Annotated in this window: 46 protein-coding genes and 1 pseudogene (1 of these 47 cut by a window edge); 20 read left to right on the forward strand and 27 right to left on the reverse strand. The window is 75.0% G+C overall.

Going from position 1 to position 55492, the window contains the following annotated elements:
• The first annotated feature begins 557 nt into the window (after nt 1-557).
• Both ACFY0O_RS28355 and ptsP read left to right on the forward strand, forming a co-directional pair.
• Nucleotides 558-1007 (forward strand): PTS glucose transporter subunit IIA, encoded by a 450-nt coding sequence (locus ACFY0O_RS28355; protein ID WP_388951681.1) that lies wholly within the window; start codon nt 558-560, stop codon nt 1005-1007.
• A gap of 86 nt (nt 1008-1093) precedes the next feature.
• A complete protein-coding gene (ptsP, locus tag ACFY0O_RS28360) occupies nt 1094-2764 on the forward strand; it encodes a phosphoenolpyruvate--protein phosphotransferase (RefSeq protein ID WP_388951684.1) in 1671 nt (556 codons plus the stop codon).
• Between the two features lie 141 nt (nt 2765-2905).
• Here the strand turns inward: ptsP and ACFY0O_RS28365 are convergent, their stop codons facing one another.
• Together ACFY0O_RS28365 and ACFY0O_RS28370 are read right to left on the reverse strand one after the other, a co-directional pair.
• The gene (locus tag ACFY0O_RS28365; RefSeq protein WP_388951687.1) at nt 2906-3820 is read right to left on the reverse strand and encodes a hypothetical protein; all 915 of its coding nucleotides are present in this window, start codon (nt 3818-3820) and stop codon (nt 2906-2908) included.
• A gap of 70 nt (nt 3821-3890) precedes the next feature.
• Nucleotides 3891-5867, reverse strand: coding sequence for an acetoacetate--CoA ligase (locus ACFY0O_RS28370; RefSeq protein ID WP_388951689.1), 1977 nt, complete (start codon nt 5865-5867; stop codon nt 3891-3893).
• 242 nt (nt 5868-6109) lie between these two features.
• On the opposite strand from ACFY0O_RS28370, the gene ACFY0O_RS28375 reads away from it, so the two are divergent.
• The gene (locus tag ACFY0O_RS28375) at nt 6110-8458 is read left to right on the forward strand and encodes a glycoside hydrolase family 31 protein (RefSeq protein ID WP_388951691.1); all 2349 of its coding nucleotides are present in this window, start codon (nt 6110-6112) and stop codon (nt 8456-8458) included.
• Nucleotides 8459-8612: 154 nt separating this feature from the next.
• On the opposite strand, the gene ACFY0O_RS28380 is transcribed toward ACFY0O_RS28375, so the two are convergent.
• On the reverse strand, nt 8613-9122 hold the full coding sequence (locus ACFY0O_RS28380) for an NUDIX domain-containing protein (protein WP_388951694.1): 510 nt from the start codon (nt 9120-9122) through the stop codon (nt 8613-8615).
• A gap of 120 nt (nt 9123-9242) precedes the next feature.
• Between ACFY0O_RS28380 and ACFY0O_RS28385 the strand changes: the two genes are divergently transcribed.
• On the forward strand, nt 9243-9692 hold the full coding sequence (locus ACFY0O_RS28385; RefSeq protein ID WP_388951697.1) for a Zn-ribbon domain-containing OB-fold protein: 450 nt from the start codon (nt 9243-9245) through the stop codon (nt 9690-9692).
• On the forward strand, nt 9689-10879 hold the full coding sequence (locus ACFY0O_RS28390; protein WP_388951699.1) for a lipid-transfer protein: 1191 nt from the start codon (nt 9689-9691) through the stop codon (nt 10877-10879). The genes ACFY0O_RS28385 and ACFY0O_RS28390 overlap by 4 nt, the downstream gene beginning before the upstream one ends.
• Before the next feature lie 195 nt (nt 10880-11074).
• On the opposite strand, the gene ACFY0O_RS28395 is transcribed toward ACFY0O_RS28390, so the two are convergent.
• The 4 genes from ACFY0O_RS28395 to ACFY0O_RS28410 are packed head-to-tail and all read right to left on the reverse strand — an operon-like array spanning nt 11075 to nt 15515.
• The gene (locus tag ACFY0O_RS28395) at nt 11075-11701 is read right to left on the reverse strand and encodes an ATP/GTP-binding protein (RefSeq protein WP_388951702.1); all 627 of its coding nucleotides are present in this window, start codon (nt 11699-11701) and stop codon (nt 11075-11077) included.
• The gene (locus tag ACFY0O_RS28400; RefSeq protein ID WP_358894440.1) at nt 11682-12134 is read right to left on the reverse strand and encodes a DUF742 domain-containing protein; all 453 of its coding nucleotides are present in this window, start codon (nt 12132-12134) and stop codon (nt 11682-11684) included. Before ACFY0O_RS28400 ends, ACFY0O_RS28395 begins: the two co-directional genes overlap by 20 nt.
• A gap of 10 nt (nt 12135-12144) precedes the next feature.
• On the reverse strand, nt 12145-12582 hold the full coding sequence (locus ACFY0O_RS28405; protein WP_358894441.1) for a roadblock/LC7 domain-containing protein: 438 nt from the start codon (nt 12580-12582) through the stop codon (nt 12145-12147).
• Nucleotides 12579-15515, reverse strand: a complete 2937-nt coding sequence (locus tag ACFY0O_RS28410; RefSeq protein WP_388951704.1) for a nitrate- and nitrite sensing domain-containing protein — start codon at nt 15513-15515, stop codon at nt 12579-12581. The genes ACFY0O_RS28405 and ACFY0O_RS28410 overlap by 4 nt, the downstream gene beginning before the upstream one ends.
• A gap of 354 nt (nt 15516-15869) precedes the next feature.
• Here ACFY0O_RS28410 and ACFY0O_RS28415 point away from each other — a divergent pair.
• Nucleotides 15870-16205: pseudogene (locus ACFY0O_RS28415) on the forward strand (hypothetical protein); the annotation flags it as partial.
• Nucleotides 16206-16249: 44 nt separating this feature from the next.
• On the opposite strand, the gene ACFY0O_RS28420 reads toward ACFY0O_RS28415, so the two are convergent.
• The 3 genes from ACFY0O_RS28420 to ACFY0O_RS28430 form a co-directional block, all read right to left on the reverse strand.
• On the reverse strand, nt 16250-21157 hold the full coding sequence (locus ACFY0O_RS28420; protein ID WP_388951707.1) for a hypothetical protein: 4908 nt from the start codon (nt 21155-21157) through the stop codon (nt 16250-16252).
• Between the two features lie 52 nt (nt 21158-21209).
• Nucleotides 21210-22118, reverse strand: coding sequence for a hypothetical protein (locus ACFY0O_RS28425; RefSeq protein WP_388951710.1), 909 nt, complete (start codon nt 22116-22118; stop codon nt 21210-21212).
• Nucleotides 22119-22365: 247 nt separating this feature from the next.
• Nucleotides 22366-23916 carry a hypothetical protein gene (locus tag ACFY0O_RS28430; protein WP_388951712.1) on the reverse strand — a complete coding sequence of 517 codons (1551 nt, stop codon included), beginning with the start codon at nt 23914-23916 and terminating at the stop codon, nt 22366-22368.
• Between the two features lie 86 nt (nt 23917-24002).
• Between ACFY0O_RS28430 and ACFY0O_RS28435 the strand changes: the two genes are divergently transcribed.
• The 3 genes from ACFY0O_RS28435 (at nt 24003) to ACFY0O_RS28445 (ending at nt 26382) form a co-directional block, all read left to right on the forward strand.
• Nucleotides 24003-24791 (forward strand): LamB/YcsF family protein, encoded by a 789-nt coding sequence (locus ACFY0O_RS28435; RefSeq protein ID WP_388951715.1) that lies wholly within the window; start codon nt 24003-24005, stop codon nt 24789-24791.
• Nucleotides 24788-25405, forward strand: a complete 618-nt coding sequence (locus ACFY0O_RS28440; protein ID WP_388951717.1) for an allophanate hydrolase subunit 1 — start codon at nt 24788-24790, stop codon at nt 25403-25405. The genes ACFY0O_RS28435 and ACFY0O_RS28440 overlap by 4 nt, the downstream gene beginning before the upstream one ends.
• Before the next feature lie 104 nt (nt 25406-25509).
• Nucleotides 25510-26382, forward strand: coding sequence for a biotin-dependent carboxyltransferase family protein (locus ACFY0O_RS28445; RefSeq protein ID WP_388952030.1), 873 nt, complete (start codon nt 25510-25512; stop codon nt 26380-26382).
• Between the two features lie 787 nt (nt 26383-27169).
• On the opposite strand, the gene ACFY0O_RS28450 is transcribed toward ACFY0O_RS28445, so the two are convergent.
• Nucleotides 27170-28567, reverse strand: coding sequence for a HEAT repeat domain-containing protein (locus tag ACFY0O_RS28450; RefSeq protein ID WP_388951719.1), 1398 nt, complete (start codon nt 28565-28567; stop codon nt 27170-27172).
• A 345-nt stretch (nt 28568-28912) separates the two neighbouring features.
• The gene (locus ACFY0O_RS28455; protein WP_388951722.1) at nt 28913-29320 is read right to left on the reverse strand and encodes an ankyrin repeat domain-containing protein; all 408 of its coding nucleotides are present in this window, start codon (nt 29318-29320) and stop codon (nt 28913-28915) included.
• 330 nt (nt 29321-29650) lie between these two features.
• Here ACFY0O_RS28455 and ACFY0O_RS28460 point away from each other — a divergent pair, with 330 nt between their 5' ends.
• Nucleotides 29651-29845, forward strand: a complete 195-nt coding sequence (locus ACFY0O_RS28460; protein WP_008743136.1) for a hypothetical protein — start codon at nt 29651-29653, stop codon at nt 29843-29845.
• A gap of 33 nt (nt 29846-29878) precedes the next feature.
• Nucleotides 29879-31510, forward strand: coding sequence for a hypothetical protein (locus tag ACFY0O_RS28465; RefSeq protein ID WP_388951724.1), 1632 nt, complete (start codon nt 29879-29881; stop codon nt 31508-31510).
• Nucleotides 31511-31520: 10 nt separating this feature from the next.
• On the opposite strand, the gene ACFY0O_RS28470 is transcribed toward ACFY0O_RS28465, so the two are convergent.
• Complete coding sequence (locus ACFY0O_RS28470) at nt 31521-33020, reverse strand: PLP-dependent aminotransferase family protein (protein ID WP_388951726.1); 1500 nt, start codon at nt 33018-33020, stop codon at nt 31521-31523.
• Nucleotides 33021-33233: 213 nt separating this feature from the next.
• Between ACFY0O_RS28470 and ACFY0O_RS28475 the strand changes: the two genes are divergently transcribed.
• The 3 genes from ACFY0O_RS28475 to ACFY0O_RS28485 all read left to right on the forward strand — a co-directional run bounded on the left by ACFY0O_RS28475 (nt 33234) and on the right by ACFY0O_RS28485 (nt 36142).
• Nucleotides 33234-34004 carry a glycerophosphodiester phosphodiesterase family protein gene (locus ACFY0O_RS28475; protein WP_388951728.1) on the forward strand — a complete coding sequence of 257 codons (771 nt, stop codon included), beginning with the start codon at nt 33234-33236 and terminating at the stop codon, nt 34002-34004.
• A 67-nt stretch (nt 34005-34071) separates the two neighbouring features.
• Complete coding sequence (locus ACFY0O_RS28480) at nt 34072-35454, forward strand: MFS transporter (protein ID WP_388951729.1); 1383 nt, start codon at nt 34072-34074, stop codon at nt 35452-35454.
• Nucleotides 35455-35767: 313 nt separating this feature from the next.
• Nucleotides 35768-36142 (forward strand): RNA polymerase-binding protein RbpA, encoded by a 375-nt coding sequence (locus ACFY0O_RS28485; RefSeq protein ID WP_007262928.1) that lies wholly within the window; start codon nt 35768-35770, stop codon nt 36140-36142.
• A gap of 73 nt (nt 36143-36215) precedes the next feature.
• Here ACFY0O_RS28485 and fxsA read toward each other — a convergent pair whose 3' ends face one another.
• From fxsA to ACFY0O_RS28505, 4 genes are all read right to left on the reverse strand, one after another.
• Nucleotides 36216-36815 (reverse strand): FxsA family membrane protein, encoded by a 600-nt coding sequence (gene fxsA, locus ACFY0O_RS28490; protein ID WP_388951731.1) that lies wholly within the window; start codon nt 36813-36815, stop codon nt 36216-36218.
• A 97-nt stretch (nt 36816-36912) separates the two neighbouring features.
• On the reverse strand, nt 36913-37683 hold the full coding sequence (locus ACFY0O_RS28495; RefSeq protein WP_388951734.1) for a polyprenol monophosphomannose synthase: 771 nt from the start codon (nt 37681-37683) through the stop codon (nt 36913-36915).
• A 325-nt stretch (nt 37684-38008) separates the two neighbouring features.
• On the reverse strand, nt 38009-39625 hold the full coding sequence (locus ACFY0O_RS28500) for an amidohydrolase (protein WP_388951737.1): 1617 nt from the start codon (nt 39623-39625) through the stop codon (nt 38009-38011).
• A gap of 30 nt (nt 39626-39655) precedes the next feature.
• The gene (locus ACFY0O_RS28505; RefSeq protein ID WP_030240692.1) at nt 39656-40096 is read right to left on the reverse strand and encodes an Lrp/AsnC family transcriptional regulator; all 441 of its coding nucleotides are present in this window, start codon (nt 40094-40096) and stop codon (nt 39656-39658) included.
• 217 nt (nt 40097-40313) lie between these two features.
• On the opposite strand from ACFY0O_RS28505, the gene ACFY0O_RS28510 reads away from it, so the two are divergent.
• A complete protein-coding gene (locus ACFY0O_RS28510) occupies nt 40314-40763 on the forward strand; it encodes a hypothetical protein (RefSeq protein WP_388951739.1) in 450 nt (149 codons plus the stop codon).
• A gap of 6 nt (nt 40764-40769) precedes the next feature.
• Here the strand turns inward: ACFY0O_RS28510 and ACFY0O_RS28515 are convergent, their stop codons facing one another.
• Both ACFY0O_RS28515 and ACFY0O_RS28520 read right to left on the reverse strand, forming a co-directional pair.
• On the reverse strand, nt 40770-41858 hold the full coding sequence (locus ACFY0O_RS28515; protein WP_388951742.1) for a phosphotransferase family protein: 1089 nt from the start codon (nt 41856-41858) through the stop codon (nt 40770-40772).
• 28 nt (nt 41859-41886) lie between these two features.
• Entirely contained in the window at nt 41887-43020 is a 1134-nt protein-coding gene (locus ACFY0O_RS28520; RefSeq protein ID WP_388951745.1) for a hypothetical protein, read from the reverse strand.
• A 330-nt stretch (nt 43021-43350) separates the two neighbouring features.
• Between ACFY0O_RS28520 and ACFY0O_RS28525 the strand changes: the two genes are divergently transcribed.
• Nucleotides 43351-43533 (forward strand): hypothetical protein, encoded by a 183-nt coding sequence (locus ACFY0O_RS28525; RefSeq protein WP_388951748.1) that lies wholly within the window; start codon nt 43351-43353, stop codon nt 43531-43533.
• Between the two features lie 326 nt (nt 43534-43859).
• Here the strand turns inward: ACFY0O_RS28525 and ACFY0O_RS28530 are convergent, their stop codons facing one another.
• Nucleotides 43860-45032, reverse strand: a complete 1173-nt coding sequence (locus ACFY0O_RS28530; RefSeq protein ID WP_358894461.1) for an acyl-CoA dehydrogenase family protein — start codon at nt 45030-45032, stop codon at nt 43860-43862.
• 156 nt (nt 45033-45188) lie between these two features.
• A complete protein-coding gene (locus ACFY0O_RS28535) occupies nt 45189-45881 on the reverse strand; it encodes a TetR/AcrR family transcriptional regulator (protein ID WP_388951751.1) in 693 nt (230 codons plus the stop codon).
• Between the two features lie 70 nt (nt 45882-45951).
• On the opposite strand from ACFY0O_RS28535, the gene ACFY0O_RS28540 reads away from it, so the two are divergent.
• Nucleotides 45952-46569, forward strand: a complete 618-nt coding sequence (locus tag ACFY0O_RS28540; RefSeq protein WP_388951754.1) for a DUF6230 family protein — start codon at nt 45952-45954, stop codon at nt 46567-46569.
• Nucleotides 46557-47552, forward strand: coding sequence for a DUF6114 domain-containing protein (locus ACFY0O_RS28545; RefSeq protein WP_388951757.1), 996 nt, complete (start codon nt 46557-46559; stop codon nt 47550-47552). Before ACFY0O_RS28540 ends, ACFY0O_RS28545 begins: the two co-directional genes overlap by 13 nt.
• Nucleotides 47553-47561: 9 nt before the next feature.
• On the opposite strand, the gene ACFY0O_RS28550 is transcribed toward ACFY0O_RS28545, so the two are convergent.
• The 3 genes from ACFY0O_RS28550 to ACFY0O_RS28560 form a co-directional block, all read right to left on the reverse strand.
• Nucleotides 47562-47714 carry an SCO1431 family membrane protein gene (locus ACFY0O_RS28550; protein WP_358894465.1) on the reverse strand — a complete coding sequence of 51 codons (153 nt, stop codon included), beginning with the start codon at nt 47712-47714 and terminating at the stop codon, nt 47562-47564.
• 164 nt (nt 47715-47878) lie between these two features.
• Nucleotides 47879-48307, reverse strand: a complete 429-nt coding sequence (locus ACFY0O_RS28555; protein ID WP_388951760.1) for an SPW repeat protein — start codon at nt 48305-48307, stop codon at nt 47879-47881.
• A gap of 106 nt (nt 48308-48413) precedes the next feature.
• On the reverse strand, nt 48414-49778 hold the full coding sequence (locus ACFY0O_RS28560) for a peptidase C39 family protein (protein ID WP_388951762.1): 1365 nt from the start codon (nt 49776-49778) through the stop codon (nt 48414-48416).
• Between the two features lie 192 nt (nt 49779-49970).
• Here ACFY0O_RS28560 and ACFY0O_RS28565 point away from each other — a divergent pair, with 192 nt between their 5' ends.
• Both ACFY0O_RS28565 and ACFY0O_RS28570 read left to right on the forward strand, forming a co-directional pair.
• Nucleotides 49971-50606: a uridine kinase gene (locus ACFY0O_RS28565; protein WP_388951764.1), complete on the forward strand. Its 636-nt coding sequence runs from the start codon at nt 49971-49973 to the stop codon at nt 50604-50606.
• Between the two features lie 376 nt (nt 50607-50982).
• Nucleotides 50983-52938 carry an AAA family ATPase gene (locus ACFY0O_RS28570; protein WP_388951766.1) on the forward strand — a complete coding sequence of 652 codons (1956 nt, stop codon included), beginning with the start codon at nt 50983-50985 and terminating at the stop codon, nt 52936-52938.
• Between the two features lie 13 nt (nt 52939-52951).
• Here ACFY0O_RS28570 and ACFY0O_RS28575 read toward each other — a convergent pair whose 3' ends face one another.
• The 3 genes from ACFY0O_RS28575 to ACFY0O_RS28585 all read right to left on the reverse strand — a co-directional run.
• On the reverse strand, nt 52952-53608 hold the full coding sequence (locus ACFY0O_RS28575; protein WP_388951769.1) for a helix-turn-helix domain-containing protein: 657 nt from the start codon (nt 53606-53608) through the stop codon (nt 52952-52954).
• A gap of 198 nt (nt 53609-53806) precedes the next feature.
• On the reverse strand, nt 53807-54868 hold the full coding sequence (locus tag ACFY0O_RS28580) for a hemolysin family protein (RefSeq protein ID WP_358894471.1): 1062 nt from the start codon (nt 54866-54868) through the stop codon (nt 53807-53809).
• On the reverse strand, nt 54865-55492 hold the end of the coding sequence (locus ACFY0O_RS28585) for a hemolysin family protein (protein WP_388951771.1). Its footprint extends 785 nt past the window's final position; 628 of the gene's 1413 nt are visible here — the last part of the coding sequence; its start codon lies off the right edge, out of view — the gene reads right to left on this strand; its stop codon occupies nt 54865-54867. Before ACFY0O_RS28585 ends, ACFY0O_RS28580 begins: the two co-directional genes overlap by 4 nt.

Below are 55492 nucleotides of genomic sequence, written 5' to 3' on the forward strand. Positions count from 1 at the left end.
ATCCACCGAAGTGGACGGGGTATCAACTTCTGGCGTTGATTTTTGGCACGCTGTTGAGTTCTCAAGGAACGGACGCTTCCTTTGTACTCACCCTCAGTAACACTGACTGGGGCTTTCCTCCGGGCTTTCGTTCTTGCGATTCAGACTCTATCAGAGTCTTTCTCGCTCGCTTTCCAGGTCCTTCGCTTTCGCGCTTTCCCTTTCCGGCGGTTCCGACTCTATCAGTGCTTTTCTTTCTCTCCGACCACCCGCTCGCCGCGCCGAAATGGCACGCCGAATCCCAGGAGTGGAGATCGAGATTTTCACTGCTTGAGGAGGAGTCCCGGCCATCGACTGTTCGCGAGATGTTCACGGAACACGTCTCGGCGGGAGTCACGACAGTACAGCCCCCGTGGGGCGCAGGCAAATCCATTCACGCGTATGGTCTAGTCCACCGGTCTAGTCCACTAGTCTCCGTGTCGAAGGGTCAGCCCGGGTCGGGGATCGACATCGGGCGAACCCGTACAAGCTGTGCAATATCCTTCACACGAAGATGCCCCACCCCCTGGGAGGCCCCCATGACCAGCGTGACGTCCCCACTTGCCGGACGCGCCATCGGACTCGCGGCAGTGCCCGACCCGGTGTTCTCCGGCGCGATGGTGGGCCCTGGCACCGCCATCGATCCCGTGCGTGAGCCCTCCGCGGCGGTGTCCCCCGTCGACGGTGTGGTCGTCTCCCTGCACCCGCACGCGTACGTCGTGGTCGACCGTGAGGGCCACGGCGTACTGACGCACCTCGGGATCGACACCGTCCAGCTCAACGGCGAGGGCTTCGAGCTGCTCGTGAACAAGGGCGACACGGTGGTCCGCGGCCAGGAGGTCATCCGCTGGGACCCGGCCGCCGTCGAGGCCGCCGGCAAGTCCCCCGTGTGCCCCGTCGTGGCGCTGGAGGCGACGGCCGACTCCCTCGCCGACGTGGTCGAGTCCGGGGACGTCAAGACCGACGACGCCCTCTTCAGCTGGCAGTAGGACCTCAAGGCGTCCGCCTGCTCCCACGGGCGGGCCGGACATCCACCGCGGCGGCTGCGGCTGCCGCTCAATCGGAGACGGGTGAAATGGAGACAACGCTGCGAGGCGTCGGCGTGAGCCACGGTGTGGCGATCGGCGAGGTGCGGCACATGGGTACGGCCGTCCTGGAGCCGCCGGCGAAGCAGATCTCCGCGGACGAGGCGGAGCGCGAACAGGGGCGCGCCCGTCAGGCCGTGGAAGCCGTGTCGGCCGACCTGATGGCGCGCGGCGAGCTGGCCGGCGGCGAGGCCCAGCACGTCCTGGAGGCCCAGGCGATGATCGCCACGGACCCCGAGCTGATGTCGGACGTGGACCGGCGGATCGTCGTCGGCAGCACGGCCGAGCGGGCCGTGTACGACGCGTTCGCCTCCTACCGCGACCTGCTCGCGGGGGCGGGCGAGTACATGGCCGGCCGGGTGGCCGACCTGGACGACGTGCGCAACCGGATCGTGGCGCGCCTGCTGGGCGTGCCGATGCCGGGTGTGCCGGACAGTGACGAGCCGTACGTGCTGATCGCGCGGGACCTGGCGCCCGCGGACACCGCGCTGCTGGACCCGGCGCTGGTGCTCGGCTTCGTCACCGAGGAGGGCGGGCCGACCAGTCACAGCGCGATCCTGGCGCGGGCGCTGGGCGTGCCGGCCATCGTGGCGCTGCCGGGCGCCGGGGAAATCGCCGAGGGCACGGTCATCGCCGTGGACGGCAGCACCGGTGACCTGTTCGTGGAGCCGACCCCGGAGAAGCGGGCGGAGCTGGAGGCCGCCGCGGCCGAGCGGAAGGCGGCGCTGGCCGCCTCTTCCGGTCCGGGCGCGACCTCCGACGGCCACAAGGTGCCGCTGCTGGCGAACGTGGGCGGGCCGGCGGACGTGCCGGCGGCGGTGGAGGCCGGGGCCGAGGGTGTGGGCCTCTTCCGCACCGAGTTCCTGTTCCTGGACGACAGCAAGAAGGCCCCGTCCGAGGAGAAGCAGATCGAGTCGTACCGCAAGGTGCTCGAGGCCTTCCCCGAGGGCCGGGTGGTCGTGCGCGTGCTGGACGCGGGCGCGGACAAGCCGCTGGACTTCCTGACTCCGGGGGACGAGCCGAACCCGGCGCTGGGCGTGCGGGGTCTGCGGACGCTGCTGGACCACCCGGAGGTGCTGCGGACGCAGCTCACGGCGCTGGCGAAGGCGGCGGAGGGCCTGCCGGTCTACCTCGAGGTGATGGCCCCGATGGTGGCGGACCGGATCGACGCGAAGGCGTTCGCGGACGCCTGCCGCGAGGCCGGTCTGGTGGCGAAGTTCGGTGCGATGGTGGAGATCCCCTCCGCCGCGCTGCGGGCGCGCTCGATCCTGCAGGAGGTGGAGTTCCTGTCGCTGGGCACGAACGACCTCGCGCAGTACGCCTTCGCCGCCGACCGTCAGGTGGGTGCGGTGTCGCGGCTGCAGGATCCGTGGCAGCCGGCGCTGCTCGACCTGATCGCCATGTCGGCCGAGGCCGCCAAGGCGGAGGGCAAGAGCTGCGGTGTCTGTGGTGAGGCCGCGTCGGATCCGCTGCTGGCCTGTGTGCTGACCGGTCTGGGGGTCACCTCCCTGTCGATGGGTGCCGCTTCGATCCCGTACGTGCGGGCGACGCTCGCCAAGCACACCCTCGCGCAGTGCGAGCGCGCGGCGGCGGCCGCGCGGGCCGCGGACAGCGCCGAGGAGGCGCGGGTGGCCGCGCAGGCGGTGCTGTCGGGCGAGTAGCCGGGCGCGTGTCGTGCCGGTCGAGGGGCCTTCGCCGTGGGCGGGGCCCCTCGGCCGTTTCCGGGGACGGGGCGGGCGCTAGGCCGTCTCTTCCGGATCTCGCCTGACCCGCGCCGCCCGGCAAGATCCGAAAGAGACGACCTAGGGGCGGGCGTGGGGGCCGGGGGTGTCGACCTCGTAGCCGGGGCAGTACTCGACGCCCGGTTCGGGGGCGACGGGCTCGCCGGTGTCGGCGTCGGTGCAGTAGGCGTCGAACACGGCCGCGGCGGACAGGGGCAGCAGGCGGCCGTGGTCCAGGCGCCAGCCGTGGACCCGGTCGTGGAAGCCCTCGGTGCTGCTGCGCAGGACCAGTCCGCCGGCTCCGCCGAGGGCGAGGCCGGCGGCCAGGACGGTCACGAAGTCGAGCTGGTCGCGGCCCTCGGCGCGCAGGGGTGCGCCCGGTTCGTCGGGCGCCTCGGCGTGCAGGACGGCGATGAGCTGCTGTTCCTCGGTGGGGATGCTGCAGACCAGGTGGTGGTGGCCGGGGCCGGCGCCGTCGACGAGGCGGCGCACCAGGGTGGAGGCCCGTTCGAAGGAGGCGCGGCCGATGTCCTCGCCGCAGTCCGCGCACTCCCCGATCCCGGCGAGCACCGCGCCGGCGTACTCCCAGGTGGCCTGGCGGGCGGCGGCGTCGACGAGGAGGGGTACGAGTTCCTCGACGGGCTGCCCGGTGTAGGGCAGGGCGGGGCCGCAGGCGAGTTCGGCGGTGAAGCGGGTGCGGGTCGGGGCGCTGTCGGGGTCCAGGCCGTGGTCGGCGCAGTAGTCGGCGTACTCGTCGGGGTCGAAGAGGGCGACGGTGGTGTGGATGCCCTGGGCGGCGAGGGAGCGCAGGAGCGCGTCGACGTGGCGTAGGTAGTCGGTGTATTCGTCGTGGTGGTCGAAGGCGAAGCTGCGGTAGTTCCGCATGGCCGCGAAGTCCCGGGCGTCGGCGAGGAGGCCGACGGTGCTGGGGACCTCGCGGCGCAGCTCACGGCGGAGGCGGGAGGTGGGTCGTGACGGCTTGGGCGTGGTGTTCATGGTTCCCCCTGAGTGGCGCGCCGGGTGGCGCGACGGCTTGCTCACTCAGAGTAGTCACGACCACTGACAGTCACTTCCGGGTGCGGCCGAGCTCCTCGTAGAAGGCGAGCAGGTCCGGGTTGTCGACCGAGCCGGGGTTGACCGCCTTGGCGAGCGGGGTGCCCTGGAGGAGGCGCTTGACGGGGACCTCGATGCGCTTGCCGGTGAGGGTGTGCGGGACGGCCGGGACCTCGATGACCTCGTCGGGGACGTGGCGCGGGGAGAGCTGTTCGCGGATGGTGGCGGCGATCTTCCCCCGCAGGGCCTCGTCGAGGACGGCGCCGGGGGCGAGGTGGACGAAGAGCGGCATCCAGTAGCCGCCGTTCGGCTCCTCCAGGCCGATGACCAGGGATTCCTTGATCTCGGGGAGGCGTTCGACGGCCTCGTAGATATCGGCGGAGCCCATTCGGACGCCCTGCCGGTTGAGGGTGGAGTCGGAGCGGCCGTGGATGACGACGGAGCCCCGGTCGGTGATCGTGATCCAGTCCCCGTGGCGCCAGACGCCGGGGAACATCTCGAAGTAGCTGTCGCGGTAGCGGCTGCCGTCGGCGTCGTTCCAGAAGTGGATCGGCATGGAGGGCATGGGGGCGGTGACGACGAGCTCGCCGACCTCGCCGGTGAGCGGCTTGCCGGACGGGTCCCAGGACTGGAGGTCCGTGCCGAGGCAGGCGGCCTGGAGTTCGCCGATGTGGACGGGGAGGGTGGGGACGGCGCCGGCGAAGCAGCTGCACACGTCGGTGCCGCCGCTGACGGAGGCGATCCACAGGTCCTCGGCGACCTCGTCGTGGAGCCAGCGGAAGCCGTCGGGCGGGAGCGGGGAGCCGGTGGTGGCGACGCACTTGACGGCGGAGAGGTCGAAGTCGCGGCCCGGGTGGACCTCGGCCTTCTTGCAGGCCATGACGTAGGCGGCGGAGGTGCCGTAGAGGGTGGCCCGGGTGCGTTCGGCGATGCGCCACTGGGCGCCGGTGTCGGGGAAGCCGGGGCTGCCGTCGTAGAGGACCACGGTGGTGCCGGTGAGCAGGCCGGAGACGAGGAAGTTCCACATCATCCAGCCGGTGGAGGTGTACCAGAAGAACCGGTCCTCGGGCCCGAGGTCGCAGTGCAGGCCGAGCTGCTTGAGGTGTTCCAGGAGGATCCCGCCCTGGGACTGGACGATCGCCTTGGGCGCGCCCGTGGTTCCCGAGGAGTAGAGGATCCACAGCGGGTGGTCGAAGGGGACGGGCTCGAAGACGGGTTCGACGTCGCCCGAGGTCAGCTCCGACCAGGCACGGGTGCCCTCGGGGGCGGGGGTGCCCAGGAGCGGGATGTGGACGACGGCGCGCAGCGAGGGGAGGCCTTCGCGCAGCTCGGCGACGGTCTCGCGGCGGTCGTGCCGCTTGCCGCCGTAGCGGTAGCCGTCGACGGTGAACAGCACGACGGGTTCGACCTGCTCGAAGCGGTCGAGGACGCTGCGGGCGCCGAAGTCGGGGGCGCAGGAGGTCCACACGCCGCCGACGGCAGCGGTGGCGAGGAGGGCCACGACGGCTTCGGGGATGTTGGGGAGGTAGCCGCTGACCCGGTCGCCGGGGCGGACGCCGAGGGCGCGCAGCTCGGCGGCGAGGGAACCGACCTGGCGGCGGAGCTCGGCCCAGGTGACGGGGGTGGGTTCGTGGGTCTCGTCCACGTGGAGGAGGGCCGGGTCCTGGGCGCGGGCGGGGTCCTCGGCGGCGCGCAGGGCGTGCTCGGCGTAGTTGAGGGTGGAGCCGGGGAACCAGCGGGCGCCGGGCATGGAGCGGTCGGCGAGGACGCTCTCGTAGGGGGTGGTGAACCGTACGTCGAACCATTCGGCGACGGCCTGCCAGAAGGTGTCGAGCTCGTCGACGGACCAGGCGTGCAGGGCGGGGTAGCCGCCGTCGGCGGGGGCGCCGAAGCGTTCGGCGGCCCAGGCCTGGAAGGCGGTGACGCGGGCCGCGGCGATCCTGTCGGGGCCCGGGGACCAGAGGGGTTCCGGCTGGGTGGCAGAGGTCATGGGTCGGCTCCCGGTCAAGTCTGTGGCTCGCGCTTCGTGTGCGTACGGTGCCACCGGTGCGGCGGTGTGCGCGCGGCGGCCCACTGGGACGATGCCATGTGATCGACATCCGCACCAGAGCCGTTCCCGGGTGCCCCGGGGCGATTCCCGCCGTTCCCCGTTGCCGTCCTGTCGGCCCGTTCCGGGTGAACGGCAGTTGAACGCCGCCCGCTCGGGCGGGGGGCGGTGGCAGGGTGATCGCCATGGACGGTCGTGAACTGGTGCGTGCGGTGCGGGAGATCGGTACGGCGCGCGGGCGGCGCGCCTGGCGCGCGGCGGTGCGCCACCGGCGGACGGACGCGGAGGGGCTGGCTCCGCGGGGTGTGGAGCGGGCGCGGGTGCCGGGGCTGCTGGAGGGGACGGAGCCCCGACCGGGCGGGGGCGTGCTGCGGTTCGCGCGCAGTGCGCTGACGGTGCGGGTGGGGCTGGGCGGGGTGGTGTTCTGGGGCTGGGACGGGGCCGGGCCGGAGCCCTCGTACGCGGTGCCGGGCGGGGGGCCCGGGCCCGATCCGCGGGCGGTGCTGGAGCCGGACACCGGGGGCGGCTGGCGGGTGGTCTCGGAGCGGGTGACGGTGGCGGTGTCGCGGCACGGGGCGGTGGAGGTGCGGACCCCGGGCGGGGCGGTGCTGCGGCGGGAGCTGCCGCCGCGGTGGTGGGATCCGGTGGAGGGGGCGGGCGGGGGCGGCTCGCGGTGGCTCCAGCGGGCGGAGGTGCCGGCGGACGCGCGGTTCTTCGGGCTGGGCGGGCGGGCGCGGGGGCCGCGGCTGCGGGACGGGGAGTACCGGCTGTGGAACACCGATCCGAAGGGCGGGTTCGGGCCGGACACCGATCCGCTGTACATCACGATGCCGGTGCAGGTGGTGGTCGCGGACGCGGGGACGCACCTGGCGTTCTACGACAACACCTGGGACGGGCGGGTGGTGCTGCGCGAGGGTGAGGAGGGGGCCGGGTCGGGGGCGGACCGGCCGGGGTGGAGCGAGCTGCGGCTGGAGGGCGGGCCGGCCCGGTGCTGGGTGCTGCCGGGAACTCCGGCGCGGGTGGCGCAGGGGTGGGCGGGGCTGACGGGGGCGCCGGCGGTGCCGCCGGAGTGGGCGCTGGGGTACCAGCACGCGCGGTGGGGGTTCGGGAGCGCGGCGGAGGTGCGGCGGGTGGTGGCGGGGTACGCGGAGCGGGGGCTGCCGCTGTCGGCCGTACACCTGGACATCGACCACTTCGACGGGCACCGGGTGTTCACGGTGGACCGGGAGGCCTTCCCGGACCTGCCGGGGCTGGCCGGGGAGCTGGGGGCGGCCGGGGTGCGGCTGGTGTCGATCGTGGACCCGGCGGTGAAGGTGGGGGACGCGGTGCACGCGGCGGGGCTGGAGGTCGGGCCGCACGGGGCGTTCGTGCGGGACGGGAAGGGGCGGGAGGTGCGGGGGGAGGTCTGGCCGGGTGAGTGCGCCTATCCGGACTTCACGGATCCGGCGGTGCGGGAGTGGTGGGGGCGGCTGTACGGGGAACGGCTCGCGCAGGGGTTCTCCGGGTTCTGGCACGACATGAACGAGCCGGTGTCGTTCGCGCCCTGGGGGGACGCCACGCTGCCCCGGTCGGCGCGGCACGTGCTGGAGGGGGCGGGGGGCGACCACCGGGAGGGGCACAACGTGTACGCGCTGGCGATGGCGCGGGCGGGGTGGGAGGGGCTGGTGCGGCTGCGGCCGGACGAGCGGCCGTTCCTGTTCTCCCGGTCGGGGTGGGCGGGGATGCAGCGGTACGGGGGGACCTGGTCGGGTGACGTGGAGAGCAGCTGGGAGGGGCTGCGGGCGTCGCTGGCGCTGGTGCTGGGGCTGGGGCTGTGCGGGGTGCCGTACTCGGGGCCGGACGTGGGGGGATTCGGGGGGGCGCCGTCGCCGGAGCTGTACCTGCGGTGGCTGGAGCTGGGGGCGTACCTGCCGTTGTTCCGGACGCATTCGGCGCTCTGGGCGGGGCGGCGGGAGCCGTGGGAGTTCGGGCCGGAGGTGGAGCGGGGGGCGGCGCGGGTGCTGGCGGAGCGGGAGCGGCTGCGGCCGTACTTCGTGACGCTGGCGCACCTGGCGCGGCGGACGGGGGCGCCGTACGTGCGGCCGCTGTGGTGGGGGGCGCCGGAGGACCGGCGGCTGCGGGACTGCGAGGACGCGTTCCTGCTGGGGGACGCGCTGCTGGTGGCGCCGGTGCTGGAGTGCGGGGCGGACCGGCGGGCGGTGCGGTTGCCGCGGGGGCGGTGGTACGACACGGCGACGGGGGCGGCGCACGAGGGGCCGGCCCAGGTGCTGCTGGACGCCCCGCCGGGGCGCACCCCCGTGCTGGCGCGGGCGGGGTCGGTGCTGCCGGTGCGGCGGGCGGACGGGTCGGTGGGCCTGGAGGCGTGGGCGCCGGCGCGGGGGCGGACCGGGGGCGGGGTGGTGATCCGGGATCCGGGGGCGGGGTTCGGGGCGGGCGAGGTGGAGCGGTACACCGTGCGGTGGGCCGGGGAGGCGGTGGTGGTGGAGGACGAGGCGGGGGGTGTGGTGAGCGGGGTGGAGGTGCGGGGGGTGTAGGCGCGGGCGTGCCGTTGCCCTGGCCGGGCGGGTTGCCCTTGCCCTGGCCGGGCGGGGCGCCGGGTGGCGGTGGCCTCGGGAGCCGGGCGGGGGTGTGCGGGGTCGCGGCCGGGGGGCGGGGGTGGCCGGTGGCGGGGCCGGGGTGCGGGGTTTTTTAGGTGTAGTGGCCTGCGAACCAGGCGTTGGCGGCCTGGGTGTGGAGGGGGAAGGCCAGTTCCGTCGGGGTGTGGAGGGTGTGCCAGCCCGTCGTCTCGTCGGTGGGGTGGGAGGGCGGGAGGGCGGTGGTCGGGCGGGGCGGGAGGAGGCCGAAGAGGAGGAGGTGGCCGTGGGGGGAACTGAGGGCGTCGGCGAGGGTCACGTCGGCGGCCGGGGCCTCGATGCCGGTTTCCTCGCGGAGTTCGCGGACCACCGCCTCGCGCCAGTCCTCGCCGAAGTCGACGAATCCGCCGGGGAGGGCCACGCCGCCCTTGGCCGGTTCGATCGTGCGGGTGATGACCACCAGGCCGGTGCCGGAGGCGTCCTCCACGGGGAGCAGGGCCACGGCCACCGGAAGGGGGTTTCGGTAGGTGACGGCGCCGCAGGCGGGGCAGGTGCGGGGCCAGTCGGTGGTGGCGAACGGGGCTCCGCAGGTGGAGCAGTGCGAGTCCCTCAGGTGTGCCGGCATGCGGCGATCGTATGCCAAGGGCCTTCGGGGGCGCCGGTTGGCATCCCTTCCCGCTGTGCGCCCGGCGTTCGGCGTGGCAGACTTCTGACGGATCGTCAGGTACCGGCTGTGGGAGGGGTCTTGGCACGCACACGTACACCCGTGGTGAGCGGATGGTTCGCCGACGGGCCGGACGGGTTCCGGCTGCTCGGAACGCGGTGTTCCGCCTGCGCGGCGGTGTTCTTCCCGCGCGAGGACGCGTACTGCCGCAATCCCCGCTGCCCCGGCGGCGGTTCGCTCGTGGAGGTGCCGCTGTCAGCGCGCGGCCGGGTCTGGTCCTACACCGACGGGCGCTACCGGCCGCCCGCCCCGTACGTGTCCGATCCGGACGTGCCGTGGGAGCCGTACACCCTGGTCGCGGTGGAGCTGGAGGCCGAGGGGATGGTCGTGCTCGGGCAGGCCGCGCCCGGGGTGACGCCGGCCGCTCTGGCGGTCGGCATGGAGGTGGAGGTGGTCGGCGGGGTGCTGCACGAGGACGCCGGGACCACCTGGACGACCTGGCGGTTCCGGCCGGTGGAGGGGGCGCGGTGAGCGGGGACGTGGCCGTGCTGGGGGCCGGTATGCACCCCTGGGGGAAGTGGGGGCGCAGCTTCGTGGAGTACGGGCGGGCCGCCGCGGCCTCCGCGCTCGCCGACGCCGGGCTGGAGTGGACCGACGTGCGGTCCGTGGTCGGCGCCGACACGGTGCGCGGCGGCTACCCGGGCTACGTCGCCGGGGCCACCTTCGCGCGGGCGCTCGGCTGGCAGGGCGCCCGGGTGACCAGCGTGTACGCGGCCTGCGCCTCCGGGGCCCAGGCCATCGGGGCGGCCCGGGCGCAGATCCTGGCCGGGCTGGCCGACGTGGTGCTGGTGGTGGGTGCGGACGCCGCGCCGAAGGGGTTCTTCGCCCCGGCCGGGGGTGAGCGGCCGGACGATCCCGACTGGCTGCGGTTCCGGGTGCTGGGGGCGACCAATCCGGCGTACTTCGGGCTGTACGCGCGCCGCCGCATCGCCCTGTACGGGGACACCGGCGAGGACTTCGCGCAGGTCAAGGTGAAGAACTCGGCGGCCGGGGCGCTCAATCCGAACGCCCGCTACCGCAAGGCGGTGACGGCCGAGGAGGTGGCGGCCTCCGCCGTGGTCGCCGATCCGCTGCGGCTGCTGGACATCTGCGCGACCTCCGACGGGGGCGCGGCGCTGGTGCTGGCGAGCATGGGGTTCGCGCGGGCGCGCGGGGTGGCCGACCCGGTGCGGATCCGGGCGGTGTCGACCGTGACGCCCACGTATCCGCGTACCGTGCTGGACCTGCCGGACATCGCGACCGACTCGGTGGTGGCGGTGGCGCCGGCGGCGGGCTCCTTCCGGGCCTCGATCGCCCGGGCGGCGTACGAGGAGGCGGGGGTGGGGCCGCAGGACCTGTCGCTGGCCGAGGTGTACGACCTGTCGACCGCGCTGGAGCTGGAGTGGTACGAGGACATCGGCCTGTGCGGTGAGGGCGAGGGGGCCAAGCTGCTGCGGGAGGGGGCGACCGCGCTCGGCGGGCGGGTGCCCGTCAACGCGAGCGGCGGGCTGGCCTCGTTCGGGGAGGCGGTGCCGGCTCAGGCCATCGCCCAGGTGTGCGAGCTGACCTGGCAGCTGCGCGGGACGGCGGGGGCCCGGCAGGTACCGGGGGCGCGGGTGGGGATCACCGCGAACCAGGGGCTGTTCGGGCACGGCTCGGCCGTCGTGGCGGTCCGCTGAGAAGTGCCGGGTGCCTCTCACCAGGGGTCGGGGCGGGCCGGGAGAAGTACCGCCGCCGGGGTGCTTGACGCTCCCCGGCGGCGGGTTCACACTCTCCCCACGGTCCCGCGCCGGGACCCCCGCAGCCCCCCATGAGAACCGCGGCCCGTACCCCAGTCGGCGGGGGTGCGGGCCGCCTCCATGCGCTCCGTCCGGTCAGGCTCCGGCCGTCAGGCCGGCCCGGCGGGCCCGGGCCAGCGACATGGCGTGTTCCACGACCCCCACCAGCACGTCCTTGACCGATTCGCGGTCGCGGGCGTCGCAGAGGAGCACCGGCACCTCCGTGTCGAGGTCGAGGGCCTCGCGGATGGTCACCACGGGGTGGCGGTCGGCCCCGTCGAAGCAGTTGACCGCCACGACGAAGGGCAGGCCGCGCCGCTCGAAGTAGTCGACGGCGGCGAAGCAGTCGGCGAGCCGGCGGGTGTCGGCGAGCACGACGGCACCGAGCGACCCCTGCGACAGCTCGTCCCACAGGAACCAGAAGCGGTCCTGCCCGGGGGTACCGAAGAGGTAGAGCACCAGGTCCTCGCGGAGGGTGATGCGGCCGAAGTCCATGGCCACGGTCGTGGTGCTCTTCTGCTCCACTCCCCCGGTGTCGTCGATGTCGGCGCCCGGCTCGGAGAGCGTCTCCTCCGTGCGCAGCGGACGGATCTCGCTCACCGCACTCACCATGGTGGTCTTGCCCACCCCGAAGCCTCCCGCGACCAGGATCTTCAAGGTCAGGGGTTCGACCGGCGACACGGCATGCATCGCACCGGTGCGGCTAGAGCGCCCGAAGGCCATCGATCACCTCGCGCAGAATGGATTCGTCAGGCAGTTCGGCCGGTGGGACCGGCCGGGTCACGTGGACCAGGGAGTCGTCCACGAGGTCGCCGATCAGGACCCGGACGACGCCGATGGCGAGGTCCAGGTCCGCGGCGAGCTCGGCTACGGACTGGGGGCGTTCCCGGCACAGCCCGAGGATGTGGGCGTGTTCCGGGGAGAGGGTCAGGTCCCAGACCGGATCGTCGGCCGCCGGTTCGGCGACGACCAGGGCGATCAGGTCGAGGCGGTGCTGGGCGGCGTGGCTGGTCCGGCCGCGGGTCATCGCGTACGGGCGTACGACGGGCCCCGCCTCGTCGTCGAACCAGTGCGGGTGGCCGCCCCCGTGCGCCGCGCCGGGGGTCCCGTCGGGGGCCGGGGAGTCCGGGAGGTGGTCGTGGCCTGGATCGCTCATACGGTCCGACTCACCCTCCGGCTGGCAGCCCGGTGCGCGGGGCGGTCGCCAGGTGGTCGCCGACGCGCTTGACCATGAGGGTCATCTCGTAGGCGACCTGGCCGACGTCGGAGTCGGAGTCGGAGAGCACGGCCAGGCAGCTGCCGTCGCCGGCGGCCATCACGAACAGGAAGGCCTCGTCGAGCTCGACGACGGTCTGGCGGACCCGGCCGGAGTCGAAGTGCCGGCCGACGCCCTTGGCGAGGCTGTGGAAGCCGGAGGCGACGGCCGCCAGGTGTTCGCTGTCCTCGCGGGTCAGGTCCTTGGAGCTGCCCGTGGGCAGGCCGTCGCCGGAGAGGACCACCGCCTTGCGGATGCTGGCGACCTTGTCGACGAGTTCGTCCAGGAGCCAGTTGAGCGGGCCGGGGCCGCGGCCCCTGCTGTCGTGTCCGTTCTGCGGTGCGGTCATCGACCGTCCCCTTCGTTCTCGTGCGCGGGACCGGTGGCGGCGTGGGTGCCGCCCCCGGTCTCGGACTGCTGCGGTGCCTGCTGCTGGGGTTGCTGTGCTGCGTACTCCCTGCGCCCCGCCGTCCAGCCGCGCTGGAGGGCGGACATGCGGGCGCGTACGTCTTCGGCGTCGCGGTCGGTCGGCGACGCGGGGGCTTCGGGTTCGGCGGGGGCCGGAGCGTTCTTCAGCTGGGGTGCGAGGTTCGCCTGGCGGACCCGGCGGGGCAGCCCGCCGGGGCCGTCCGCCGTCCGGGCGGCCTCGGGGCCGGTCGGCGCCCGGTCCGGGACCGGGGCGGCGGCCGGGCGGGGGTCCACGCGGCGGCCGTGCTCGGCGACCAGGGTCGGGGTCTGGCGGCGGCGGGGCAGCGGGACCGCACCGGAGCGGGGGGCGTCGGGGCGGACGGCGTCCAGGTGCGGGCGCTCGGCGCGGACCGGGCCGGTGGGCGCCTGGGGCTCGCGGTCGGCGCCGCGGGAGCGGTCGGCGGCGGCACGGGTGCGGGCCGTCCGGCCGGGGCCGGAGTCCGGGGTGGTGTCGCGGGAGCGCCCCCAGTCGCGGAGGCGATCGGTGCCGCCGTCGCCGATCCGGTCGCCCTTCCAGGTGCCGAAGTCGCCGCCGCGCCGGTCGCCGTCGGGGCGGCCGGCCGAACCCAGGCCCAGCAGGGAGCTGCGCGGGGTGCCGCCGGGCGGGGTCTCGTCGTCGAGGGTGGCCATGGGCGGGCGGCCGCCGACCCCGGCGATGCCGGTGATGGTGTCGTCCAGGTCGTCGACCGCGTCGAGACCGTCCGGCCCCTCCAGGCCGAGGAGGCCCAGCGGGCCCTCCAGCTCGACCGGGCCGCCCCGCGCGCCGGCGGCCAGCGGGCGGGCCGAGGCACGGTCGAGGGCGGAGGCCACGGTCCGGCCGGAGCCCCGGGCGCCGGGGGCGGTCTTGACGCCCTTGACCGCCGCGGGGCCCTTCGCGGCCCGCACGGCGTCGAGGCGGATGCCGGTGCCGTTGGTGTCGGGGGCGTCGGTGAGGAGGTCGGCCGGGAGGAAGACCACCGCGGTGGTGCCCCCGTACGGGCTGGGCTGGAGGGCCACCTTGATGGCGTGGCGGCGGGCCAGGCGGCTGACCACGAACAGCCCGAGGCGGTCGGTGTCGGAGAGCTCGAACTCGGGGGTCTCGGCGAGCCGGAGGTTCGCGTCGAGGAGGGCTTCGGGGTTCATGCCGAGGCCGCGGTCGTGGATCTCCAGGGTGAAGCCGTTGGCGACGCGTTCGCCGTGGACCTGGACGGCCGTGTGCGGCGGGCTGAACACCGTGGCGTTCTCCAGCAGTTCGGCGACCAGGTGGGTGACGTCGGCGACGGCCGGGCCCTCGATGCCGATGCGCGGCAGGCGGCGGACCTCGATGCGCTCGTAGTCCTCGACCTCGGCGACGGCGGCCCGGACGACGTCCATCAGCTGGACGGGCTTGCGCCACTGGCGGGAGGGGGCGGCGCCGGAGAGGATCACCAGGCCCTCGGCGTGCCGGCGCATGCGGGTGGTCATGTGGTCGAGGCGGAACAGGTCGGCGAGCTCCTCGGTGTCCTCGGTGCGCCGTTCCATGGTGTCGAGCAGGGTCAGCTGGCGGTGGAGCAGCACCTGGTTGCGGCGGGCCAGGTTGACGAAGACCTCGGAGACGCCGCGGCGGAGCTCCGCCTGCTTGACGGCGGCTTCGACGGCGGCGCGCTGGAGGCTGTTGAGGGCGAGGGCGACCTGTCCGACCTCGTCCTTCTCGAACTCCAGGCGGGGCGCCTCGGTCTCGATGTCCAGGCTCTCGCCGGCGGCGAGGCGGCGCATCACGCTGGGCAGGCGGACGCCGGAGGCCTCGGTGGCGTCCTTGCGGAGCTGGGAGAGGTCGCGGATCAGGTCGCGGCCGACGCGCACGGAGAGGAAGAGGGAGAAGGCGAGGGCCAGGAAGCCGAGGACGCCGGCGAGGGCGGCCTGGACGACGACGCTCCGCGCGACGGGTGCGACGCGCTTCTGGTAGCGGTCGCCGGCGGCGGTGCCCATGGTGGCGAGGTCGTCGAGGACCTTGCGGGAGGCCTCGTCCCACTGCGCGGCGGTGACGGTGCGCGGGTTCTTGACGGCGCCCGCGCTGATGAACCGTTCCTCCGTGTCGCGCAGCGCCTTGCTCTCGGGGCCGTTCCAGTACTGCTCGAACAGCTTGCGGTCGTCGGCCGGCAGGATCGCGAGGTTGAAGTCGTACAGCAGGGCGCGGTTGGCGGCGAAGGCGGAGACGCGGCGGACGTCACTGGTGGCGACGTTGCCCGCGGCGAGGGTGGAGGCGATGACCGCGTCCTCGCGGGAGAGGGTCTCGCGGGCGCGGGTGATGCCGACGAGGGCCCGGCCCTGCTTGTCCATCTCCACGTTCTCCAGGGCGTGGAGGTTCATGAGGAAGTCGTAGCAGGGGTCGACCAGGCGGCTGTAGAGGTCGAGGGCCGTGGTGGGGTCGAGGTCGCTCGCGTCCACGGAGCGGCGCAGCGAGGCGATGCCGTGGAAGGCGTCGAGGATGGAGCTCAGGCGCTCCCGGGCGGTGGGGCTGAGCTCGTCGACGACCTCGCGGTCGGTGGCGTTCGCGGTGATCTTGCGGACCATCTCGTCGGTGGCGGCGCGGCTCTTGGCGAGCTCTGCGGTGGCCGCGACGGCGCGGGGGTCGCCGAGGACGACGAGGGTCTGGCGGCGCTCCTTCTGGATGACGCGGACGACGTCCTCGATGGGGTAGCCGACCTTGCCGATGACGTACGCGACGTCGAGCAACTGCACTGCTTCGCGGCCGGTGATGACCGTGGCGAAGCCCCAGAGCGCGGTCAGGGAGACGAGCGGCACCAGCAGCAACGCCACGATCTTCCGGCGGATCGACTTCCCGCGAAAGCGCATGGCCTCCCCAGCCTCCCCCAGCTCAACCCCGTTGCGCGGGGTCGGTGTTCCGTGTTCCGTCGTTCAAACGGCGTGAGCCTACTACTGCCGCGCGGCGGGCTCGAAGGCATGTCCGGACGTTTTCGGCCTGGCCTCTGGACGAAGATCACCAGTTGTCCGATACTTCCGGTCACGTCCGGCCCGATATGTGGCAGATGCCACTTGGTGGGGTGTCAGTGCCCCTCTAGGGATGGATGGCTGGAACTCTTTGCTCCGCAACCGGGCGGGGGTGCGGATGCGTCCGGGATGCGGGAATCTCCGGGAACCTCCGGGCGGGCGGCGGTCGTTGGGTCCGGGGGGTGAGTGGAGCGGAGCATGAGGGTGTACGAGGACGCGGACGAGGGCGGCCGCCAGGCGCCGCCGGCCTTCCGGCGGGGGCTCTGGGTGGAGGAGCCGGCCCGGCGGCGGCGCCTGCCGGATCCGGTGCGGGCGTCGGCGGTGCGGGCGGTGCTGATCGTGGCGGTGACGCTGACGGAGGCGTCGGTCACGTTCTTCCTGGTGCTGACGGGGTCGTGGCTGGCGCTGCCGATGGTGCTCGGGGGGATAGCGGGGACGGTGGTGGCCACGTGGGCGGTGCTGGACGTGTGGATCACGCGGCAGATGTGGAACCAGCGGTATGGGGTGGTTTCGGAGCCGAGTAGCGCCGCTCGGGGGGGTTGAGGGGGCCCGCGCGGTCGAGCCGCGCGGGCGGCGCGTCAGGAGGCGGTGCGGCGGAACATTCGGGTTGCGGTGATTTCGCCGTGGATGGTTTCCGCTTCCTGGGACGGCTGCGGGAGGCCCGGGCGCAGGTGTTCCTCCACGCTGATGTACTTCAGGCCCGCCCTCAGGTCCGCGTCGTTGCGCAGCCGGATGACCAGGGGGAACTCCGCCAGGGCCGTGGTGTCGAAGAGGCCCGTGGTGTAGAGGAGCTGGACGCCCAGGGCGTCCGAGACCGCCCGCTGGAGCTCCAGCAGGTACGTGGCGTTGGCGCGCCCGATCGGGTTGTCGAGGAACAGCGTGCCCGCGTGGCGGTGCTTGTCGCGGCCGCGGTCGTTGCTGCGCAGGGCGGCCATCGTGCAGTACAGGGCGATGGCCGCGGTGAGCAGCTGGCCGCCGGAGAAGACGTCGCCCATCTGACCGACCGGCACCCGCTCGGCCCGCAGGACCGCGTCCGGCTTGAGGATCTCGACCGCGATGCCCTTGGGTTCGAGCGCGGCCTGGACGCCCCGCAGGAGGAGGGACATGCCGTCGCGGCGACCTTCGCCGAAGGCGGCGTTCTTCTTGACGGCCGTGCGGGTGGCCTCGTCGATGACCTCGCCCAGGCGTTCGGTGAGGGTGGCCTGGTCGGGTTCCTCGAACCGGATCCGGAGGAACTCCTGGCCCGACCACTCCCCGAGGCCCTCCGGGAGCTGGGACAGCCGCTGGGCGGAGCGGAGGGTGGCCAGGGCCGACTCCACGAGGCCGCGCAGCCGGTCGACGATGCTGTCGCGGTTGCGTTCCAGCTGGGCGAGCTCGTCGGTCAGGACCCGCAGCCGCGGGGCGAACGCGGCCGCCCAGGCCGCGGCGTGCTCGGGGAGCGCGGAGGCGGGCAGTTCGCGGATCTGCTGGCGGGCGGGGGTGCGCACCTGCTCGTAGCGGTTGGCGTTGGCGTGCCGGACCAGGACGTCGCTCGCCTCGCGCACGGCGGCCTCGGCGGCGGAGAGCTCGGCGGCGCAGGCGCGCAGGGAGCGGCGGGTGTCGGTGGCGGACCGGCGGGCCTCCTCCAGGGTGCCCTGGTGGGGGGCCGGCTCCTGTTCGTCCTCCGGGTGGGTGTGGTCGCGCAGCAGGTCCCGCAGCAGGGCGGCGGTCTCGTCGAAGCCGCCGGCGCCGTCCTCGGCGGTGCGGTGGGCGCGCAGCAGGTCGGCGTGGGCGGCGCGGGCGCTCTCCACGGCGGCGGAGTGCGCGGCGAGCTGGGCGGTGGCGGTGCGCAGCAGGCCCTGGGCCTGGTCCACGTCGGCCGGGACGAGCTCCTCGGGCAGCTCGGTGTGCGCCTCGCCGTCGGCGGGGGCGTGCCGTTCGGCCTCGCCGCGCAGCCGGCCGAGCTGCTCGCTCGCGGCGGAGGCACGGGACTCCAGCATCTGCACGAGGGCCTCGGCGCGGGCCGCGGCGGCCTGCCGGGAGGGGCCGTCGGCGCCGTCGGTGCCCTCCAGGAGCTGGGCGGCGCGGGTGCGGACCTTGTTGGTGAGCCGGTCGAGTTCGGCGAGGGCGGCGCTCTCGTCGCTCTCGGCACGGGCCTGTTCGGCGCGCAGGTCGGCGCCGACGCCGACCTTCTCGTACAGCTGGGAGGCGGCCCGGTAGGCCTCGCGGAGATCGGGCAGGGGGGCGCGGGGGCCGTCGTCCTCGGGGAGCTGGTCGGGGGCTCCGGCGATCTCGGCGCGTTCGGCGCGCAGGGCGCGGGCGGTGCGGCGGGCGTCGTCGGCGGCGCGCTGGGCGGCGCGGCGGTCCTCGTCGGCGGCGCGGGCCCGGTCCAGGCAGGCCTCGGCGCGGGCCTCGGACTCGGCGGCCTCGTCGGCGAGTTCGCGGACCTTGGCCTGCCAGCCGGAGCGCTCGCGCAGGCGGTGGGCGAGGCCGGCGAGGGCGTCGGCGGCGCGGCGGGCGCGCTGGGCGGTCTCCTGGCGCTCGTCCCGGACCCGGGCGGCGTCGGCGGCGGCTTCGTCGGCCTCGGCGCGTACGGTACGGGCCTCGGCGAGTTCGGCGTCGGCCTCCTCGGCGAAGGCCCGGGCCGCGGCGGCGTGTTCCGCGAGTTCCGTGAGGCGGCCGGGCGGGCAGCCGGTGCGCCAGGAGGTGAGGCGGGCGGCGAGTTCACGGTCGCCGGCGAGGCGGGCGGCGAGTTCGCGGATCTCGGTGTCGCGGGCGGTGGCGCGGGCGCGCAGGGCCTGGCGTTCCTCGTCGGCGGCGTGCTCGTCGTGCATGGCCGGGTTCGGGGAGACGATGAAGACACCGGAGACCGCGGAATCGGCGTCCACGGGCGCGGCCGGGGCGAGCAGGGCGGCGGCGGTGCCGACGGCGACGGTGGAGCGGGGCAGCAGGGCGGCGCCGGAGAGGACCTCACGGGCCCGGCCGTGGGTGTCGGGGTCGGTGATGATGACGCCGTCGACCAGTTCGGGGCGGGCGGCGAGGACGGCGGCGTGGTCGGCGGGGGCCACGGCCTGGGCGAGGTAGCGCCAGCCGGGCAGGGCCGGGATGCCGTGTTCGCCGAGGTACTCGACGGTGGCGAGGACGTCGGGGCCGGGCGGGAGCAGTCCGCCGTCGCCGAGGGCGCCGAGGATGCGGGAGTCGTCGGCGGCGGCGGTGCGCAGGTCGAACAGCTGGCGTTCGGCCGCGCCGACGGTGTCGGCCAGCAGCTCGCGGAGGGTGTCGGCGTTGCGGTCGAGGTCCTCGGCGGTGAGGGCTCCGGCGGTGGTGGTTCCCTGGGCCGCGCCCGGCGCGCCCGCGTGCGCTCCCCCGGGGTGTCCGGGCCGGGTGGCGGTTGCGCCGGGGCCGCCGACGGCCTGCGCGGCCGTGCCCTGCGTCCCGCCGTGCGCGGCCGCGGCGGAGCCGGGGACGCCCGGCCCGCCGTCGGCCGGGGCGGTGGCGCCGCCGGAGCCGGTGCCGTCGCCCGCCGGGGCCGGCGCGGCCGCGCCGGGGCCGGCCGGGACGGCTGCGTGCCGGCTCGCGGCCGGGGTGCCGGGCCCCGCGGGGGCGGATCCGGATCCCGCGGCCCCGCCCTCGCGCGGGTGCGGCAGGAAGGTCTCGGGGACCGACGGCAGGCCGAGCAGCTCCGCCAGGCGGGGCGAGGCGGCCAGGGACTCCGCGGCGCGGCGTTCGGCGGCGTGGGCGGCCTCGGCCGCGTCGGCGGCGTCGGCGGCGCGGGCGGCGGTGAGCTCGGCGCGGGACTCGGCGCCGGCGGCCTCGCGGGCGGCTTCGGCTGCGGCGCGGGCGGCCTCGCGGGACTCGTCCCAGGCGGCCACGGCGGTCTTCTCGGCGTCGCTGGCGGCCAGCGCGGCGCGGGCCGGGTCGGCGTCGGGGGCGCTGTCGTCGAGCCAGCCGGCGCGGACGGCCTCGGCGGTCTCCTGCTCGACCTCGGCGAGGCGGGCGCGCAGGTGTTCGGCCTCGCTGCGGGCGCGCTGGGCGGCGGTGGCGGCGGCGGTGGCGTCGCGGTGGGCGGTCTCGCCGAGGGCCTGGAGTTCGGCGGAACGCTCCTCCTCCTCGTTGGCGGCGCGTTCGCCCTGTTCGGCGGCGGTGTGCAGGGCCCGTACGAGTTCGGCCGCGGCGGTGGCGCGGGCGGCGAGGGCCGGGGCGGCGTCCCGTTCGGCCTCGCGGATGGCGGCGGCGACGCGGGCGGAGCGGTCGGCGGCGGCACGGTGGCGCAGGACGGTCTCGGCGGCCTGCCAGGCGGAGTGCAGGGTGCGGGCTTCGAGGAGTTCACGGCGCTGGGCGGCGGCGGCCTTGTCGGCGACGGTCAGCGCCAGCGAGGCGTGCCGGTAGGCGAGTTCGGCGGAGACGGCGGCGCTGCGGGCGCGCTGCTCCTCGGCGGCGGTGACGGCGTGGGCGGCGCCGGTGACCTGCTGGGCGAGTTCGGCGGCGCGGGCGCGTTCCTCGGTGGCGCGGGCGGAGAGGCGGCGGGCGAGGGTGCGGGTGCGGCGTTCGGCGCCGGCGTGGACGTCGCGCAGCCGGGCGCGGGTCTCGGCGGCTTCCACGATGCGGGTGAGCAGGTCGACGGAGCCGGCGGTGAAGTCGCGTTCGGCCATCAGCTCGGCGCGGCGGCCGAGTTTGTTGCCGAAGCCGTGGACCAGGTCGGCGAGGCCGTCGGTGTCACGGGTGTCGGTGACGGCGCGCAGCAGGAGGTCGGTGAAGTCGGAGTCCTTCTTGACCGCGAAGAGGCCGGCGGCCTCGCCCTCGTCGGCGTTCATCTCGCGCTGGTAGCGGAAGAGTTCGGGGTCGAGGCCGAGTTCGGTGAGGTGCTCGTTCCAGCGGTCGTGGATCTCCTCCCAGGACACCTCCAGGTGCGGGTAGGCCTTGCCGGCCTCGGTGATCGCGTCGCGGAAGCCCTTCATGGTGCGGCGGCGGCCCTGGGCGCCGGAGGCGCCTTCGACGGGCGGGCGCACGGAAGTCGCCTCGGCGACGGGGAGGTTGTCCAGGCTCAGGCCCGGGCCGGGGCGGAAGGAGTACCAGGCCTCGGCGAACTTGCGGGGGTCGTTGGAGACCTGGCGGCCGCGCCATTCGCTGACCTTGCCGACGACGACGCACTCGCCGGTCTGGGTGTGCTGCCACTCCAGGGCGACGTGGCCGCAGTCGTCGGCGAGCAGGAACTTGCGGAGCACGCCGGAGCTGGCGCCGCCGAGGGTGTTGCGGTGGCCGGGGAGCATGACCGAGAAGATCAGCTTGAGGAGGACGGACTTGCCGCCGCCGTTCTCCAGGAAGAGCACGCCGGCCGGCGCCGGGCGGCGGGGCGGGCCGGTGGGCTCGTCCTCGAAGAACTCCGCCTGGGTGGGCGCCGGGTGGGGTACCGGCTCGCCGACTCCGCGCAGGTCGAGCACGGTGTCGGCGTAGCGTGCGCCGGCGGGCCCGATGGAGTAGAGGCGGATCCGGGACAGCTCGTACATGGCGGCGGACTCTCGTTGTTTTCGGTGTGTCTCGGTACGTGGGGCGGGCGGGTCAGGCGTGGAACGGCAGGCCGGCGTCGGCGGCGAGTTCCAGGTCGTCGCCCTCGGGCGGCGGCAGGAGGGTGGCGGAGCCGTCGCTGACGGGCACCACGCCGAGTTCCAGGAGTTCGGCCATGGCCGCGCTGCCCGCCATGTCGCGGACCTGGAGCTGGTAGCGGGGGGTGGTGCGGTAGGTGCCGCCGGCGTCGTCGCCGGTGCGCTGGAGGAAGCCGGACTCGGTGAGGAAGGCGGCGGCCTTGCCGACGATGCCGGTGGTGGAGCCGGCGAGGCGGCGGGCGTCCTTGGTGGCGCCGGTCGCGCTGCGGCGGGCGTAGACGCGCCAGGCGGCCTCCAGGCCGGGGGCGTCGGAGGCGGGGTCGGTGTTCTCGCCGAGTTCCTCGGCCCGCTCCTCCAGGCGGCGGCAGGTCTGCCGGACGAAGGCGTCGACGCCGTTGACGGTGATCCGGCCGATGTAGCCGTCGTCGGCGAGGTCCTCGGGGCGGGGGAAGGCGAGGGCGGCGACGGCGAGGTGGGCGAGGCCGTGGAGGAAGCGGTCGCCGCCGTCGGCGGCGGTGCGGCGGGCGTAGTCGCCCATGCGGACGGCGAAGACGGAGTCCTCGCCGGCGGCGACGGCCATGCCGGCGCGCGGGGAGACCTCCAGGACGACGAGGCCGAGGCCGGTGGCGACGGCGTCGGCGAGGCGGCCGAAGCCGGGGTCCTCGCGGTAGCGGCGCAGCAGTTCCGCGTACTCGGCGTCGCGGGCGGGGAGCAGCTTGGGCTGGAGCCCGAACCCGACGAGGCGGGCCGCGTCGGCGGCGTCGGCCGGGGTCAGCGCGGGGGCGGCCGGTGCGGGCGCGGTGGCCGGGACCGACGGGCCGTCGGGCTCGCTCCACGCGGCGTACTCGGCGTGGTGGTCGCTCACGGGTGGGTCTCCTCGGCGGTGCGGTGGGCCTGGCGGTGGGGGCGGGCCGGACGGGTGCCCGGGACGGGCACGCGGGGGTCGGCCCTCCGGTCGGGGCGGCCCGGGGCGGGGGGCCCGGGCTGCGGGCGGGGGGTCGGGGCGGGCGGCCCGGGCTGCGGGCGGGGGGTCGGGGCGGGCGGCCCGGGCTGCGGGCGGGGGGTCGGGGCGGGGGGCCCGGCCTGTGGGTGGGGGGTCGGGGTGGGGTGGGTCACGCCGACTCCGAGCGGTCCGCGGCCATGCCGGCCGCGTCCAGGAGGGCCGTGCCCACGATCAGGTCGGCTCCGCCGAACTCCGGGTCCTCCAGCTGGGTGCCGTCGTCCACCGCGAACAGCAGCCGCTCCTCGCCCTGCCGGTACGCCGTGCCCACGGCCGGGCTGGCCGCGTGGACGGCGAGCAGGGCCACCAGGTACGGGAGGTCGGGGTCCTCGCGGCGGGCCTCCGCGAGCAGGCCGGACAGGCGGCGCGGGGCGTCGTGCGGGAGGTCCAGGAGGCGGGTCGCGGCCGCGAGCTGCTCCTCGCTGAAGCGGCTGTCGTCCGGGGTGGCGATGAGGTCGGGTTCCGGCATCTCGGCGCCGAGGTGCTCGCGCTCCACGGGCGGGGTGAGGAGGATCTCCACGAGGTCCGCGACCCGGACGGAGACGGGGGTGCGCAGGCCGGTGCCCGCGGCGAAGAAGGCGTCGGTGACCCGGGTGGCCTGCGTCACGGGCAGCGGCAGCAGCGGGGCGACCAGCTGTCCGTACAGGTCGATCCCGGAGCGCGCGGCGGGCGTGGCGAAGGCCTGGCGGTCCTGTTCGGCGCGGAAGAGCGGGCCGGCGTCCAGGAGCCTCGACTGGAGCTGGGTGTGCCGGCGGATGCAGTCCTTGACGATGTCGACGAGCTCGGCGGCGCGCCGCTTGTTCTCGGGGTCCTCGGCCTCGTCGCGCGCCTTGCGGATGTTGGTGAGGATGGCGTTCTCGTGCCGGTAGCGGTCGGCGACGTGGTCCAGGGCTTCGGCGATCATGTCCGGGACGGCCTGCAGCCAGTCGACCGCGCGGACGTTGCGCCGGGTGGCGTCGAGGGTGCGGCGCAGGGTCTCGGCGTACTGCACGGTGCGGTAGCGGGCCTGTTCGGCGGCGAGCTGGGCGTCGGCGAGCCGGCCCCGGCTGATCAGGACCTCCAGCTTGACCTCGGCGGCGATCTGCGCGCTGGTGACGTCGGTGTCGAGGGCGCCGACCAGGACGTTGACGGCCTCGTCGGTGGTGCGCAGGTAGACCGCGCCGCCGTACCCGGGGACCTCCTCGATCAGCTTGAAGTCGTAGTCACGGCGGACGTAGACCCCGTCCGGGCCGAAGGTGCCGTAGATCGCGCGGAAGCCGCGGTCGACGCTGCCGACGTTGATCAGGTTCTCCAGCACCCAGCGGGCGACGCGCTCGTGCTCGGCGGCGGGCCGGCCGGGGGTCTGGGCGGCGACGCGCGGCAGCAGGCGGGCCACTATCTGCTCGTGGTCGGCGCCCGTGTCGAAGTCCATGTTCAGCGTGACCAGGTCGATCGCGGCCAGCGCGACCTCCGCCATCGCGTAGACCCCGTATTCGCCGGCCAGGTTGGCCTTGCGGACGTCGAGGTCGTGCAGCGGGGCGGTGCAGGCGAGGGCGCGCAGCCGCCGGGCGAGGCCCTCGTCGGCGGCCGGGCCCGGCGCCGGGGAGGGGAGGGTCTTCGCCGGGGCAGGGAGAGTCACGTCGCAAAGATTAGGCGGTGTCACGGACAACATCCCAAACGGCATGGTTCGGCCGGAACGTCCCCGGCTCCGCGGAAGGCCGCGGAAGGGCTCTGCGGCGCGCGGCGGGCGGGCTGTTCTACGCTCGCCGCATGGCTTCCATGATCACATCCCCAGCGGCCGCGATCGACCTCAACGCCGACCTCGGCGAAGGCTTCGGGCGGTGGGCGCTGACGGACGACGAGGCCCTGCTGTCGGTGGTCACCAGCGCGAACGTGGCCTGCGGCTTCCACGCGGGCGACCCGTCGATCATGCGGCGGGTGTGCGAGCTGGCCGCCGCGCGGGGCGTACGGATCGGGGCGCAGGTCTCGTACCGGGACCTGGCGGGGTTCGGGCGGCGGGCGATGGACGTGCCGGCGGAGGAGCTGGCGGCGGAGGTGGCGTACCAGATCGGGGCGCTGGAGGTGTTCGCGCGGGCGGCCGGGTCGAGGGTGTCGTACGTGAAACCGCACGGCGCGCTGTACAACCGGACGGTCCACGACGCGGACCAGGCGGGCGCGGTGGTCGCCGGGATCCGGCTCGCGGCCGGGGACGCCGGTCTGCCGGTGCTGGGCCTGCCCGGGTCGCTGCTGCTGGCGGCGGCGGGGGAGGCCGGGCTGGAGCCCGTACCGGAGGCCTTCGCCGACCGCGCCTACACCCCGGGCGGCACCCTGGTCCCGCGCGGGACGCCGGGGGCGGTGTTGCACGACCCGGACGCGGTGGTGGCACGGGCCGTGCGGATGGCGGCCGAGCGGGAGGTCACGGCGTCGGACGGGTCCCCGGTACGGGTGGACGCGCGCTCGCTGTGCCTGCACGGGGACACCCCGGGGGCGGCGGGGCTCGCGGTGCGGGTCCGGGAGGCGCTGGGGGCGGCCGGGGTGCGGGTGGAGGCGTTCGCGTGAGGGCGCTGGTGGTGGGGCGGGAGGCGCTGCTGCTGGAGGTGGACTCGGCGGCGGAGGTGGCCGCGCTCCACGCCGAGCTGCTGCGCCGGCGGGACGCGGGTGGGCTGGGCGCCGTCCGGGAGGTGGTGCCGGCGGCGCGGACGGTGCTGCTGGACGGGGTGCGCGAGCCGGGGGCGCTGGCCGCGCGGATCGCCCGCTGGGAGGTGCCGCCGCTCGCGGAGGCCGAGGGGCCGCTGGTCACCGTTGCGGTGCGGTACGACGGGCCGGACCTGGCGGAGGTGGCCGGGGCGTGGGGCGTGGCCGAGGGGGAGGTGGCCGGGGTGGTCGGGGGGATCGAGTTCCGGGTGGCGTTCTGCGGGTTCGCGCCCGGCTTCGGGTATCTGACGGGGCTGCCGGAGCGGCTGTGGCTGCCCCGTCGGGCCACGCCCCGCACGGCGGTCCCGGCGGGGTCCCTCGCCCTGGCCGGGGAGTACGCGGGGGTCTACCCCCGCTCCTCCCCCGGCGGCTGGCAGCTGATCGGCTCCACCGACGCGGTGCTGTGGGACCCGGCACGGGAGCCGGCGGCGCTGTTCGCGCCGGGGGTACGGGTGCGGTTCGAGGAGGCGGGCGCGTGAGCGTGGACGACGGCACGGCCCCGGACTCCGCCCCGGGCGGCGGCCCGACCCTGGGCCGGGGCGATGCCGCGCATACGGGCGGGGAGCCGGGTGGCGGGGGCGGGGTGAGGGGGCTGGTGGTGGTGCGGGGTGGGGCCTTGAGCACCGTGCAGGATCGGGGGCGGCCCGGGTTCGCGCATCTGGGGGTGCCGCGGTCGGGGGCGTTGGACACGGGGGCGTACGCCCTGGCCAACCGGCTCGTGGGGAATCCGGCCGGGGCCGCCGTACTGGAGACCACCCTGGACGGGGTCCGGCTGCGGGCCCTGGCGCCGGTGACGGTGGCGGTGACGGGCGCACCGTGTGCGGTACGGGTCGACGGGCGCCCGGCGGCGTGGGGTGCGCCGGTGCGGCTGCGGGCGGGGGCGGAGCTGGACGTGGGCCGGGCGGAGACCGGGCTGCGGAGCTATGTCGCGGTGCGGGGCGGGGTCGCCGGGCCGGCGGTGCTGGGGAGCCGTTCGACGGACCTGCTGTCGGGGCTGGGGCCGGCGGTCCTGGCGGACGGGACGGTGCTGGAGGTCGGCCCGGCGGGACCGGAGCCGGTGACCGGGGCGGACGCCCTGCGGGTGCCGGGGCCGCCGGTGGCGGAGCTGGTGCTGCCGTTGCGGCTGGGGCCGCGGGCGGACTGGTTCACGGGGGCCTCGGTGGCGGCGCTGCTGTCGGGGGGCTACCGGGTGTCGCCGGCGTCGAACCGGATCGGGCTGCGGACCGAGGCGGGGCCCGCGCTGGAGCGGGCGCGGGGCGGGGAGCTGCCGAGCGAGGGGATGGTGCTGGGGGCGGTGCAGGTGCCGCCGGACGGGCTGCCGGTGGTGTTCCTGGCCGACCATCCCGTGACCGGGGGCTACCCGGTGGTCGGGGTGGTCCCCCCGGGCCCCGCGCTGGACGCCGCCGCGCAGGCACGGCCGGGGGTGGCACTGCGGTTCGTTCCGGCGGCGGCGTGACGGGCGGCGGGGCCGGCGCCGCCGCGGGGTGGGCCGGGGCCTGCTCCCCGGTCGGCCGGCGCGGCCGTGGCCCCCGCCCTCCGGCGCCGCCGCGGGGTGGGGCCTGCTCCCCGGTCGGCCGGCGCGGCCGTGGCGTAGCTGCGGGCGGGCCCGCTCCGCTCGGCCGACGCCCTGTGGCATGGCTGCTGGCGGGCCGTCCGGGGTGGTGGTGCGGCGCCGCTGTGGGTGGCCGCTGCGCGGGGCGGTCCCCTACCCGCCCTTCCACCGTTCCCCGGGCTCCGCCCGGCCCCGCGCCTCAAACGCCGGCGAGGCTGAAAGGCCCTGGGCTCCGGCTCCGGACCGGCGCCTCAAACGCCGGCGAGGCTGGACGGCCTGGGCTCGGCCCGGAGCCGCGCCTCAAGCGCCGGACAGGGCTGCAAGGCCCCAGGCTCCGCCCGGACTCCCCCCACGAACGCCGCCAAGGCCGAAAGCCCCGGGGCTCGACCCAGAGCCGCGCCTCAAGCGCCGAGGTTGAAGAGCCTGGGGCTGCGCCCCTAGAACGGCGCCTAGTCCGAAAGACCCGGGCCTCGCCCAGACCTGCGTCTCGGACGCCAGCGAGGCTGAAAGAAACCTGGGCTCCGCGCCCGCCGCACGAAATACAAGCCCGCGGGTGGTGCCGCGGGCGGCTGCCGGGCCGGGGCGAAATCCAGCCCCGCCGGCGTTTGAGGCGTGGGGGCTGGGGGCGGAGCACCCAGGGGGCGGGGCGGTCGGCCCCGGGAGGGTGGGGCGGGGGCAGGCGCCGGCGGAGCTACATCGTGGGCTCGGGGGTGATGCGGCTGCGGACGGCCGACTGGACGTCCTCCTCCTCCGCCGGGTCCGCCGCCAGGCGGCGCAGCCGGGGGGCGACACGGGCGTCGGCCGTTTCGGCGTGGCGGGCCGCCACCTCGCGGGTGGTCTCCTCGCAGTCCCACAGGCATTCGACCGCGAAGCCCGCCGCGAAGGTGGGGTCCGTGCTGGCCAGGGCGCGGGCGGCGCGGCCGCGCAGGTGGGAGGAGGCCGTCTCGCGGTAGATGTGGCGCAGCACGGGGGCCGCGCAGCCGATCGAGAGCCGGCCCGCGCCGTCCACGAGGGTGAACAGGCGGGGCGAGTCCGGGCCGGAGCCGCGGACGGTGTCGCGGAGGGCGCCCAGCACCAGGCCCGCGTCGTCGGCGCCGCCGCGGGCCGCCAGGAGGGCCGCGGCGGCCGCTCCGAGGGCGTCGGGGCGGTGGACCCACTGGCGGGCGCGGTCGAGGGCGGCGGGGCCGCACATGCGCTCGTAGGCGGCCACGGCCGGTTCGTCGCCGGCGGCTTCGATGAGGTCGAGCACGGCCGGGTTCTCGGGCTCGGCGAGGACCAGGTGGTGCAGGGCGGTGGCCCGGGCGGCCTCGCCCTGCGCCCCGGCGGCGGCCGCGAGGATCTCGGAGCGGTCGTCGGGCGCGGCCACGGCGGCCAGGCAGCGCGCGGCGGGCACGTGCAGCGGGGTGCCGCGGCGCAGCCCGTCGGCGGCCCAGTCGAAGACGGCCTGGACGCCCCAGCCGGGCCGGGGGCCGCTGGGGTTGAGCTGGCGCTGCCAGCGGTCGAACGAGCCCTGCCGGCGGGCGGCGCGCAGGCGTTCCCCGTACTGCGGCGACTCCTCCCACAGGCTCCACGGCCGGGGCTCGTAGGCGTCGCGGACGGCGGCGGCCAGCAGCGCCTCGCCCTCGGCGGTCTCCGGGAACCTGCCCAGGACCGGGGCTGCGAGGGAGCGCAGGCCTTCGTCGTCGTCGCGCAGGGCGAGCTCGTCGAGGGCCCAGGCCCAGTTGGCGCCGGAGGCGGCGTAGCGGCGCAGCAGCATCAGCGCGTCGTCGCGGCCGTACGAGGCCAGGTGTCCGAGGACGGACAGGGCGAGGCCGGTGCGGTGGTCCTCCTCGTCGACGAGGTCGTCGACGCCGAAGAGGTGGGCCTCGATCTCGCGGAGCGGGCCGTCGAGGTCCAGGTACAGGCGGGCGTAGTACAGCGACCGGTTCTCGACCTGCCAGTCCTGCCGCGGGTCACGGGTCACGCACTGGTCGAGGGCCGCGAGGGCCTCCGGGCGGGGCGCCGCGAGGGCGTGCAGCGTGCCGTCGCCGCGGCCCCTCTGGAGGAGGCCGAGCAGCGTGCCGCTCGGCGCTATGACTGGTTCGAACATGGGAATGGCCTCAAATCAAGCTGGGGACGCAACCTGGAATCGGGGTTCACAGGGCCGCGTAACAGCATGTGAGGACGTCCGCCGTCATGTTCCGCTCGATGTAGACCATTGCCTTCTCACTCTCGTCGGTGCTTCGCGTCCGTGCCGGCCGGTGCGGCAGGGGTGGAGGTGGACACCCGTCGTGTCCAGCCCGCTCCTGCCCGTACGTCATGTCCGCGAATCGAATCCGACGCCATGATGACCCAGCCGGTTTGTGCGCCGCGACCACATTTAAGGGCGTCGTGACCAAGCCGTGAGCTCGCGGGCCCGTCCCGGCCCGGGCCGGGCGGGGGAAAAAGCGGATTACTAGGCTCCGAAGAGTTCCAGCAGGTCGGCCTTGTTGAACATGCGGGCCGTGTCCACCGCGGACGGGGTTCCGGCGTGCGGGTCGGCCCCGCCGGCGAGCAGCGCGCGGATGACGGCTTCCTCACCCTTGAAGACGGCGCCGGCGAGCGGGGTCTGGCCGCGGTCGTTGGCGCGGTCGGCCTCGGCGCCGCGGGAGAGCAGGGCGGTGACGGCGTCGGCGTGGCCGTGGTAGGCGGCGAGCATGACGAGGGTGTCGCCGCGGTCGTTGGTGAGGTTGGCGGGGACCCCGGCGTCGAGGTAGGCGGCCAGGGTCTCGGCCTCACCCTGACGGGCGAGGTCGAAGATCTTGGTGGCCAGTTCGATGACGTCCTCGTCGGGCGTGCCGGGCGCGTCCTCGTGCTTGCTCATCGGTCGTTCCGCCTTTCGCTCGTGCCGGGTCGTACGGGGCAGGATTCTGACCGGGCCGGGCGGGCAGGGGGGTGCCCGGCGCTGCGTCCGTACGGGTGAATCGCCAGGGTAGCGCCAGGTCGGGGACATGCGGGGGCCGGTCCGAGGCAAGGATGTCGGTGGCCTCTGCACCTGACACCGCCGCGGGCCGACGCGCCAGCCGGGAGGGGCCGGTCAAGTGAAAATCCCGAAGGTTCACCCGTATGCACCTTTTGTCGCATTGATACTTCCTGTGAGCCTGGAACAACTGATGGTGACCTTCCCGACCGTTCCGCTCCCAGGAGAACTCCCATGGTCCTGTCGATCTCAGGCGTCGTGCTGCTCGGCATCATCTGCTTCCTGTTCTTCAAGAAGGACGGGATGAAGCTGAGCCACGCCTTCGTCTGCGCGCTCTTCGGCTTCTTCCTCGCCGGCTCCGCCATCGCCCCGAGCATCACCGCGAGCACGGCGAGCCTGGCGAGCCTGCTCGGCGGGATCAAGCTCTAGACCGCCCGCCCCACCCCCCTCCAGGAGACGACCGTGGCCCGGCGCCCACTCCCCCGCATCCTCACCGGTGGCAGCACCTCGCTCGCCCGGGGCCGCGACCTCGCCCGCACGGCGGCCGACAACGCCACGGACGTCCTCCATCCGCTCCTGGTCATCGGGCGCGGACTGCGCGTCCTGGCCTCGGCCGGGCGCCGCAAATGGGCCGCGACCCCCAAGGACAAGCGGAGTCCCGCGCTGTTCCTGGGGGCGGCCTGCGTCCTCGTGGTCGCGCTCGTCCCCTACGCGCCCGTCACCGCGCTGATCGCGCTGATGGCCGCGGCGGGCTGGCACGGGCGCGACCGCACCCCCGCGAAGACCGGGCCCAGCGACGCCGAGACCGACCGGCTGCGCTCCCTCTACGAGGCCCTCGTGCCCTACTTCTCCGCCCCGGAGGACCCCGCCCCGCTGTTCGCCCACGGGGGCGGCTTCGACGACGCCTTCAGCGACTACGCCTTCGACGCGGAGGGCCGCGTCACCCGGCTGCGGATCCGCTACCCCGCGTACTTCACCGACGGGGAGGCGGCCTCGCGGGCCCGGATCGAGGCCCTGCTGCACGCCAAGTCCGGGCGCGGCCGCGAGTACCTCTTCGTCTGGGACGAGGAGGCCAACCGGCTCGACCTGAGCGTGCTGGAGCCGCTGCCCACCGGGATCGCCGCCCAGCCGTTCGTCACCTCGCCCGGGGAGAGCGTCCTCGGCTTCACCGACCCCGGCGGGGTGCGGCGCACCCTGCCGGTGCTGGAGGGCGACGAGACGCGCGACCTGCCGCCCGTGGTGTGGCGGACCGGCCCCGGCTCCGCCGAGCCGCACCTGCTGGCGGTGGGCCAGCCCGGCAGCGGCACCACCAGCCTGCTGCGCTCGCTCGCCCTCCAGGCCCTGCGGCAGGGCGGCGACGTGATGGTCGTCGAGGGCGGCGGGAGCAACGAGTACGCGTGCCTGGCCGGGCGCGCGGGCGTGCTGGCCGTCGAGTGCGGCCCGACCGGCGCCCTGGCCACCGTCGAGTGGGCCGCGCACGAGACCGAGCGGCGCCTGATCGCCACGCACCGGGCCCGCGAGGCCGGCCGGCCCGCGCCCGAGGACACCCGGCGGCCGCTGTGGATCCTGCTGGACCGGCCCAGCGTGCTCGCGCACCTGGCGACCGCCGAGGGGCGCCCGGACCCCCTGGCCCAGCTCCAGGTCCCCCTGCGGCACGGCCGCGCCGCGCACGTCACGGTGGTGGTCGCCGAGCACTTCGACCACCTGGAGCTGATCCCGGACGCCGTCTGGCAGCACACCCGGGCCCGGGTCGCCCTCGGGCCCGCCCCCGCCCAGCAGCTCACCGACGTCCTCGGCCTGCCCCCGCACACCACCCCGGCCCCGCAGCTCCCGCCGGGCCGCGGCTACGCCCGGCTCGGCACCGGGCCGGTCCACCGCCTCCAGGTGCCCGCCACCCCCGACCCGTACGACGACGCCACGCACCCCGCGCACCGCCACGCCGTCCTGGAACTGCTGCCCGAGCGGCAGACGGCGGGCCCCGGCGGCGGGGAGGGCCCGCCGCCGGCCCCGGGACCGCTCAAGGAGGCCCCTCCGGCCCAGGCCAAGGCCCTCGACGCCGAGGAGCTCCCGGAGGTCGCGGCGGAGGCCCCGTAGGCCGGGCCGCTCAGGCCACGAAGGTGCGCGGCGGTTCCGCCCCGCCGCCCGCCCCCGTACCGACCAGGCGGGCCGCCGCGGCCAGGCGCGCGGCAGCCTCGTCGGCCACCGGACCGCCCACCGTGAAGGGCAGCCGGACGTAGCCCTCGAAGGCCCCGTCCACCCCGAACCGGGGACCCGAGGGGACGCGGACGCCGACCCGCTCCCCCACCTCCGCCAGCCGCGACCCGGACAGCCCGCCGGCCCGGGCCCAGAGGGTGAGCCCCCCGGCCGGCACGTCGAACTCCCAGTCGGGCAGCTCCCGGCGCACGGCGGCGACCAGCGCGTCCCGGTTCTCCCGGGCCTGGGCGCGGCGTATCCCGACGGCCTCCTCCCAGCCCCCGGTCCGCATCAGCCAGTTCACCGCGAGCTGCTCCAGCACAGGGGTGCCGAGGTCGGCGTAGGCGCGGGCGGCGACCAGGCTGCGGATGACGTCGGGGGCCGCCCGGACCCAGCCGATCCGCATGCCCGCCCAGAAGGCCTTGCTGGCGGAGCCGACGGTGACCACCGTGGAGCCCGCCGGGTCGAAGGAGCAGACCGGGCGCGGCATGGCCGGCTCCGGGTCCAGCCGGAGCTCGGCCATCGTCTCGTCGGCGATCAGGACGGTGCCGGCGGAGCGGGCGGCCTCGACCATGGCCCGGCGCTGTTCCTCGGAGGCCAGGGCCCCGGTCGGGTTGTGGAAGTCGGCGACGACGTAGGCCAGGCGCGGGGCCGAGTCGCGCAGCACCTGCCGCCAGACGTCCATGTCCCAGCCGCTGAGCCCGCCGCCCATGGCCACGGGCACGAGGCGGACCCCGGCGGCGCGCATCAGCTGGAGGATGTTGGCGTAGGAGGGGGACTCGACGGCGATCCGCTCGCCGCGGCCCGCGAAGAGGCTGCAGATGGCGTCGATGGCGCCCATGGCGCCGGTGGTGACCATGATCTGCTCGGGCATGGTGGGGATGCCGCGTTCGGTGTAGCGGTCGGCGAGCATCCGGCGCAGGGCGGGCAGGCCGGCCGGGTAGTCACCGTGGGTGTGGGCGTACGGCGGGAGCTCCTCCAGGGCGCCCTGGACGGCCTTGGTCAGCCAGGGCTCGGGGGCCGGGAGGGCGGCGCAGCCGAGGTCGATCATGGAGCCGAGGGACTCGGGCGGCAGGGGCTCCAGGCCGCGGGCCGGGAGGGGGTTGCCGGCCGGTACGCAGGTCCAGCTGCCGGCGCCGCGGCGGGATTCGAGGAAGCCCTCCGTGCGCAGGGCCTCGTAGGCGGCGGCGACGGTGGTGCGGCTGAGGGAGAGGGCGACCGCGAGCTCGCGCTCGGCGGGCAGCCGGGCGGCGACGGGGACGCGGCCCTCCAGGACGAGCAGCCGGATGCCGTCGGCGAGGCTGCGGTACGCGGGGGCCTTGCGGGCGCCGGGCACGGCGGGGCGTTCCTGCTGGGAGGTGATCAGCCGGGCGAGCTGCGCGGTGCCGACCGCTGAGGTCCACTGAGCCATGGCGTCCGGTCCACCTTCGTCGGATTGGCCCCGGCGGCGGGGCCAGGGGCCTGGATTGGATTGGTTGCGCGGCTCCCAGGGTGTCACGGTCCGGTCCACCCGGGCCAGGTGGGTCGTGCGGCCCGTCCGGGAGCCGCCGCCGGGGCCCGGGCGTTCACCGGCCGTCCACGTGGCCGCTCCCGCCCCACGGCGCCCAGCGTGCATACTGCGGCCGTGACTCACGTGCGCCGACCCCACCCGTATCTGGACCACCCGGCCCCCATCCCCTTCGCCCACCGGGGCGGGGCCGCGGACGGGCTGGAGAACACCGCCGCCGCCTTCCGCCGGGCGGCCGCGGCGGGCTACCGGTACTTCGAGACCGATGTGCACGCGACGGCCGACGGGAAGCTGGTGGCCTTCCACGACGCGACCCTGGACCGGGTCACCGATGCCACGGGCCGGATCCGTGAGCTGTCGTGGAGCCGGGTGCGCGAGGCACGGGTGGCCGGGAGCGAGCCGCTGGCCCTGTTCGAGGAGCTGCTGGAGGAGTTCCCGGACGCCCGCTGGAACGTGGACGTGAAGGACGAGTCGGCCCTGCACCCGCTGGTGAACCTGGTCGCGCGGGCCGGGGTCTGGGACCGGGTGTGCGTGGGCTCCTTCTCGGAGAGCCGGGTGGCCCGGGCCCAGAAGATCGCCGGGCCCCGGCTGGCGACCTCGTACGGGGTGCGGGGCGTGCTGGGGCTGCGGCTGCGCTCGTGGGCGATCCCGGCGGCGCTGCGGGCGGGCGCGGTGGCGGCCCAGGTGCCGGAGACGCAGGCGGGCGTCCGGGTGGTGGACCGGCGGTTCGTACGGACCGCGCACGAGCGGGGACTCCAGGTGCACGTCTGGACCGTGAACGAACCGGAACGTATGGAGGCTCTCCTCGACCTGGGTGTCGATGGCATCATGACCGACCGGATCGACACTTTGCGCACGGTGCTGGACCGGCGCGGGGCCTGGGCCTGACGGGCCCGAGGGCCGCCGCGCCCGGTGCGGGGGCCGGCGTCCTACGGGGAACGGCAAGGGGGCGCTCATGACCGAGCGTACGGAAAACGAAGCGGAATCCGGCGCGGAGGGCGGCAGAGGCCCCGGCGACGGGGCCGCCGCGCGGCGGCGCGAACAGCACGGCTGGTACTTCTACGACTTCGCCTGCTCGGTCTACTCGACCAGCGTGCTCACGGTGTTCCTCGGCCCGTACCTGACGGCGGTGGCCAAGGCCGCGGCCGACGCGGAGGGCTACGTCCACCCGCTGGGCGTACCGGTGCGGGCCGGGTCCTTCTTCGCGTACACGGTGTCCCTGTCGGTGATCCTGGCCGTGCTGGTGATGCCGCTGGCCGGCGCGGCGGCGGACCGGACCGGGCGCAAGAAGCCGCTGCTGGCGGCGGCCGCGTACACGGGGGCGGCGGCGACGACCGGGATGTTCTTCCTGGACGGGCACCGCTACCTGCTGGGCGGGTTCCTGCTGGTCGTCGCGAACGCCTCGCTGGCGGTCTCGATGGTGCTCTACAACGCCTTCCTGCCGCAGATCTCCACCCCGGACGAGCGGGACACGGTCTCCTCGCGGGGCTGGGCCTTCGGCTACACCTCGGGGGCGTTCGTGCTCGTGCTGAACCTGGTGCTGTTCCAGGGGCACGACTCCTTCGGGCTCTCCGAGGGCGAGGCGGTGCGGATCTGCCTGGCCTCGGCGGGGCTGTGGTGGGGGGCCTTCGCGATCATCCCGCTGCGCCGGCTGCGGGACCGGGCGGTGGTCCGGGAGGCGGGCGCGGCGCCGGCGGTCAGCGGCTGGCGGCAGCTGGTGGCCACGCTCAAGGACATGCGGCGCTATCCGCTGACCCTGTCCTTCCTGCTGGCCTACCTGGTCTACAACGACGGCGTCCAGACGGTGATCTCGCAGGCCTCGGTGTACGGCTCGGAGGAGCTGGAGCTGGAGCAGTCCACGCTGATCGTGGCGGTGCTGCTGGTCCAGGTCCTGGCGGTGGTGGGGGCGCTGGCGATGGGCCGGCTGGCGGTCGTCTACGGGGCGAAGCGGACGATCCTGGGTTCGCTGGCCGCGTGGGGGCTGACGCTGGGGGCCGGGTACTTCCTCCCGGCCCGGACCCCGGTGTGGTTCTTCGCGCTCGCCGCGATGATCGGGCTGGTGCTGGGCGGCAGTCAGGCGCTGTCGCGCTCGCTGTTCTCTCACCTGGTCCCGGCGGGCAAGGAGGCGGAGTACTTCTCGGCGTACGAGATGAGCGACCGCGGGCTGAGCTGGGTGGGGCCGCTGGTGTTCGGGCTCACCTACCAGGTCACGGGCAGCTACCGGGACGCGATCATCTCGCTGGTGGTCTTCTTCGCACTGGGTTTCGCCCTGCTCGCGCGAGTGCCGGTGCGGCGCGCGGTGGAGGCGGCGGGCAATCCTGTTCCGGTGCGCGTCTGAGCCGGGATCCGGTCGGGCTTCCGTCCGGACTCGTGAACGAGATCCGAACGAATTTCGACGTTATGGCGATCGGCCGGTAGTGTACGCCTTTGGCCTGCCAGGCGGACCGTTACTGCGCGTTCACAGAGTAGAGACGTTGGGTGACATCTGCTGCCAGATGTGACAAAACGGGCACTGGTGGGTACAACAAGGGGCGGCACGACGGGCGACGCATTGACCCGGAGCGGGAATCTATACCGCCGACCGGACGTTGACCGGATGACGACGACAGCGACACCTGTCCTGTGGGCGACAAGCCCGGGAGGCACGATTCATGAGTGAGCGAGCTCTCCGCGGTACGCGGCTCGTGGTTACCAGCTACGAGACGGACCGCGGCATCGATCTGGCCCCGCGCCAGGCGGTGGAGTACGCATGCCAGAACGGACATCGATTTGAGATGCCGTTCTCGGTTGAGGCAGAGATTCCGCCGGAGTGGGAGTGCAAGGCGTGCGGCGCCATGGCACTCCTGGTGGACGGGGACGGGCCCGAAGAGAAGAAGGGCAAGCCTGCGCGAACGCACTGGGACATGCTCATGGAGCGGCGCACCCGCGAGGAGCTGGAGGAGGTGCTGGCCGAACGGCTGGCCGTCCTTCGTTCCGGCGCCATGAACATCGCCGTGCACCCGCGCGACAGCCGCAAGTCCGCCTGACGCGCGGACACGTAGTACGAGCCGAGGGGCCCCGCCACATCAGTGGCGGGGCCCCTCGGCGTGTGCTGCCCGGTTACGGGGTGAGCGGCGGGCGGTAGCCGGTGTCCGGGCCGGTCCGGCCGGCCGGGGAGCCGTCCTCGCGGATCACCTCGCCCTGGACGACCTTGCCGTCGGGGAAGTGGATACGGGCCTGGGTGTAGGCGTCGCCGAAGCCGCCCGGGGCGGCGGAGGCCATCTTCCGCTCCAGCGTCGTCTCGGCGCGTCGGGACGCGAAGGCCCGGACCGGCGGGAGCAGCAGGAGCAGACCGGCCACGTCGGAGAGCAGGCCGGGCAGGATCAGCAGCAGCCCGGCCAGCATGGTCATGCCGTTGCCTGAGCCCTGGGCGGACTGGGGTGCGGCCGGGGCCGCACCGGACATCCCCTGCTCCTGGGCCTGCTGGAAGGTCCGCGTCAGGTTCTTGAAGGCCCGACGCCCGGCCCGTTTGATCACCACCACGCCCAGCACCAGCCCACCCGCGAGGAGCCCGGCCACGGTGAACCCGCCGGCCGCGCCCGCGACCAGGCTGAGCAGCCAGATCTCCAGGACCAGCCAGCCGGCCACCGCCAGCGGGAGGAACGTACGGGTGCGCGAACGCTGCCGGGGGGCCGTGGCCGTCGATGTACCGCTACTCATACCACCCAGTGTGCCCGGGACGGCGTAAAAGCGGCCTCAGCCGGAGGTACCGGACGGCCCCTAGGGGATCCGGCCGGAAGGGCGCCCGCTCCCCCGGCTACCGCCGGGAGGTGCCCCCGGTGAGCTTGGCGAGGCGGTCCCTCAGACCCCAGTGCGTGACCCGCCAGAGGGCCTCGACCACGATGTCCTTGCTCATCTTGCTGTCGCCGAGCTCGCGCTCCACGAACGTGATGGGGACCTCCACCACCCGGAAGCCCTTGCGGACGGCCCGGCGGGCCAGGTCGACCTGGAAGCAGTAGCCGGCCGAGGCGACCTCGTCCAGGCCGAGCCCCTCCAGGGTCTCGCGGCGGAACGCCCGGTAGCCGCCGGTGACGTCGCGGATCGGGACGTCCAGCATCAGGCGGGAGTAGGTGGAGCCGCCGCGGGAGAGGAACTCGCGGCTCTTGGGCCAGTTCACGACCCGGCCGCCCGGCACCCAGCGGGAGCCGAGGACCAGGTCCGCGCCGTCCAGCGCGGTGAGCAGGCGGGGCAGCTCCTCGGGCTGGTGCGAGCCGTCGGCGTCCATCTCGACCAGGACCCCGTAGCCGTGCTCCAGGCCCCAGGCGAAGCCCGCCAGGTAGGCGGCGCCGAGCCCCTCCTTGCCCTTGCGGTGCATGACGTGGACCTGGTCGTCGGCGGCCGCCAGCTCGTCGGCGAGCTTGCCGGTGCCGTCGGGGCTGTTGTCGTCCGCGACGAGGACGTGGGCCTCGGGGACGGCAGCACGGACCCGGCCCACGATCCGGCCGATGTTCTCCGCCTCGTTGTAGGTCGGAATGATCACCAGCGTGGTGCCGAGCGGCCCGAAGGTGCGCTGTCCGCCGTTGCTCACCGGTTCCCCTTGCGTGTCTTGCGTCGAATCGTCCCCGTGCGGGCCGTCTCGTCCGACCCGTCACAGCAGGATGATTTTAGAACAGCGAGGGGGCCCGGCGGCCCTTCGGGCCGGACCGGAGCCCGCTGGCTGCGGACCGCCGTGACCGTTGTCTACTGGACCGCCGGGCCCGATGCGGTGCCACCGCCGCCCCGGCGAAACCTTCCCTGGCTCCCGAGGCGCGGGTGCGCTGGACGGATGGCTCCCTCCGGTCCGGCGTCCTGCCGGTGGACCCGGGCGAACCTATCCGGGCGGGGCCGCCCGGGCCGAGCCGATGCCGGGTGGATCACCCCTGTGGCCGTACGAAAACCTCCCGGCCGCCCACCACGGTCCGCAGGCACACGGGCAGCTCGGCGCCCGGGGTGAGGTCCGGCAGGCCGGGGGTGCCGGAGCGCGGGTCGGTGGACCAGCGGGCCACCCGGTCGTCGGGGGCCTGGACCACCAGCTCGCCCGTCTGCCAGACGGCGTAGTCGGCGGGCGCGCCGGGCACCAGGATGCCCGCGTCGTCCCGGCCCAGGGCCCGCCAGCCGCCACGGGTGTGGGCGGCGAAGGCGGCCCGTACGGAGATCCGGTGCTCGGGGGTGCGGTGGAAGGCGGCGGCGCGGACGGTGCCCCAGGGGTCGAGCGGGGTCACCGGCGCGTCGGAGCCGAAGGCCAGCGGGACGCCTGCCTTGAGCATGGCCGCGTACGGGTTGAGGGTGCGGGCGCGCTCGGTGCCGAGCCGGTCGGCGTACATCCCGTCCTCGCCGCCCCAGGCGGCGTCGAAGGCGGGCTGCACGGAGGCGGTCAGGCCCAGCTCCGCGAAGGCCGCGATGGTCTCCGGGGTCATCATCTCGGCGTGCTCGACGCGGTGGCGGGCTGCCCGGATCCGGTCCAGGCCCACCTTCCCGGCGGCCGCGCGGACGCCTTCGACCACGGCGGTGACGGCGGCGTCGCCGATGGCGTGGAACCCGGCCTGGAGCCCGGCCTCGGTGCAGGCGGCCACGTGCGCGGCGACCTCGGCGGCGTCCAGGTAGCCGGTGCCGGTGTGCGCGGCGTCGGCGTACGGGGCGTGCAGGCAGGCGGTGTGGGAGCCGAGGGCGCCGTCCACGAAGAGGTCGCCGGCGGCGCCGACCGCGCCGAGCTCGCGGGCCAGGTCCAGGTCGCGGTCGGCCCAGTAGCCGTGCACGCGCGGGCCGGGGTGTCCGGCGGCCAGGGCCAGCAGGCCGGTGAAGTCCTCCGGGGAGGAGATCTCGGGCCCGCCGCACTCGTGCACGGAGCCGATGCCGAGGGAGGCGGCCCGGTCGAGGGCGGCCCGCTGGGCCTCGGCGCGCTGGGCGGGGGTGAGGGCGGCAAGGGCGGCCCGGCGGACGGCGTGGTGGGCGTCCTTGGTGAGGGGCTCGTCGTCGCCGTGCGGGTGGACGCCGGGCACCAGGTCCAGGAGGGCGGTGGTGACCACCGCCGAGTGGACGTCGACGCGGCTCAGGTAGAGCGGGCGGCCGCCGGCGGCCTCGTCGAGCTCGGAGCGGCGCGGGGCGCGGCGCTCGGGCCAGCGGGCGGCGTCCCAGCCGTGGCCCAGGAGCACCCGGTCGGCGGGGCGGCGGGCGGCGTGCGCCCGGACGAGGTCCAGGGCCTCGGTGAGGGAGCGGGCGGCGGTGAGGTCGAGGCCGGTGAGGGCGAGGCCGGTGGAGGTGGCGTGGACGTGCGCGTCGGTGAAGGCGGGGGTGACGAGTGCTCCGCCGAGGTCGACGACCTCGTCCACGCCCTGCGCGAAGGCGTCGGCGGCGCCTTCGGAGCCGACCCAGGCGACGTGGCCGCGCTCGACGACCATCGCCGTCGCGAAGGGGTCGGCGGGGCTGTGCACCTCGCCTCCGCGGAGGAGGACGGTGCGGGTGGGGGCGGGGGTGGCGGTGCCGTCGGTCATGGGGGAATCTTCCCCCAAGACCTGATCGCGCTAGACGCGGGGTGGACGGGCCTCGTAGGGGGTGCTGAGGACCACCGTGGTGCGGGTGGAGACGTGGGCCAGGGCGCGGAGGCGGCCCAGGAGGTCCTCCAGTTCCAGCGGGGTGGCCACGCGGACCTTGAGGATGTAGTTCTCGTCGCCCGCGACGCTGTGGCAGGCCTCGATCTCGGGTACGCCCGCCAGCCGCTCCGCGATGTCGTCCGGCGCGCTCGGGTCGAACGGCTTGACCGAGATGAAGGCCGTGAGGGGGAGCCCGACGGCCTCGGGGTCGACCACGGCCGCGTAGCCGCGGATGACGCCGCGCTGTTCCAGGCGGCGTACTCGCTGGTGGACGGCCGACGTGGACAGTCCGGTGGCCTTGCCCAGGTCCGTGTAGCTCATCCGCCCGTCCCGCACGAGCAGATCCACGATCTGGCGGTCCAGCTCCTCCATTGCGCTCATAGCCGCTCAACCTAAGGCCCAGGACCGCTCCAGGCACAGCGGTGTCCACGCAGAAGTGGCACCTGCGGCGGGCATGTGACCAAAGCCACAGGCATGTACAGGCGTATACCGCGCTCTTGTGGTTACTCGTGCCGCCTGGCGGGAAGTGCTTGGTGTGGCCGTGGCCGAAGGACATGCCCGCCCGGCCCACCCAAGGGGGAGTACATCCATGCTGAACACCAAGCGCGCCGGTCGCACCGAACCGGAGCCCCTGGAACCGCTCGCCGCCGAGTACGCGGAGGACGACGACTACCTCGAACCCGGCGACGCCGAGGGGTTCGAGATCCACCACGCGACCTGCCCCGACTGCGGGCAGTCGATCGCCCTCGTGGCCGACGAGGAGCTGCTCCCGGAGCACGCCCTGTGCCTGACCCCGTGGAACCCGTTCGGGCTCACGGTGTGCGCGGGTACGGGCCGGCCGGTTTCGGACGCCCTCGCGGCGGTGGCGCTGCTCCAGTCGGAGCAGCCCGAGCTGGAGGCCGTCGTGCACCTCACGCTGCCGCAGGGCCTGGACTGGCGGACGCAGCCCTTCTCCCACGTCGGCGGTCCGGGCTCGCGCCCGGTGCAGCCGGCGGCGGCCCCGCTGCCCCAGAAGCGCGAGCACGCGCAGGCCGCCTGACCTCCGCTACCAGTAGGTTCCCTGCACCATGGCGGCCAAGCCGGCATGGTGCAGGATCAGGCCGTCCGGGTCGGCCGGGACCTCGACCTCCCCGAAGTACGCCTGCCGGTAGGCGATGCGCAGCATCACGATGCCGTGGCGCAGGGCGGCGTAGAGGGTGTGGAACTCCATGTCCCGCGGTGTGTGCCCGGTGAGTTCCGCGTAGCGGCGTTCCAGGTCCTCGCGGCGCAGGAAGTCGGGCAGGCCGGGCTGGCCGAAGCCGACGGTCAGGTCCTGGAAGAAGCGGTGCAGGAAGACGGTCCAGCCGAGGTCGACCTCGCGCGGGGCGTAGGCGGCCATCTCCCAGTCGAGGACCGCCGCGGGCCGGAAGCCGTCGTAGACGATGTTGCCGATGCGGGCGTCGCCCCAGTTCAGGACCGGTTCGCCCTCGTCGGCGGGCCAGAGTTCCTCCAGCCGGTCGAAGGCCCGCTCCAGGAGGGGTGAGCGGGACAGGCCGTCGACCACCCAGGCGTAGTAGGCGCGCTGCGCGTCGACGTGGCGGCGCAGCGGGCTGCCCTCGCCCGGCGGCAGCAGGAACGCGGCCTCCTTCGCCGGGAACTGGTCGTGCAGGCGGGCGAGGAGGGAGATGCTCGCCTCCTGGAGCTCGGCGCGCTCCGCGTCGGTCGCGGAGTGCAGCCAGTTGCCCTCGTACGTGTAGGGCATGACGTCGGGCGGCACGCGGCCCTCGGCGCGGGCCATCACGAAGAACGGGGAGCCCAGCGGGGCGGGGTCCTCCTCCAGCCAGAGCACGCGCGGGACGGGGAGGTCGGTGTGTTCGGCGACCAGGGCCATCACGCGGTGCTGGCGGGGCATGTCGTAGGAGGGGAAGACGGTGTAGGCGGCCGGGTCGGCGGCCAGGCGCAGGGCGCAGCCGCGGACGGGGGCGTCGGGGTGTTCGATGTCGAACAGCAGGGTTTCGCTGGACATGCCGTTGGAGCCGGGCACGGAGGTGCCGGAGACCTTGGCGCCGGGGAGCCGGTGGTCGAGCCAGGCCGTGAGGCGGCGGCCGAGTTCCTCGGGTTCGCGGGTGGAGGTGCGGGGGCGCGGTGCCGTCATGTGGAGCTCCTCTCCGGATCGGGCCTGGTCAGGGGGCTACCGAGGTGTAGTCGGCGAAGCCGCTGGGGTCGTGGCGGCCGAAGCTGCCGTGTTCGAAGATCCCGAAGCCGGTGCGGCCGTCGAGGGTGAAGCGGGCCGAGTGGTCGGTGACCCCGAAGGCGGCCATGGGGTGGGCGCCCGGGTCGGAGAGGTCGTAGGTGCGGCGGTCGGTCCAGCCGCGGCCCTGCCAGCTGCCGTGCTGCCAGTCGGCGGCGGGCGGGTAGCCGGCGCCCACGGCGAGCGGGGAGGAGTTCAGGATCTCCACGCCGAGTTCGAGGGGTTTGCGGGAGGGGTCGGTGAGGTGGACGACGGCCCGCTCGGGGTGGCGGCTGCCGGGGCGGTAGCGGATCTCGGTGTGGGGCCAGCCGAGCTGGACGTCGTGGCGGCCGCTGTCCTCGGGGAAGACCTGGACGGCCTCGCTGAGGGTGCGGTGGCCGTCGGCGTCCTCCTGGGCGACGACCATGACGAAGCGGTCCTCGAAGCGGACGGGGATCCAGAGCCAGTGGAAGCCCTCGGGGCGCATCTCCTCGCCGGCGCGGCCGCCGTCCTCGCCGGGTATCGGGCGCACGCCCCAGCTGCGGTCGCGGGTGCCGGTCCACTCCCCCGGGGTGAGCGTGAACTCCTCGCCGCGGGCCCGGACGGTGCCGGTGACGTGGCCGGCCTGGACGAAGCGGCGGCCCTCCAGGATGAGGCGGTCGCCGCGCCGCTGGGTGTGGTGGGGCTCCCAGACGGCGGGGAACTCGGCGGTCCAGCTGATGTCGTAGGAGAGCCCGTGCGGGTCCTCGGGGTCGGGGTCGCAGCGCAGGGTGAGGCGCTTGAGCGGGACGTCGACGGTGATCGAGAGGGGGCCGACGGAGAGGTTCATCCGGTCGTCGGTGAGGGCGTCGGAGGCGCGGACGGCGAGGAGCTCGTCGCCGAGGCACAGGGTGGCGTACGCGTCGATGACGCCGGCGTTGGGGTAGACGCCGAGGCCGAGGATGAGGACGGCGCGTCCGGCGTGGTCGAAGACGTGGAAGATGCAGCGGTCGTAGGCGTTGCGGTCGCCCGTGACCAGGTGCTTCATCGACAGCGGGGCCTGGTGGACGGGGTACTCGTCGAGGGGCACGGGGCGGTCGGCGGGCATGGCGAACCTCCTGGGCGCGCGGACGGCCGGCGCGGCGCCGGCCGAGCGGATATGACGGTACGTCAGATCTCGCTGTCGCGACCAGGGTTGTGGCACACCCTGACAGCCCGGCATTCCCGGCCAGGAGTGCGCCGTCCGGGAGGGGGCGCGTGGGGCGCGGGGGCCGCGCGCGTGGGAAGGCTCGAACGGATGGGCGCGGGCGGGGAGCGGTTACCCGTGCTCCGGGTCCCGCGTTGGCCGTGCATGACCACCCTCGAGACGCCCGCGCCGAGAGCGGGACGCAGGCGGCGCCCCACACCGCCGGGCTACGAAGAATCGGTTCAGCAGGCCGTGGCGCACCCGTCCCGGCCGGGGCCGCACGGGTACCGGGGCCAGCCCGACCCGCCGATCTACACGGCGCTGCTCGCCCGCTGGGCCGCCGACGGCCGGACCCTGCCGGGCCGGCAGGACCCGGACTGGTCCCGGATCGTGTCCGCCCCGATCTGGCCCTCCGGCCCCCTCTTCGGCGGCTGACCGGCGGGGACGGCCGACCGGAGGTCGGGCCGACCGGGGACGGCGGCCGATCAGAGGCCGGACCGACCCGGGAGCTGCGGCCGACCCGAAGCCGGACCGACCCGGGAGCTGCGGCCGACCCGAAGCCGGACCGACCCGGGAGCTGCGGCCGACCCGAGGCCGGACCGACCCGGGAGCTGCGGCCGACCCGAGGCCGGGCTGACCAGAGGCCGGACCGACCGGAGGCCGGGCCGATCAGAGGGCGGGCCGATCGGAGGCCGGGCCGATCGGAGGCCGGGCCGACCCGAGGCCGGGCCGGCCGGGGGGCCGGGGCGGCACCCGCCGTGTCAGCGGGTCTCGGGGCCGGCCAGGTGGCGGGCGATGACCATGCGCTGGATCTGGTTCGTGCCCTCCACGATCTGGAGCACCTTCGCCTCGCGCATCAGGCGCTCCACCGGGAAGTCCGCGGTGTAGCCGTAGCCGCCGAGGATCTGCACCGCGTCCGTGGTGACGGCCATCGCCGCGTCCGTGCAGAACAGCTTGGCCATCGCGGCCTGCCGGGAGAACGGCTTGCCCGCGTCGCGCAGCCGGGCGGCCGCGAGGTAGAGGGCCCGGCCCGCCTCGATCTTGGTGGCCATGTCGGCCAGCATGAAGCGCAGCCCCTGGAAGTCGGCGATGGGGTGCCCGAACTGCTTGCGGCCCAGCGCGTACGAGACGGCCTCGTCGAGGGCGGCCTGGGCGACGCCGATGGCGCAGGCGGCGATCCCGAGCCGGCCCGCGTCCAGGGCGGCGAGGGCGATGGTGAAGCCCTGCCCCTCGTCGCCGATCCGCCGGGAGTCGGGGACGCGCACGCCGTCGAAGTGCAGCTGGGCGGTGGGCGAGCCCTTCATGCCCATCTTCTTCTCGGGGACGGCGGCCGTCAGGCCCTCCGCGTCGCCGGGCACCAGGAAGGCCGTGATGCCCTTCGGGCCGGGGGCGCCGGTGCGGGCGAGGACGGTGTAGAAGTCGGCGACCCCGCCGTGGGTGATCCAGGCCTTGGTGCCGGTGATCACCCAGTCGTCGCCATCACGGACGGCCTTGGTGGTGAGCGAGGCGGCGTCCGAGCCGGAGGCCGGCTCGGAGAGGCAGTAGGCGCCGAGCAGACCGCCGCCGAGCATGTCGGGGAGGTGGGCGGCGCGCTGCTCCTTGGTGCCGTAGCCGGCCAGGCCGTGGCAGGCCAGAGAGTGCACGCTGACGCCGAGGCCGACGGTCAGGCGGGCGGCCGCCAGCTCCTCCAGGACCTGGAGGTAGACCTCGTACGGCTGGTCGCCGCCGCCGAACTCACCCGCGTACGGCAGGCCCAGCAGCCCGGACTCGGAGAGCAGGGTGAAGACCTCGCGGGGGAAGCGCCCGGCGTCCTCCTCCTCGGCGGCCTGGGGGCGGATCTCCCGCTGGGCGATCTCGCGTACGAGCGCGAGGAGGTCCCGGGACTCCTCGGTGGGCAGCTGACGGTCCACCGGCTGCGGGGCGCGGTCGGTCATGGCGGCGCTCTCCTCCCTCGTCGGGCACGGCGGCGACGCGTGAGGTGTGGTACGCGCCGCCGGATCTCGGTGCTTACACAGCCGATGCTGCCCTCCCGGGTCTCGGAAGGGCTCCAACAGCGGCTGCGGCGGCTTGAGTATGCCCGATCAGGCGCTTTACGTCACCGGTACAGGATTGCCATGATCATCCGGGCCGCTCGAAGCCTCCTCGGGAGCCACCGGAGGAGCGGGACATTCGGGGACGAGGTCCTCGATCACCGTCAGCGTCGCGCGCAGCTGGCGTACGAGGAGGTCCGCGACGGTGGCCCGGTCGGGCCGGCCCTCGGCGTCGGGGGCGCCGGTCCAGTCGAGGGTGGCGCCCTCCACCCCGGAGAGCCAGCCGACCAGGGCGAGCCGGGCCAGCGGCGGGACGGCCCGGCGGCCGTAGGCGCCCTCGGCGATGGCGGCCAGGAGCTCCTCGCGCACCGCGTCGCGTATCGCGAGCACCTCGGCGTCGGAGCCGACGCCGCCGGTGACGATGGTGCGGTAGGCGGCCCGGTGGTGCTCGGCGTAGTGGAGGTAGCCGTCGACGGTGCGGCGCAGCCGTTCGGCGCCGGGGAGTTCGGGCTCCCCGGTGGCACGGGCGACGAGCTGGGCCACCGAGTCCTCGACGATGGCGAGGTAGTAGCCGCGTTTGCTGGTGAAGTAGTAGTAGACGAGCCCCTTGGCGACGCCCGCGTGCTGGGCGATGTCGTCCATGGAGAGGGCGTCATAGGAGGTGTCCGCGAACAACTTCCTCCCGATCGCTATGAGTTCGGCCCTTCGGGCCTGCGATCGGCCGGTCGTGCCGCGCTGTTGACTATTATTCAAATCCGGCCCTAGCCTCGAAGCCTCGAACTGTCCGCCACAGGATTTCCCGCAGTGTACGGGAGGGACCGCCATGGGCAAGGACGGCAGGAAGCCCGCCGAAGGCCGGGTCGACCGGAGGAAATCGGCGGCCGTCGCGCTGCCGGCCGTCGCAGCGGTCGGGGCGCTGGCGGTGGTGATGGCCCAGGGCGCGCTGGCCGCGTCCTTCGCCGTATCGGGGACGGCCTTCCAGGTCTCCTCCTCGAAACTGAGCAGCGAGGGGCTCGCCTCGTACGTGCACACGGACCGCTCCGCGGACGGCACCGGGCATCCGGTGGCGCTGCTGGGCATCGGCAAGGCCACCTTGAGCGACATCTGCCAGTCGGCGAAGGTGGACACCCCGCTGGGCACGGTGGTGTTCAAGCTGACCGCGGGCGGCACGGCCGGGGAGGTGACCGCCGCCAACCTGGTGATCGACGGCGAGGACCTGGTCGGGGACGCCACCTTCGGCACGGCGCAGATCGGCCGGGACGCCTCCACCCTCGACCAGGTGGACGGGGTGCGGGGCGAGCCGGGGCAGTTCGGACTGCAGGCCGGGAAGATCGAGGTCGTGGGGGTGCGGTCGCACGCCTGGTCGGCCACGGGCGGCGACTTCCGGCTCAAGGGGCTGCGCCTCGGCGTCAGCCTCGACGGGGCCACGTGCTTCCCCTGACCCGGCACCGGGCGCGGCTGCGGGCGTGGCGGCGGCAGCGGCCGTTCTGGGGCGGGCTGCTGCTGGTGCTGGCCGGGACGGAGCTGCTGGTGGTGCCGCTCGCACCGGTGGGGGTGCTGGTCAGCCTGGGGCTGGGCGGGATCGCGGCCCTCGGGATCGGGGCCGCGCTGATCGTGGCGGGGCTCTTCCTGTGGTGGCTGCCGCAGGCCCGGGCCTACGTCTCGGTGCACGCCCTGCTGCTGTCGGTGCTGTCCTTCGTGGTGACCAACCTGGGCGGGTTCCTCGTCGGGGCCCTGCTGGGCATCGCGGGCGGGGCGCTGGCCTTCGGCTGGACCCCGCTGCGGGACGCGGAGGCGGAGGCGGACGAGGAGGAGGGCCCCTACCGGCGGAGTCCGGACGCGCCGGGCCCGCCCCGGGTCCTGGCCGCCGCGCTGCCGGTGGCACTGCTGGCGGCGCTGGCCGCCGGAGCCCCGCCGGCCCGGGCGGCGACGGCGGCGGCGGCCGGGGCGGCGGCCCAAGGGACGGCTGGGGCGGCGGGCACGGGGGCTGCTGCGGGGGCCGTCGGTCAGGGGCCGCCGGTTGCGGCGCGGACTCCTCCGACGGTGACCACGTCGCTGTTCGCCCCCCGGGGCTTCGCCCTGGCGGGGGTCACCGAGGTGGCGACGGTGGACGGACCGCGCCGGGTCCTCGTGCTGAAGATGGCGGCGGCCTCGCTGCGCGACTACCGGCTGCGCACCCGCGACGGCGGCCGGGAGTACGGGCTGGCCGCCCGGTCCCTGGAGCTGCGCGGGGACGTCACCCTCTACCTGACCCGGTTCAGCGGATGCGTCGAGGGCCTGCTGTGCGTGACGTTCAGCCCGGACGGGCTGCCCGCTCCCCCGGTCATCCCGCCGTTCGTGTTCATGACGCAGGTGAGCGCGGAGCAGGCGCTGGTCACCTCGGACGAGATCGTCACCGACGGGCTGCGGCTGGAGGCCTCCTGACGGGCCGGTCTACAGCCAGCCGAGCTGGGTGACGAACATGGCCACGACGACCACCAGCGTCCAGCCGAGTACGTGCTCCAGCCAGGCGGAGTCCTTGGGGCCGCCGGTGCCGACGAGGCGGCGCCGGGCGCGGGCGGTGAGGGCGGCGGTGTGTGCGGTCATGCCGTCCAATGTGCCAGCGTTCGCGGCATTCACGGTATATGGCAAGGGTCACAGGGCCGGCTCGGGCCTGGCGGGGCCCGGCCGTGGCGGGCGCCGGGCGCCGCCGGGCCCCGGCCGCCTCCGGGGTGCGGAGGAGCGGCCGGGGCCCGGCGGGACGGGACGGATCAGGTGGTCGGGCGCGGGCGTCCGCCGATGGCCACCATCGCCAGGCCGAGGCACAGCGCGACCACGCCGGTGATGACGTTGCTGACGATGCTGCGGGTGGTGTCCATCGCACCGGCCATGACCCAGGGGGCCACGATGGTCCACGCGCCGATCGCGACCGCGGTCCAGGCCATCGCGTGCGTACGCTCGTACGCCGATCCCAGGCCGCCCATGCACAGGCAGAAGGCCGCGCCGGCGATGAGGTTGTTGATGGCCAGCGGGCTCAGCGCACTGAACCCGGCGATCCACGCCGAAGCCGCCAGGTAGAGGCCCGTGATCAGGGCCAGTGCCTCCACGGCCTGCGCGGCGGGCGTGGCCGTCACCCGCTCGAAGCGCGTCCGCATTTCGGCGAGGTCCGGGTGGTGTTCGATGCTCGAATGGGTGGTCATGGTGGGCTGCCTCCTGTGAGAAGCCTTATATGGACCTTATGCCCAGAATCTGACGGTTAAGCCATTCGAGCGGCGGATCTTCCGGACAATTCGTACGACGCACGCCTCACAGCACCCCCACCTGACGCAGCGCGGCGATCTGGGCCGCCGACGGCCGGGCGGGGGCGTAGAGGTAGCAGACCCCGCCGCTGCCGGAGACGGTCTTGCCCTCGGCGTTGTACCGCTTGGTGCGCAGCCAGACGTTCTCCCACTCGCGGCGCTTGTAGACGCGGCGGACGGAGGTGTTGTCGGGCGAGTTCGGGTCGTTGGCGACGACGTCCCCGGCGGCGGTGAAGCCGATCACGGTCATCAGGTGGCCCGCGGTGCCGTAGCCCGCGCCGGTCAGCTCCTCGCGGCGGAAGGACTGGGAGGTGATGGCGGGGATCCCGGCCGCGACGAGGGTCTCCAGGTCGGTGAGGGAGCGGAGCCGGGTGACGACGCCGGCCAGGTCGCGGTAGGTGGCGGCGTAGGCGGCGTTGAAGGGCCAGTTGCCGCAGCCCTTGTAGGCGGCGTCGTACGTCGAGCGGGCGGCGTGGCAGACCTGGGGGTCGGCGTACCCGGGGTCGACCCAGGCCAGGGACGCGGCGCTGGGCTTGCGGCCCCAGTACTCGATGATCATCTGGGAGGAGGTGGGGCTGCACCAGGCCTCGCCGCCGTTGTCGTACTGCGGGTACTGGCCGGTGTGCACCTCCTGGGAGTAGCGCGGGACGTTCAGCTCGTGGGCCCGGCCGGAGGGGGCGGAGGCCGGGACGGTGAACCGGTCCGGGACGGCGGAGGCCATCGCCCCGGCCAGCCAGACGGTGGGCCCCGCGGTGGTACCGGGCTTGCGGTACAGGGTGAGCCGCAGCTGCCAGTGGGTGATCCGCACCCCGGCCGCCGCGGCCGGGCCGTCCACGGCCAGGGTGTCGGTCCAGACGGTGGTCCGGCCGTCGCTCTGCCCGTCGACGGAGGTGCGGCGGATGTCGCCGTCACCGGCGGCCCAGCGGCCCATCACGTACCAGGGGCCGGTGGTGCCGTCGGGGTAGGTGACGCGCAGCTCGGTCTGGATCCAGCTGCCGGCCGGGGTGCGGGCGTTCCAGGAGGCGATGGCCTCGGTGGCGGGGACGGTCGAGCGGTGCACCGGGGAGGTCCAGGTGGCGTACTCCCAGGAGGACTTCCGGCTGGTGTGCGGGTCGGTGTACTCGGTGCGGCCGGCGGGGGCGGCGATCTCCAGGCCGGGGCGGGGGCCGTCGACGGCGGTGGTGCCGTGGTGGGTGCCGGCCCGCCAGTGCGCGGACGCGTACCAGAAGCGGTTGTCCACGGTGGTGCCGGTGGTGCCGGCGGCGGGGGCGGCCGCCGCTGCGGCGGCGCGGCCGGCCGTGGGGAGGGTGGCCGCGGTGGCGGCGGCGAGGGCGACGGCCAGGAGGGCGCGGCGGGGTGTGGGTGCGGTCATCGGCGTGGCCCCCAGGGGTCGGTGGTCGGGTGGGTCCACCCTTCCAGTTCCCGGGGGTGCGGCGGCGAAGCGCAGCGCCCGTGTCGGGCGCGTACCGCTGCGCGGGCCCTCTCCCCGCCCCGCCCTTCCCCCGGGGGCAGGGGCGGTGCCCCTGGGAACGGGGGAGGGTGGGGCGGGGCCTAGGGTGGGTGGGTGGAAGGAACCGCGTCGCTCGAGGCGCTCGCGCGTGAGCTCGCCGGGCTGCCGCCCTCCCTCGGGCCCGTCCGGCTCATCGGGGTCGACGGGCACGCCGGCAGCGGCAAGAGCACCTTCGCCGACCGCCTCGCCGAGGCGCTCGGCGGGGCGCCCGTGCTCCACCTGGACGACGTGGCCAGCCACGCGGAGCTGTTCGGCTGGTGGGAGCGGCTGCGCACCCAGGTCGTGGAGCCGCTCGCCGCCGGCCGCCCCGCGCACTGGGCCCCGTACGACTGGGAGCGGCGCCGCTTCGGCCCCGAGCGGGTGCTGGAGCCCGCCCCGGTGCTGCTGGTCGAGGGGGTCGGGGCCGGGCGGCGGGCGCTGCGGCCGCACCTGGCGCGGCTGCTGTGGATGGAGACCCCACGTGAGACGTCCTGGGGGCGGGGACGGGAACGGGACGGGCGCGAACTCTCCGCCTTCTGGGACGGATGGGAGCGCGCCGAGCTCGCGCACTTCTCGGACGACCCTTCGCGCCCCTTCGCCCACACCTTGGTACGCCAGAGCGGTACGGGATACGAGTGGACTTCCGGGATTTCTGCGACTCCCGCCACGCCTCCCGCGCTCACCGAGGGTGACGGACTCCCCCAGGCCTGAGCGATCCCGCACGACGGAGCCCCCGGGGCTTTCCCGAGCCGCTTGACCCGGGCCCGGATGCGGCCTTACGTTCTGAATGCGCGGTCTGCGAAGGCCGCAGCGGACACGAAGCCCCCGGTTGTTCCCCCGTGATCGGGGGCTTCGTTCTGCCCGGAGCCGGTTCCGGCCGGGCGGGGGGCGCGTCGCTCCGCCCCCTACCGTTCACCCTGAGTTACCTTGGGCTTCCGGGACGCACCCCCGACCCGTGCCCACCGCACCCTGGGTAAGGTGCGTCACCGCAGGTACGATGCAGCCCTGATTTCATCGGCCGGGTGGACAACTCGCGCGCTCGGCGCGGGGGTTGCCGCGTGCCACGGGCAGGCTTGTGGGGGACGTGATGGACTTCGCCATGCCGGGCAGCGCGCACGCCCCGGCCGAACTCGCCTGGCTGCGCGGGGTCGACGCCTGCACCATGGGCGCCTATCCGCAGGCCGAGGAGGAGTTCCGCACGGCCGTCGGCCTGGATCCCTCGATGGCCGACGCCTGGCTGGGACTGCACGCGCTGCGCGTGGACACCACCAACGCGTTACTGCGCATGTACGCCCACCGCGACCGCTTCGGCGAGCAGCGCACCCGGCACCGCCGGACCCTCAACTCCTGGTACTGGCTGGGCTGGTGGGTGCAGCCGGTGCTGGAGAGCCGGCGCGACCTGCTGCTGGCCCACGCCTCCCACTGGCTGGACGGCCGCCACGTCCCCGAGCTGGACCAGGCCCTGGCCGCGCTGCCGCCCGTGGACACCGACCCCCAGGTCCGCTTCCTGCACGCCTGCCGGGCCTACCTGGTCAAGGACTGGGAGCAGCTCGTCCGGCACACCGAGCCGCTGGTGCACGACCCGGTGCTGGGCATCGAGGCGGGGCTGTTCGGCGGGATGGCCCGGGTCCGGCTGGAGATGTACGGGCAGGCGGAGCCGATGCTGGCGGCGGCCCTGATGCGCTGCCGCAGCGAGCAGCCGCAGCGCAAGGAACTGCGGTACTGGCTGGCGCGGGCCCGCGAGGGCACGGGGCGCAGCGCGGCGGCGCTGCCGCTGTACCGGGCCGTGCACCGGGTGGACCCTGCGTTCATGGACACGGCGGCGCGGCTGACCGCCATCGAGGACAGCGACGATTTCGACGGGATGGCGGACGCCGCCGGGTACGCCGGGTACGGGGGCCACCTGTCCGAGGGCTTCGCCGGGCACGGGCTCTCCCCGGCCGGCGGGGACTACACGGCGGTGGCCCTGGGCGGCGGGGGCGGGCCGGTGCAGGACGTGGCCCCGGACGGGCAGGTGGACGCCGATCCGCCGACCCCCGGGGAGCCGCCGGACCCGCGCTTCGGGCCGTCCGCCGGGACGGGCCGGCTGGAGGGCGTGCGGCACAAGGTGACCCTGCCCGCCCAGGGCGCCCCCGTCGGGCTGCCGGCCGGGCCGGCGGATCCGCAGGCGCTGGCGCAGGCCCTGGCCGAGCTGGAGCGGATGGTGGGCCTGGAGCCGGTGAAGCGGCAGGTGAAGGCCCTGTCGGCGCAGCTGCACATGGCCCGGCTGCGGGCCGCGCAGGGGCTCCCGGTGCAGCCGCCGAAGCGGCACTTCGTCTTCTCGGGGCCCTCGGGGACGGGCAAGACCACGGTGGCCCGGATCCTGGGGCGGGTGTTCTACGCGCTGGGGCTGCTGGGCGGGGACCATCTGGTGGAGGCCCAACGGGCCGACCTGGTGGGCGAGTTCCTCGGACAGACCGCGGTCAAGGCGAACGAGCTGATCGACTCGGCGATCGGCGGGGTGCTGTTCGTGGACGAGGCGTACAGCCTGTCCAACTCCGGCTACAGCAAGGGCGACGCGTACGGGGACGAGGCCCTGCAGGTGCTGCTCAAGCGCGCCGAGGACAACCGGGACCACCTGGTGGTGATCCTGGCGGGCTACCCGGCGGGCATGGACCGGCTGCTGGCCGCCAATCCGGGGCTGTCCTCGCGGTTCACGACCCGGGTGGACTTCCCCAGCTACCGGCCGGCGGAACTGACCGCGATCGGCGGGGTGCTGGCCGACGCGAACGGGGACCGCTGGGACGAGGAGGCCCTGGAGGAGCTGCGCAGCATCAGCGGCCACGTGGTGGAGCAGGGCTGGATCGACGAGCTCGGCAACGGGCGGTTCCTGCGCACCCTGTACGAGAAGAGCTGCGCCTACCGGGACCTGCGGCTGGCCGGCTTCGCCGGGGAGCCCTCCCGCGACAACCTGGCCACGCTGCGGCTGGCGGACCTGATGCAGGCGTACGGGGAGGTGCTGTCGGGCCGGGGACCGCAGGAGCGACCGGAGCCGCCGCTGTAGCCCGGCCGGGGCGTCAGGAGACCGGGCCCGGGTGCGCGTGCCGGGGCGGGGCCGGGCGCGTCGACGGGGCCGGGGCCGTCTCCGGGGCCGCGGCCGCGGCCGTCGCCTGGGGGCCGGCGCGGACGACGGCCTGGTCGCCGCGGGGGCCGAACAGGTGCAGGACCTCCGCCGCGACGCCGTCGGCCGGGCCGAACCAGTGCGGGCGGGCGGTGTCGAACTCGGCCACCTCGCCCGGGCGCAGGAGGAACTCCTCGTCCCCGAGGAGCAGCCGCACCTCGCCCGCGAGGACGTAGAACCACTCGTAGCCCTCGTGGGTGACGAGCTGCGGCTCGCGCGGGGTCAGGACCTGCTTGAACACCTGGATCCGGCCCGGGTAGCGGGTCAGCGGGACGATGACGCGGCCGTGCTTGCGGAGGGGCTCCAGATGGACCCGGGGGTCGCCGGTGGGCGGGGCGCCGACCAGGTCGTCGAGGGCGACGCGGTGGGTCTTGGCGAGCGGGAGGAGCAGCTCCAGGGTGGGGCGGCGGTGGCCGGACTCCAGGCGGGAGAGGGTGCTCACCGAGATCCCGGTGGTGGCGGCGAGGGCCTCCAGGGTGAGGCCGCGGTTCCGGCGGAGGGCGCGGAGGCGGGGGCCGATGGCGTCGAGTACCGCTTCCGTGTCCGGGTCCACGGGTCCATTGTGGCGGGTGCCGGCCCGCGAGGGCGGTTGGGTGGGCCGCTGCGCGGGGCGGAGTCCCCTACCCGCCCTTCCCCCGTTCCCGCGCTCAAACGCCGCGCGGGCTGGATGTTCGCTCCGCGAATTCCAGCCTCGCCGGCGTTTGAGGCGCGGGTCCCCGGGGCGGAGCCCCTGGGAACGGGCGACCCCGCGTCAGGCGGTCAGGGCTTCCGACTGGCGGCGGGCCGGGACTCGGTGGGCGGGGTCGCGGACCTCGCCGACCAGCTTTTCCAGGACGTCCTCCAGGGCCACCAGGCCCAGGACCCGACCGGACGGGTCGGCGACCTGGGCCAGGTGCGTGGCGTCGCGCCGCATGACGGTCAGGGCGTCGTCCAGCGGGAGCGTCGAGCACAGGGTGGTCATCCGGCGCCACACCCGCTGCGGGACGGCCCGCTCGCGCTCCTCCAGGTCCAGGACGTCCTTGACGTGGAGGTAGCCCATGAACGCGCCGCTGTCCGAACGGACCGGGAAGCGCGAGTAGCCGGTGCGCACGGTCAGCTGTTCGATCTGGCGCGGGGTGACGGCCGGGCCGACGGTGACGAGCCGGCCCGTGGCCAGCAGGACGTCGGTGACCGGGCGGCTGCCCAGCTCCAGGGCGTCCTCCAGGCGTTCCTGCTCGACCGGTTCGAGGAGCCCGGCCTGCCGGGAGTCCTCGACCAGGCGGCCGAGCTGGGCGCTGGTGTAGACGGCCTCCACCTCGTCCTTGGGCTCGACCTTGAACAGCCGCAGGACGAGCGCGGCGCAGGCCCCCAGGGCGGTGGTGACCGGCCCGCAGAGGCGGGCGAAGGCCACCAGGCCGGGGCTGAACCACAGGGCGGTCTTCTCGGGGGCGGCCATGGCGAGGTTCTTGGGGACCATCTCGCCGATGACCAGGTGGAGGAAGACCACCGCCGCCAGCGCGAAGGCGTAGCCCAGCGGGTGGACCAGGCCCTCGGGCACGTGGACCGCCTCGAAGACGGGTTCCAGCAGCCGGGCCACGGTGGGCTCGGCGACCGCGCCGAGGGTGAGGGAGCACAGGGTGATGCCGAACTGGGCGGCCGCCATCATCCGGGGCAGGTTCTCCAGGCCGTACAGCACCTGGCGGGCCCGCTTGGAGGCGGCCGCCAGGGGCTCGATCTGGCTGCGGCGGACGGAGACGAGCGCGAACTCGGCGCCGACGAAGAAACCGTTGGCCAGGACCAGGAGCAGGGCGAAGAGGAGTTGGACGGCGTTCATCGGGCGGCGCCTTCCAGCTGCTGCTCGCCGCGCAGCCGCCCGGCGGTGCGGGCGGGCTGCGGGACGGCCTCGGCGGCGGCCCCGGCGGTCTGCGGCACCGCCGTCAGGCGGACGAGCCGGACCCGCTCGGCGCGGTTGCGGCGGACCTGGCGGACGGACAGCTTCCAGCCGGGCAGCTCGGCCCGGTCCCCGGGGGCGGGGATCCGGCCCAGGAGGTCGGCGACGAGGCCGGCGACGGTCTCGTACGGGCCTTCGGGCACCTCCAGGCCTATGCGGCGCAGGGTGTGCACGCGGCAGCTGCCGTCGGCCTCCCAGGAGGGGCGGCCGTCCTCGGCGGGCACGGCGGCCAGCTCGGGGCTGTCGTCCTGGGCGAGGTCGTGCTCGTCGCGGACCTCGCCGACGAGTTCCTCCACGATGTCCTCCAGGGTGACCACGCCGGCGGTGCCGCCGTACTCGTCCACGACCACGGCCATCGGCTGTTCGCTGCGCAGCCGCTCCAGCAGCGGCTGGACCGGCAGGGAGCCGGGGACCAGCAGCGGGGCGACGCAGATCCGGCCGACGGTCGTGCGGGCGCGCTCGGACTCGCGCACGGCGAGGGCGTCCTTGAGGTGGACGACCCCGGTG

It is taken from the genome of Streptomyces sp. NPDC001594 (assembly GCF_042893675.1).
Lineage (GTDB): Bacteria > Actinomycetota > Actinomycetes > Streptomycetales > Streptomycetaceae > Streptomyces.

What these genes read in the sequence shown, in the direction of transcription:
- ACFY0O_RS28355 (WP_388951681.1), top strand. Translation starts at nt 558, where the DNA reads ATGACCAGCGTGACGTCCCCACTTGCCGGACGCGCCATCGGACTCGCG.
- ptsP (WP_388951684.1), top strand. Translation starts at nt 1,094, where the DNA reads ATGGAGACAACGCTGCGAGGCGTCGGCGTGAGCCACGGTGTGGCGATC.
- ACFY0O_RS28365 (WP_388951687.1), bottom strand. Translation starts at nt 3,820, where the DNA reads ATGAACACCACGCCCAAGCCGTCACGACCCACCTCCCGCCTCCGCCGT.
- ACFY0O_RS28370 (WP_388951689.1), bottom strand. Translation starts at nt 5,867, where the DNA reads ATGACCTCTGCCACCCAGCCGGAACCCCTCTGGTCCCCGGGCCCCGAC.
- ACFY0O_RS28375 (WP_388951691.1), top strand. Translation starts at nt 6,110, where the DNA reads ATGGACGGTCGTGAACTGGTGCGTGCGGTGCGGGAGATCGGTACGGCG.
- ACFY0O_RS28380 (WP_388951694.1), bottom strand. Translation starts at nt 9,122, where the DNA reads ATGCCGGCACACCTGAGGGACTCGCACTGCTCCACCTGCGGAGCCCCG.
- ACFY0O_RS28395 (WP_388951702.1), bottom strand. Translation starts at nt 11,701, where the DNA reads ATGGCCTTCGGGCGCTCTAGCCGCACCGGTGCGATGCATGCCGTGTCG.
- ACFY0O_RS28400 (WP_358894440.1), bottom strand. Translation starts at nt 12,134, where the DNA reads ATGAGCGATCCAGGCCACGACCACCTCCCGGACTCCCCGGCCCCCGAC.
- ACFY0O_RS28405 (WP_358894441.1), bottom strand. Translation starts at nt 12,582, where the DNA reads ATGACCGCACCGCAGAACGGACACGACAGCAGGGGCCGCGGCCCCGGC.
- ACFY0O_RS28410 (WP_388951704.1), bottom strand. Translation starts at nt 15,515, where the DNA reads ATGCGCTTTCGCGGGAAGTCGATCCGCCGGAAGATCGTGGCGTTGCTG.
- ACFY0O_RS28420 (WP_388951707.1), bottom strand. Translation starts at nt 21,157, where the DNA reads ATGTACGAGCTGTCCCGGATCCGCCTCTACTCCATCGGGCCCGCCGGC.
- ACFY0O_RS28430 (WP_388951712.1), bottom strand. Translation starts at nt 23,916, where the DNA reads ATGCCGTTTGGGATGTTGTCCGTGACACCGCCTAATCTTTGCGACGTG.
- ACFY0O_RS28435 (WP_388951715.1), top strand. Translation starts at nt 24,003, where the DNA reads ATGGCTTCCATGATCACATCCCCAGCGGCCGCGATCGACCTCAACGCC.
- ACFY0O_RS28450 (WP_388951719.1), bottom strand. Translation starts at nt 28,567, where the DNA reads ATGTTCGAACCAGTCATAGCGCCGAGCGGCACGCTGCTCGGCCTCCTC.
- ACFY0O_RS28455 (WP_388951722.1), bottom strand. Translation starts at nt 29,320, where the DNA reads ATGAGCAAGCACGAGGACGCGCCCGGCACGCCCGACGAGGACGTCATC.
- ACFY0O_RS28460 (WP_008743136.1), top strand. Translation starts at nt 29,651, where the DNA reads ATGGTCCTGTCGATCTCAGGCGTCGTGCTGCTCGGCATCATCTGCTTC.
- ACFY0O_RS28470 (WP_388951726.1), bottom strand. Translation starts at nt 33,020, where the DNA reads ATGGCTCAGTGGACCTCAGCGGTCGGCACCGCGCAGCTCGCCCGGCTG.
- ACFY0O_RS28480 (WP_388951729.1), top strand. Translation starts at nt 34,072, where the DNA reads ATGACCGAGCGTACGGAAAACGAAGCGGAATCCGGCGCGGAGGGCGGC.
- ACFY0O_RS28485 (WP_007262928.1), top strand. Translation starts at nt 35,768, where the DNA reads ATGAGTGAGCGAGCTCTCCGCGGTACGCGGCTCGTGGTTACCAGCTAC.
- fxsA (WP_388951731.1), bottom strand. Translation starts at nt 36,815, where the DNA reads ATGAGTAGCGGTACATCGACGGCCACGGCCCCCCGGCAGCGTTCGCGC.
- ACFY0O_RS28500 (WP_388951737.1), bottom strand. Translation starts at nt 39,625, where the DNA reads ATGACCGACGGCACCGCCACCCCCGCCCCCACCCGCACCGTCCTCCTC.
- ACFY0O_RS28505 (WP_030240692.1), bottom strand. Translation starts at nt 40,096, where the DNA reads ATGGAGGAGCTGGACCGCCAGATCGTGGATCTGCTCGTGCGGGACGGG.
- ACFY0O_RS28510 (WP_388951739.1), top strand. Translation starts at nt 40,314, where the DNA reads ATGCTGAACACCAAGCGCGCCGGTCGCACCGAACCGGAGCCCCTGGAA.
- ACFY0O_RS28515 (WP_388951742.1), bottom strand. Translation starts at nt 41,858, where the DNA reads ATGACGGCACCGCGCCCCCGCACCTCCACCCGCGAACCCGAGGAACTC.
- ACFY0O_RS28520 (WP_388951745.1), bottom strand. Translation starts at nt 43,020, where the DNA reads ATGCCCGCCGACCGCCCCGTGCCCCTCGACGAGTACCCCGTCCACCAG.
- ACFY0O_RS28530 (WP_358894461.1), bottom strand. Translation starts at nt 45,032, where the DNA reads ATGACCGACCGCGCCCCGCAGCCGGTGGACCGTCAGCTGCCCACCGAG.
- ACFY0O_RS28540 (WP_388951754.1), top strand. Translation starts at nt 45,952, where the DNA reads ATGGGCAAGGACGGCAGGAAGCCCGCCGAAGGCCGGGTCGACCGGAGG.
- ACFY0O_RS28550 (WP_358894465.1), bottom strand. Translation starts at nt 47,714, where the DNA reads ATGACCGCACACACCGCCGCCCTCACCGCCCGCGCCCGGCGCCGCCTC.
- ACFY0O_RS28555 (WP_388951760.1), bottom strand. Translation starts at nt 48,307, where the DNA reads ATGACCACCCATTCGAGCATCGAACACCACCCGGACCTCGCCGAAATG.
- ACFY0O_RS28560 (WP_388951762.1), bottom strand. Translation starts at nt 49,778, where the DNA reads ATGACCGCACCCACACCCCGCCGCGCCCTCCTGGCCGTCGCCCTCGCC.
- ACFY0O_RS28570 (WP_388951766.1), top strand. Translation starts at nt 50,983, where the DNA reads ATGGACTTCGCCATGCCGGGCAGCGCGCACGCCCCGGCCGAACTCGCC.
- ACFY0O_RS28580 (WP_358894471.1), bottom strand. Translation starts at nt 54,868, where the DNA reads ATGAACGCCGTCCAACTCCTCTTCGCCCTGCTCCTGGTCCTGGCCAAC.